The following is a 56,435-nucleotide window of genomic DNA, read 5'->3' as shown; positions in this document are numbered from 1 at the left end:
GACGACCTCGTGATCGTCACGAAAGTGGGCGCGCGCAGGGAAGCGGACAAGTCGTGGCCCGTCGCGCTCTCGCCGAAGGAACTCGCCGACGCCGTGCACGACAATCTGCGCAATCTCGGCCTGGACGCGCTCGACGTCGTCAATCTGCGGGTGGGCGGCGTTCATGGGCCGTCGGAGGCGTCGATCGAAGCGCCGCTGACCGTGCTCGCCGACCTCAAGCGCCAGGGGCTGATCCGCCATATCGGCCTGAGCAACGTCACGCAGCGACAGTACGAGGAAGCGCGGCCGATCGCGGACATCGTCTGTGTGCAGAATCACTACAACCTCGCGCATCGCGACGACGATCCGATGATCGACGCGCTCGCCGCCGAGGGCGTCGCGTACACGCCGTTCTTTCCGCTGGGCGGATTCACGCCGCTGCAATCGTCGACGCTGGATCGCGCCGCCGCCGCGCTCGGCGCCACGCCGATGCAGGTTGCGCTCGCATGGCTGCTGCAACGCTCGCCGAATATCCTGCTGATTCCGGGGACATCGTCGGTCGGGCATCTGCACGAGAATCTCGCGGCGGCGTCGCTCGCGATTCCGCCCGAGGTGTTGGCCGAACTCAACGCGATCGAGTCCGGCGCGCAGGGTTGAACGCGGCTGCGTCGTTATTCGACTTCGACTTCGCCGTCGTCGGCGTTGGCGTCGCGCGCGCCGGCGGTCGTTTCGAGGTCCATCGCGGCGCTCGCTAACGATGTCGCGGCGGATGCGACGAGATCGACGCCACGCGCTGATCGCGCATTCGCACGTGCACTACCCGGACATCCATCAGCGTCATTCGCATTGAGCCACGGCGCATCGCGACCTGTTTTTTCGACCGTTCGCGTCTATAACGGATTCATTCGACCACCGACCGAAGTTCACATGAATGAAGCTCACCGGCTGAAGTACCTGCGGATCGCGCTGATCGTGGTCGGCGCGATATCGGTCGCGGGCTTTTATCCGCTGATGCTCGTCTGGCCCTCCGGCTGGGCGTGGAACACCGGCTATTCCGACTATCCGGCGATGATCGTCGGCATCTACGCGACGCTCGGCGTCTTCCTGATCCGCGCCGCGCGCGATCCGCTCGCGCACCTGAGCCTCATCTGGTTCACCGTCTGGTCGAGCGCGGTTCACGGTTCGATCATGGCGGTGCAGTCGTTCGCCCACCCGGCGCATCGCGCTCACCTGCTCGGCGACGTTCCCGCGCTCTTTATCGTCGCGATCGTGCTGGCGGTGTTGACACCGCGCAAGGCAAAGTTATCGTCCGTGCGGTAGTACGATTGCGCATTCATACCCGGCGCGCCGCCGGTCGCACACTCCTGGAAGGATTGACATCATGCGAATCGAAACCGCGTTCCTGTTCGATCTCGACGGCACGCTCGTCGACAGCGTGTACCAGCACGTGCTCGCCTGGAAGGAAGCACTCGACGACGAAGGGATCGAACTGTCGGTGTGGCGCATCCATCGCAAGATCGGCATGAGCGGCGGCCTGTTCACCAACCAGTTGCTGCGCGAGACGCACGGCGAGATCAGTCCGGAACGCGTCGAGCGGCTGCGGCGCTCGCATGCGCAGGCGTATCAGCGGCTGCGCGCGCAGGTGTGTCCGCTGCCCGGCGCGCGCGAACTGCTGGCGGCGCTGACGCAGGCCGGCACGCGCTGGGCCATCGCGACGAGCGGCCGGATGGAAACGGCGGCGGTGAATCTGGCGGCGCTGGGCGTCGATCCGGCGACGGCGGTCGTCGTCACGCGCGACGACGTGAAATACGCGAAGCCCGATCCCGACCTGTTCATCGCGGCGGCGGAGCGGCTCGGCGTTTCGATCGAGCATACGGTGGTGGTCGGCGACAGCATCTGGGACATGCTCGCCGCGCGTCGCTGCCGCTCGCTCGGCGTCGGCCTGCTGTCGGGCGGATATGGCATGGACGAACTGGAACGCGCGGGCGCGCTGCGCGTCTACGAAGATCCGGCGGACCTGCTGCTGCATCTGGACGAAGTGGCCGCGCGGCCGTAGCGGCCGGGAGTCCGCGCGAACGCGGCGCGGATCTTCCCGGTTCGGCGCGCTCGCCAATCAGTTTTTGAGGTCGTCGGGCACCTTGCCGCCGTTTTCCGCGAGTTTTTGCATGACCGCCTTGTGCAGCCACATGTTCATCGCTGCCGAATCCTCCGTGTTTCCGCCGTAGTGCAGTTCCTGCGCCAGTTCCTTGCGCGCGGCGAGACTGCTGTCGAGCCCCAGCAGTTTCATCAGATCGACGATGGACGTGCGCCAGTTCAGTTCCTGCCCCTGGCTCGCCTGCATGCTGCTTAGAACGGCTTCGACATCGACGGCCGGCATCGGCGTGACGGGCGGCTGGACCGCGCCCGCCGCGGCTGGCGTCGACGAACCCGACGGCGCGGCGGACGCCGACGCCGGGCTCGGCTGCTGCGGCGTGGCGGGCGCTGCGGTCGCGCCGGAACCCGAGGCCGCCGGATGGTCGTGCGGGAAAATCTTGTTGAGGATGGTCGAGAAGATGCTCATGTCGGTCTCCGTGAAGTGGGCTGATTGCCTCGTGCCGAATCGCAACGATCGTTCCCAGCCATTCACTTTTGCGTCGATGTGCCCGTTTGCCGGCTGCTCGGCCACGTCGCGGGCGCTGGCGCCGCACGCGTCAGACGCGTTTTCTCCACGCCGATGCCGAATTGCAACGCCGATCAAAAAATGCCTGCCGCCCTGGAAGCGGCGCCCTATAACACAAGCAGGAAGCAAGAAAGCCGGCGCGCACGATGCATCCTCCGCCGTATGAATCGCAGACGGCAGCCAGTCGTTAAGCGTTTCGTTCAGAACGCAAGAACCGCTTCCCCGGAACGCGCGCGAATCCTCGCGGCGCGCATCTTCGAACTGAACCCATGTCGCGCGAGTTAGGGACGCTCGCCCCGAGCCTCATGCAAGGAGCATCAAAATGAAATCCACTTTCGTTTTGACCGCCGCCGCCGCCGCGGCCGGCCTCGTCTTACTACTATTGCCGGAAATCGCGGGCGGTCAGGAAACGCGCAGCGCCTCGCCGAGCGCGCGCGCGATGATGCAGCACAACGCCAACCAGTCGGCGCAATCGACGACCGACATGTCCTACGGCGGCGTCACCGAGACGCAAGGCGCCGCAGGCGGCGTCAACGCGACGCCCGCGCCCGCCGACACCGCGCCGGGGCAGGACAAGGGCGGACTGCCGTCGACGCACGCGCCGCCGCGGTGGTAATGGACCGTATGCATCCCGCGGCCCGGCCGGTTCGCGACGCGCGCTAGCGCGCGTCGCTCACGGTCGTGTTCATCGTCTGACCGGCGATCAACGTGTTCTTCAGCGCAATGTCGTGCACGTTGTACGCGTAGATCGGTCCGGGCGTCGTCGAGGTGGCCGGACCGGCGGCAACCGGCGTGCCGAAGTCGCAATTCGTGATGGTGACGCCCGTGATCGCCGGAATCGTCGGCGTGGGTGCCGGGCCGTTGTAGTCGAACGCGACCGGACCCTGCGCCACGATCGCCTGAAAGCACGAGCCCGTCAGCCCGTTCAGCGTCACGTTGCTCGCCTTCACGTTCGAAATGTTGACGTTTTGCACGAGCGCCGGACGCGTGCGGATCGCGTCCTTCGACGGCTGGTAGTCGCAGTCGAACGTGACGATCCCGCCCTGCGCCGCCGACGGATTCGCCGCTGCGGCCGTCGCCACGCCGAGCGGCACGCTCGCGTTGATCGGACTGCCCGCGAGCAGGCTGCTGCCGTAGCCCGAAGGCGTCAGGCTCACGCCGTTGGGCAGCGTCACGTTGTCGACGTAGAAATCCCTCACGAAGCCGCCGCGGTTCATGTTGGTCTTGATGCGGATGGCGATGTTGAGCGAGTTGGTCGCCCAGAACTGGTTGAGCATCGCGAGATTGCGCGCGTAGATCTTCTGCACGCCGCCGCCCATTTCGCTGCCGAGCGTGATGCCCCCGTGGCCGCTGTTCATCGTGCAGTTCTGGATGACGTGGTTCTGCGCCGGGCCGTATTCGTTGTCGAGGTTCTTGCCCGACTTGATCGCAATGCAGTCGTCGCCGGTGTTGAACACGACGCTGTCGCACAGGACCATGTCGCAGGCGTCGGGATCGAAGCCATCGTTGTTCGGGCCGATGCTGTCCACGGTCACGGTGCGGATCACGACGTTCTTGCAATCGGTCGGATGGTGCTGCCAGAACGGCGTGTTGTTGGTGCGATAGCTTTCCATCAGCACGTTCGTGCAGCCGATGAATTCGACCATGCACGGCCGCAGGTAATGGCCGATGCCGAAAACGCGCTTTTCGATGGCGACGCCCGCCTCCGACAGCGCCGGCAGGTAGTTCTGGTCCTGCTGCCAGGGCGTGGCGGGATCGGTGAGCTGGGTGTAGAGCGTATCGGAGATACCCGGCGCGGCGGTTTTCAGATCGACGTTGTTCGGGTTGAGATAGGCCTGCGACGGCGTCGACGAGCCGGCGAAACCGTAGGCGCCGCTGTTGCCCTTCCAGGTCCACCAGCAGGTGCTCGTGTTGCCGGTGCCGGCGAACGGTGTCATCGCCTGGCCGTTCAGGACGGAGGTGTCGCCCTCGCCCGTGATCGCGATGTTCGTCTGGTTGCGCGCGTAGACCGGCGGGGCGTAGTTCAGGCAATCGTTCGCCTGCCAGCGGCTGTAGTAGAGCTTGCCGTTCGCGCCGCAGTCGATCGGGCCGTCCTTCGCGTAATCGGCGGGATTCGGGCTGAAGTAGATCGTGCAGTTCGCGCTCAGGTGGAAGTTGACGTTCGAGAGCAGCACGATCGGCCCCGCGCAATACCACGTGCCCGCCGGAACCACGACGCTTCCGCCGCCCGCCGTGTTGCACGCCGCGATGGCCGCGAGAAACGCGGGTCGCGAATCGAAGGAACCGGGCGCGTGCGTCTGGTCGGCGCCCGTGCTGAGCGGCGACTTCGACGGATCGGTGTACGGATTCGTCGCCGCGACGACGGCGCACGGCTTCGCGCCGTAATCCGTGACGAGGAACTGGCGGCTCGGGAACATCGACTGCGCCACGCCCTGCAGCGAATTGATGATCTGCGTCGCTGCGCCGGTCGAGCCCCAGATCGGATCTTCGACGACGGGCGGCGTCGCGGGCGAACCGGAATCGTCGTGGCCGCCGCAGCCGCCGAGCACGCCGAGCGTACCGAAAAGCGACGCACCCGCCGATGCGCCCGCGAACTTCACAAAAGTGCGTCGCGCAGGCGAATGCAACGCGACGGGTGTATGCGCCAGCGTCCTGTGCTTCGATTGCTTCATTCTCGTCTCCTTATCCGGCTGGGCCGATTGTTCACGGTGGGGTCGTGATTCGTATTTAGGTGCTAGTCGCGGGCGATGTAAAACGTTTGCCTTAGCTCGTTCAGGACGAAGCATTCCGCGCCGTACTTCATCGCAATAGAAACGATGTCATACAACTACGCACGCGTTCATCGAGCGGCATTGATTGCGATGTCGCTGACAATAGCCAAGTTGTCAGGCAGACGTCAAGCGACTTTCCGTGCGACCAATGCCCGCACAAACCCTACGTGTAAGGATTTGAAAGGGAAAGTGGTCGTCCGTGTTTACCCGTTAGTTAATCGTTTTCCATTGACAGCACATCGCGATTCATCGAAAGTTGTCGTACATCTTCAGGATGTCACGCGCTTTATAGTTGTACGACGTCACATATTTACGAGATACGGCGGCAACCCCGCCGCAGCACCATCTACGCAACTGGAAGGAGACACGCCATGCTGGCAGACAAGATCAAGGGACTGAGGTGGTGGATCGTCGGGCTGATCATGCTCGGGACCATCTTCAACTACCTCGCGCGCAGCTCTCTCTCAGTCGCGGCGCCGACCCTCACCGACAAGCTGCACATGACCACGCAGCAGTACTCCTACGTGGTCGCCGCGTTCCAGGGCGCGTACACGGTGATGCAGCCGGTGGCGGGCTATATCCTCGACGTGGTCGGGCTCAAGATCGGCTTCGCGATCTTCGCGACCGCCTGGGCGGCGTCGAACATGATGCACGGGCTCGCGACCGGCTGGGGCTCGCTCGCGTTCTTCCGCGGCCTCCTCGGCATGAGCGAGGCGGCGATCTTTCCGGCGGGCATGAAGACCATCACGCAATGGTTCCCGGCGAAGGAGCGCTCGGTCGCGACCGGCTGGCTCAACACCGGCACGTCGATCGGCGCGATGCTCGCGCCGCCGCTCGTCGTGTTCTGCATCCTCCAGTTCAACTGGCAGACGGCGTTCGTCGTAACGGGCGGTGTCGCGTTCATCTGGGTGGCGCTGTGGCTCTTCTTCTACCGCTCGCCCGCCGACCATCCGAATCTCTCGGAAGACGAGCGCGAATACATCCTGAGCGGCCAGGAAGAAGGCAAGCTCTCATCGACCAAGCGTCCTTCATGGAAGCAACTGATCTCCACGCGCCGCTTCTGGGGCATCGGCATTCCGCGCTTTCTCGCCGAACCGGCATGGCAGACCTTCAATTTCTGGATTCCGCTCTATCTCGTCTCCGTGCGGCACATGAACCTGAAAGAGATCGCGCTGTTCGGCTGGCTGCCCTTCCTCGCGGCCGACCTCGGCTGCGTCTTCGGCGGCTATCTCGCGCCCTTCCTGCTGCGCAAGTTCAACACGCAATTGCTGACGTCGCGCAAGCTGGTGATGATCGTCGGCACGCTGTTCATGTTCGGCCCGGCGTGCATCGGCCTTGCGACCAGCCCCTATGTCGCGATCGGACTCTTCTGCCTCGGCGCCTTCGGTCATCAGACGATTTCGGGCGCGCTCTACACGCTCGCGTCGGACGTCTTCGGCCAGCACGAAGTCGGCACGGCGACCGGGCTCTCCGGCATGATGGGCTGGCTCGGCGGGATGATCTTCTCGCTGATCGTCGGCGCGCTCGCGACCACCATCGGCTACAACCCGCTCTTCGTCTGCCTCGTGCTTTTCGACATCATCGGTGCTACCGTCGCATGGTTCCTGCTCAGGCCGGGCGACTATTCGGGCACGCTGCGCGCCCCGACGATCGCCACGCCGGCCGCGAGCACCGGACGCTGACCCTGTCGATGGCCGAGCGCGCCACAGCACCGGCGCGCGGCCGAGTCCAACTTCAAGAAGGAACCTTATCGTGACCAAGATTGCATTGAGCGGGGCAAGCGGACAACTCGGCACCGTGCTGCGAAAGGCGCTCATCGGGCGCGGCTACGACCTGCGCTCGGCGGGCGGTTCAAAGGCGCTCGTGCCGATCGTCGAGGGCGAGGACATCATGCACGGCGACCTGCGCGACCCGGCAGTCGTCGATCAACTGCTGAGCGGCGTCGACGTGCTGATCCATATGGCCGGCACGAGCGTCGAGCGCCCGCTGCCCGAGATTATCGACAACAATCTGCGCGGGCTCGTCGAAGTGTATGAAGGCGCGCGCCGCAACAACGTGCGCCGCATTCTGTTCGCGAGCTCGAATCATGCGATCGGCATGTATCCGGTCGAAGACAAGCTCGATCTCGACTGCGAGTTCCGTCCCGACGGCTTCTACGGTCTCAGCAAGATGTGGGGCGAAGGCATCGCGCGCATGTACTGGGACAAGCACGGCATCGAGAGCGTGTGCGTGCGGATCGGCAGTTGCATCGAAAAGCCGACGGAATTCCGGCACCTGAGCACGTGGCTCGCGCAGGAGGATTTGCTGCAGATCGTCGAGCGGACCGTCGATGCGCCGGAGATCGGCTATATCGTCGTGTGGGGCGTGTCGGCGAATACGCGCAGCTACTGGAACAACGATGGCGCCGAGCGTCTCGGCTACCGCTCGCAGCACAACTCCGAAGACTACGCGGACGAAGTCCTGAAGAAGCCGAATCCGCTCGATGCGATCGGTCAGCGGTATCAGGGCGGCAGTTTTGCCGGCATCGACTTCACGCCGCAGGAAGCGCGCGGCGGCAAGCGCTGACGGGCGCGGCGGGTGCGTTTTACCATTGAGAATCGAAGGTTTATCGAAGGGCGAGCAAGCGACATATTCGACATGAACGACTGACGGGCCGCGCGCGGCCTGCAACCAGGAGGAGCACGAGCATGCGTGAGAACCGGATTCGTTCGATCTGGAAGGCGGGCGGTGCCGTCGTCAACGGATGGCTTGCCATTCCGAGCGCGTTTTCCGCGGAGACGATGTCGCATCAGGGATGGGATTCGCTGACGGTCGATCTGCAGCACGGCGTAGTCGATTATCAGAAGGCGGTCGAGATGTTCACCGCGATTTCGACGACCCAGACCGTACCGATGGCCCGCGTGCCGTGGAACGAGCCCGGCATCCTGATGAAGGTGCTCGACGCGGGCGCGTATGCCGTCATCTGTCCGATGGTGAACAGTCGCGCGGATGCCGAGCGGCTCGTCGCCGCAACGCATTATCCGCCGATGGGCACGCGCAGCTTCGGGCCGGTGCGCGCGCTGCTGTACGGCGGCGCGGATTATCCGAAGGCGGCCAACGATACGGTGGTCGTGTTCGCGATGATCGAAACGCGCGAGGCGCTCGACAATCTGGAAGAGATCGTGTCGACGCCGGGCCTGGATGCGATCTATATCGGGCCTTCGGATCTGTCGCTGGCGCTCGGCTGCACACCGACTTTCGACGATGTCGATCCGCCGGTTGCGGAGGCCATCGAGCATATTCTCGCGCGCGCGAAGGCGCACGGGGTCGTCGCCGGAATTCACAACGGCACGCCGGAGAAGGCGCTGGAGCGGATCGCGAAAGGGTTTCAGTTCGTGACCGTCAGTTCCGATGCGAGATTGATGGCGGCCGGGGCGCAGCAGGTCGTGGGGAAGATGAAGGCGGGCTTGCCCAGTGGGGCGGCTGGCGGGTACTAAGTTGGAGCGCCAGGGACTTTTGTCCTTCCAGAGCAGAACCCGACATGGCTCCCGTTCATTGATTTTTCAGAACGGGAGCTTGTCACGACTAAAATCAAGCTAGCCAAACGCAATCGAACGGCGAGAATGAAAAAAAGGGCTTTCGAAACGAAAGCCCTTCAAACCCTCAAGTCACCGGCGCCGGGTTAAACAACACCAACGCATTGTGCAACTTGAGCGCCTCCGCGCAAGTCTGCTTCCGCCCGCTCGCAATCTCCAGCATCAACCGGAACAACTCCCAGCCCACATCTTCGATCGACGCCTCGCCGGTCGCGATCGTCCCTGCGTTCACATCCATCAGATCGTGCCAGCGGCGCGCGAGGTCCGAACGCGTCGCCACCTTGATCACCGGCACTTCGGCCAGGCTGTAAGGCGTGCCGCGCCCCGTCGTGAACACGTGCAGGTTGATGCCGGCCGCCAGTTGCAGCGTCCCGCAGATGAAGTCGCTTGCGGGCGTGGCCGCATAGATCAACCCCTTTTGCTTCACCTTCTCGCCCGGCGAGAGCACGCCCGAAATCGGCGAATTGCCCGACTTGATGATCGACCCCATCGCCTTTTCGACGATATTCGACAACCCGCCCTTCTTGTTGCCCGGCGTCGTGTTGGCGCTGCGGTCCGCGCTGCCGCGCTTCAGGTAATCGTCGTACCACGCCATCTCGCGGATGATCGCCTGCGCGACCTCCGGATTCGCCGCGCGGCTTGTCAGCTGATCGACGCCATCGCGCACTTCGGTCACTTCCGAGAACATCACCGTCGCGCCCGAGCGCACCAGCAGATCGGTCGCGAAGCCGACCGCCGGATTCGCCGTCAGTCCGGAAAATGCATCGCTGCCGCCGCACTGCACGCCGACCACCAGCTCCGACGCGGGACACGTCTCGCGCCGCCGGTTGTTCAGGCGCTCCAGATGCCGCTCGGCCATCTTCATGATCGAATCGATCATCGACTGGAAGCCGACGTGCTCTTCGTCCTGCAGCACCACGACGTCGCCGTTATCGTCCGCGCCGTTATCGCCGATGTCGGCCACGTCGTCGACGGCCGTCGTCACGATCGGAATCGTGCCCGGCGGCATCAGGCGTTCGGGCTGCAGCTTCTCGCAGCCGAGGCTCACCATCATCACCTCGCCGCCGAAATTCGGATTCAGACTGATGTTGCGCACGGTGCGGATCGGCACCATCGCGTCGGGCGCGTCGATCGCGACGCCGCAGCCATACGTATGACCGAGGCTCACGACGTCATCGACATTCGGAAAGCGCGGCAGCAGCTCGGCCTTGATGCGCGTGACCGCGTGCTGCACGACATCGGCGACGCACTGCACGGTCGTCGTGATCGCGAGGATGTTGCGCGTGCCGACCGAGCCGTCCGCATTGCGATAACCCTCGAAGGTGAAGCCTTCGAGCGGCGGCATCGCGGGCGGCTTGACGGTGGCGATCGGCAGGCCTTCGAGTCCCGGCGGGCTCGGCATGCGGATCACGTGTTCGTTGATCCAGCTGCCCTTCGGCAGGTGCTTGAGCGCATAGCCGATCACGACGTTGTAGCGAATCACCTCGTCGCCCTCGGCGAGGTCGGCGAGCGCCACCTTGTGTCCCTGCGGCACGCGTTCGCGCAGCGTCAGGCCATCGGCGAAGGTCGCGCCCTCGGGCAGCCCGCCGTCGTTCACGACGATCGCGACGTTGTCCTGCGGATGAACGCGTATGTAAAGAGGAGACTGTTCCATGTCACCGGTCCTTTTGGTCCTTGCGTGTATTCGTTCGACAGCGCGTGTCGGTCAGTTTCACGGCTATATCATACGTCATCCTACAACCCAGAGGCGCGCCGCCAGGGTGAGTATTTACCCTAAAGGCACGCCCACATCGCAGATTCGTTGTTGAATCGGCGAAATTCATGTTGTACGATGACGTATCAGATGGCTTCTGACTTCCACACGCCGCTCTCGGATATTCAACCATGACCACACCGCAAGAACTCAAGCAAATCATCTCTGAAGGCCTGCTGTCGTTTCCCGTCACCGATTTCGACGCCAAAGGCGACTTCCGCCCCGACACCTACGCCGAGCGCCTCGAATGGCTCGCGCCCTACGGCGCGAGCGCGCTGTTCGCGGCGGGCGGCACGGGCGAGTTCTTCTCGCTGACCAAGAGCGATTATTCGAACGTCATCCGCACCGCGACGGAAACCTGCAAGGGCAAGGTGCCGATCCTCGCGGGCGCGGGCGGCCCGACGCGCGTCGCGATCGAATACGCGAAGGAAGCCGAGCGCCTCGGCGCGAACGGCGTGCTGCTGATGCCGCATTACCTGACCGAAGCGTCGCAGGAAGGCATCGCCGATCACGCGGAGCAGGTCTGCAAGGCCGTGCCGAAGATGGGCGTCATCATCTATAACCGCGCGAATTCGAAGCTCAACGCGGACATGCTGGAACGCCTCGCGGACCGCTGCCCGAACCTGATCGGCTTCAAGGACGGCGTCGGCGAGATCGAGGCAATGGTGACGATCCGCCGGCGTCTCGGCGACCGCTTCTCGTACCTCGGCGGCCTGCCGACCGCCGAAGTCTACGCGGCGGCCTACAAGGCGCTCGGCGTGCCGGTGTATTCGTCGGCGGTGTTCAACTTCATCCCGAAGACGGCGATGGACTTCTACCGCGCGATCGCCGCCGACGATCACGCGACGGTCGGCAAGCTGATCGACGAATTCTTCCTGCCGTACCTCGCGATCCGCAATCGCCGCGCGGGCTATGCGGTGTCGATCGTGAAGGCGGGCGCGAAGCTCGTCGGCCACGACGCAGGTCCGGTGCGCGCACCGCTCACGGATCTCAACGACGAAGAACTGGCGCAACTCGACGTGCTCATCAAGAAGCTCGGCGCCCAGTAAAGGCTGCGCGGGTGGTCAAACGACCGCCCGCACACGGCATTTTCAAGATCGATGGAAGGAGACAAGCCCGTCATGCAAACGACCCACATTGCGAGCGCCGCTGGCGTCGCGAAACGCACGAGCGTCCGGTACACGATCCTGCTGATGGTGTTCATCATCACGACGTTCAATTACGCCGACCGTGCGACGCTTTCGGTGACGGGCTCCGCGATGCGCGGCGAGTTCGGTTTCGACGCGATCAAGATGGGCTACATCTTCTCCGCCTTCAGCTGGGCCTACGTGCTCTCGCAGCTGCCGGCAGGGTGGCTCCTCGATCGCTTCGGCGCGCGACGCGTCTATGCCGCGAGCATCTTCTTCTGGTCGCTCTTCACGCTGCTGCAAAGCGCGGTCGGCCTCGCCGGCAGCGCGGCGGCCGCGGTCGTCGCGCTGTTCGTGCTGCGCTTCGCGATGGGCGCCGCCGAATCGCCCGCGTTCCCGGCCAACGCGAAAGTCGTCGCGAGCTGGTTTCCGACCGCCGAGCGCGGCACCGCATCGGCGATCTTCAATTCGGCGCAGTATTTCGCGGCCGTCGTCTTCACGCCGCTGATGGCGTGGATCACGCACAAATTCGGCTGGCACTACGTGTACGTCGTGATGGGCATCGCCGGGCTGCTGCTCGCGCTGACCTGGCTCAAGGTCATGAAGAATCCCGCCGATCACCCGCGCGTGAACCGTGCCGAACTCGATCACATCGAGCAGGGCGGCGGCGTCATCAACGCCCCGAAAAAAGCGGCCGCGGGCGATGCACCGCGCGCGACGAGCTGGTCGCTCGTGCGCCAGCTGCTGTCCAACCGCATGCTGGTCGGCGTCTATCTCGCGCAGTACTGCATCAACGTGCTGACCTACTTCTTCCTCACCTGGTTTCCGATCTACCTCGTGCAGGCGCGCGGCATGACGATCCTGCAAGCGGGCCTCATCGCTTCGCTGCCGGCGATCTGCGGCTTCACGGGCGGCGTGCTCGGCGGCGTGCTGTCCGATTCGCTGATCCGGCGCGGCCATTCGCTCACCATCGCGCGCAAGGTGCCGATCGTCGGCGGCATGCTGCTCTCGTCGTGCATCATCGGCTGCAATTATGTGTCCACCGACTGGGTCGTCGTCGCGCTGATGTCGCTCGCGTTCTTCGGCAAGGGCATCGGCGCGCTCGGCTGGGCCGTGGTCGCGGATACGTCGCCGCGCGAAGCCATCGGCCTGTCGGGCTCGATCTTCAACATGTTCGGCAACATCGCCGGCATCGTGACGCCGATCGTGATCGGCTACCTGGTCGCGCAAAGCGGCGGCTCGTTCAACGGCGCGCTGGTGTTCGTCGGCGTCAACGCGCTCCTGACCGTGTTCAGCTATCTCGTGATCGTGAAGGACATCAAGCGCGTCGAGCTTCGGCAGCCGGTGGCGCAGTGAGCGGCAGACGGGGTCCGACGACATACGACCCGGCCGCCCCGAAGGCCGCGCGCACCGTGGAAACGGCCGTGCGGCGGCGCGAAACGGCCGTCGATGAGTCGTCAGACGACGCTATAATGAATCGACCCTTCTCGCTGCATTCACCGACGCATTGACCGATTCAGGAGCGCTTTGATGGCCGCCCAATTCACAAGCATTGCCGCACCGCGCCGCGCCCGCAACCTGGCGGAGTCCGTCGTGGCTTTCGTGAAGGAGCAGATCGCGTCGGAAGCGCTCAAGCCCGGCGACAAGCTGCCGACCGAATCCGAACTGATGGTCGGGCTCGGCGTGAGCCGCACCGTCGTGCGCGAAGGCATCTCGCGGCTGCAGGCAAGCGAGGTGATCGAAACGCGTCACGGCATCGGCAGCTTCGTGCTGGAGCCGCGCCGCGAGAAGCTCGGCATCGACATGGTGCCGGCCACTACGCTGCGCGACGTGCTTTCGGTGCTCGAACTGCGCATCAGCCTCGAAACCGAGAGCGCCGGGCTCGCCGCGCAACGCGCGCAAGCCGACGACCTCGCGCGCATGCGCGCCGCCCTCGCCGCGATCGAAACGACGAGCCGCATGGGCGGCGACAGCGTTTCGGCGGATCTGCAATTCCACATTTCGGTCGCGCAGGCGACCGGCAACCGCTATTTCGTCGATATCCTGACGCAGATGGGCAGCGCGCTGATTCCGCGCAACCGCATCGACTCGGCGGGCATCGCGCATTCGGACCCGAAGGCGTATGTCGCGCTCGTCAATCAGGAACACGAAAGCATCCTCGATGCGATCTCGCGCCACGACGCCGACGGCGCCCGCGCGGCGATGCGCATGCATCTGTCGAACAGCCGGGAGCGGCTGCGTCGAGCGAACGAGTCGTCCGAAGCGAAGGCCTGATCGCAATGCGTCGCCCATGACGCGTGCTTCGACGGCGCCCCACCCCCTCATCAGGAGAACCACATGCAAAAGGCAGGATTCATCGGACTCGGGATCATGGGCAAGCCCATGGCGGCCAACCTTCGCAAGAACGGCGTCGAACTCGCGGCGTTCACGCGCAGCGGCGTGCCCGACGAACTGACGCAAGCGGGCGTGAAAGCCGCGGCCAGCCCCGCGGAAGTCGCGAGCCAGGCGGATGTGATCTTCATCATGGTGCCGGACACGCCGGACGTCGAGCGCGTGCTCTTCGGCGAGAACGGCGTCGCGGAGAAGCTGAAGGCGGGGCAGATCGTCGTCGACATGAGTTCCATCTCGCCGATGGCGACCCGCGACTTCGCCGCGCGCGTGCGCGAGCGCGGCGCCGAATATCTCGATGCGCCCGTCTCCGGCGGCGAAGTCGGCGCGAAGGCGGGTTCGCTCACGATCATGGTCGGCGGCTCGCAGGCGACCTTCGACACCGTCAAGCCGCTCTTCGACATGATGGGCAAGAACATCTCGCTGATCGGCGAAGTCGGCGCGGGTCAGGTGTGCAAGGTGGCGAATCAGGTGATCGTCGCGGCGACCATCGAGGCGGTCGGCGAGGCGCTGTTGCTCGCGTCGAAGGCGGGCGTCGACGCCGAAAAGGTGCGCACGGCGCTGATGGGCGGTTTCGCGTCGTCGCGCATTCTCGAAGTGCACGGCGAACGCATGACGAAGCGCACCTTCAACCCGGGCTTTCGCATCGAACTGCATCAGAAGGATCTGAACCTCGCGCTTTCGACGGCGCAGGCGCTCGGCGTCTCGCTGCCGAACACCGCGACCTGTCAGGCGCTCTTCAACGCGTGCACGGCGCACGGCGGCGCCGCGTGGGACCATTCGGCGATGGTGCGCGCGCTCGAGGTCCTGGCGAACCACGAGATCGGACAGTCGTCGAAGTAGGTTTCTGAAAGCATGACGGCGGCGCGGGTCGAACGGGCGGTGAAGCTCGTCCCCGCCGCGCGCCGGGTGCGGCCGCGCTCGCGGCCGCACCATTCCCGCCGCGTCGGCAATGGACGAGCAAGCCGACTTTATCGCCCCGGTGTAACATTCCAGCCCTGATTTCTCCCGGCCGAACCCTCGATCCCGCGCCCGCGCGTTTGGGATCGCGTAAGGTCACTGCCAGCCGGCGCCGTCGCGGCGCACGAAAACAATGACCAGCCCCGCCCCTGCATCGAATCCTGCTTCAAAACGCGCGTTCGTGATCGCCGCCGTGATGGCGTCGATGGCGATGGTCGCCATCGAGGCGACGATCGTCTCCACCGCGATGCCGCAAATCGTCTCGCAGATCGGCGATCTGCATCTGTACAGCTGGGTCTTCTCGTCGTTCCTGCTCGCGCAGACCGCGATGACCGTAATCTTCGGCAAGCTCGCCGACCTGTACGGCCGCAAGCCGGTGATCCTCGCCGGCATCGCCATCTTCCTGATCGGCTCGGTGCTCGCCGGCTTTGCGTGGTCGATGCCCGCGATGATCGTCTTCCGGCTGATCCAGGGCATCGGCGCGGGCGCGATCCAGCCGGTCACGCTGACGGTCGTCGCCGACCTGTATCCGGCCCGCGAGCGCGGCAAGGTGCAGGGCTATCTCGCGAGCGTCTGGGCGATCTCCGCCGTGCTCGGGCCGATGGTGGGCGGCCTCATCATCCGCGACTGGTCGTGGGCGTGGATCTTCTGGCTGAACGTGCCGATCGGCCTCGCTTCGGCGGCGGGCTTCATCGCGTATCTGCGCGAGGCACCGCGCAGCGCGCGTCCTTCCATCGACGTGCTCGGCGCCGTGCTGTTCACCGCCGCGATCGGCGCGTTCATGATGTCGCTGACCTACGCGGGAACGTCGGAAGACCGCGCCGCGACGCTCACCGCCATCGCGTGCGTGGTGTTCGGCGTGCTCTTCGTGTTGCAGGAGCGCCGCGCCGCCGAGCCGATGATCTCGTTCGCGCTCTGGAGCCGGCGGCCGATCGCGGCATCGAATGCGGCGACGGTGCTCTCCGGCATGATCCTGATGGGCGCCACCACGTTCCTGCCGATGTACGTGCAGGGCGTGCTCGGCCGCGCCCCGGTGATCGCCGGCCTCGCGCTCACGATGATGATGGTCGGCTGGCCGTCGGGCGCGACGCTTGCCGCGCGCTCGTTTCATCGCTTCGGGCTGCGGCCGATTCTCGTCGCCGGCAGTGTCTTCGTGCCGGCGGGCGTGCTGTTCTTCGTGCTGCTCACGCCGCAGTCGTCGCCGGTTCTTGCGGGCGTCGGCTCGCTCGTCGCGGGCTTCGGGATGGGCCTGTTCAGCGTGAGTTCGCTCGTGCTGATTCAGGAAATCGTCACCGTCGACCAGCGCGGCAGCGCGACCGCATCCAATCTCTTCTCACGCAATCTCGGCAGCACGCTCGGCGCCACCGCGTTCGGCGCCGCGCTCAACTACGGCCTCAGCCACTCGACGCTCAGCCGTGCGATCACGTCCGAACAGCTGCGCCAGCTGCTCGACGCGCGGCACCTCGCGGAAGTCAGCGAGCCGGTCGTGCGGCTCGTGCTGCATGCGTCGCTGCATCTGACCTTCTGGGCGATGCTCGCGATCGGCGTGTTCATCGTGCTGTTCGCGTCGTTCGTGCCGCATGTCGCGCTGAGTCACGCGAAGAGCCCGGCGCTCGAACCGCTGGCGCCGGTCGAAGACTGACGAGCGTCGCGGCTAGCGCGCGCCGTAGTCCAGCTTCGGATACCAGTCCGTGCCGCGGCCGGCCGGCGTCATGTCGAGCACGGTCCAGAGCGGCATCGCGTCGGGCGCGCCGCGCGGGTCCTGGCCCGGATCGGCGGATTCGGGCCCCATCTCGTCGCCCCAGAAATGGCGCACCGTCCCGTTCGACTTCACGAAGACGTTGAAGCCGGCGTTGTCGCCTTCTTCGGGATCCTCGTCGGCGCAATCGCGATTGAAGCTGTTGCCGTCCGACGAATAGATCCGCAAGTGCCGCCAGCCGCGCTCCTTCGCGAACCCAACGAGCCGTTGCACCGGCGAACGCGCGATCACCGCGAACGCGACGCGCTGCAGGATGTCGGGCATCTCGCCGTCGAGCGCGCTCAGAAAGGACGTGCACATCGGGCACGAGCGCTGGCGCTGCGGCCCGAACATCCAGTTGTAGGTGACGAGCGTGTCGTGCGCGCCAAACATCTGCGAAAGCGTCACCGGCCCGTCGACGCCTTCGAACCGATAATCCTGCGGCACCGCGCCGCCGGGCGGCAATGCGCGGCGCTGCGCGGCCACGCGCTCGATATGGCGGCGCAATTCGATTTCCTGCACGAGCAGCGCGTTGCGCGCGGCGCGGTATTGCGGGCTTTCGCCGGGAAACCGGCGCCTGGACTGGCCGAGTTCCTCGGCGGGCCTGAGAACTTGCGGGGATCCGTCTGTGGAAGACATCGTTCATCTCCTGGAGCGTGAAGGGCGGCAGAAGCGCCCCCATCACCACGACGAACGATACGCCCGCGAATCGACACGGGCTTTCTGCTGACAAAGCGCACCGCAGAGTAGAATTTGCTGATCGACCACTCACCGGACGGCGCTCGCCGTCAAGCCGCGACTCCCGATGAAACCGCCCTCCACCGACGAACGGACGCGACGCCGCCCGTCCACCGTCACGATCAACGTGCTGACCGCGCTGATCGGCCTCGTGACGCTGGGTGCCGGAATCGGCTGGCTGATCTATAAGTGGATCGTCGACATGGAAGTGCCCTATTTCGCGATCCCGCTCGTGATGACCGTGCCGGTGATCGTGGCCGCCGCGTTTCGCAACTACTGGGACTAGCGGGCCACCGAACGCGACGCATCAAATCCGGTACAGCGCCACGGCGTTGTCGTGAAAGAGCGCGAGTCGCTCTTTCGGCGCGAGATCCGCGACCATCGACTTGAAGCCGCTCCACAGATCGCCGAGCGACACCACCACGCTATCCACCGGAAAGTTGCTCGCGAACATCGCGCGCTGCCAGCCGAAGATGCGCAACGCATCGCGCACGACCAGCCCGTTGCGCTCGACGCTCCATCGCACGTCCGGCTCGCCCAGCCCCGACACTTTCAGCCACACGTTCGGGCACGCCGCGAGCGTTTCGAGCGCCGCGCGCCAGCCGCGCAGCCCTGCTTCGCTGCGATCGGCGGGCAATCCCGTGTGGTTCACGATGATCGGGACATCGGGGAAATCGCGCGCCAGTTCCGCCGCTTCGCCGAAATGCCACCAGGGCGCCTGCAACTCGAACATCAGGCCGCTTTTCGCCAGCAACGCATAGCCACGACGCCAGCGTTCACAGCGCATCGAACCAGCGGCGGCGAACGTCGGCGTGTGCTCACCGAGCGGGACCGCCTTCGGCTTGTGGCGCACCGTGCGCACGAGCGGCATCGACGCGAACTCGCCCAACACAGGTTCGATGTCGAAGCGATCGAGCCACACCTGTCCGACGATCGCGTTCGGCAAGCCGCAACGTGCGTTCAGGGCCGACGCCCAGCGCGCTTCGCCGAGCGGATCGCGCGGGTCCCACTCGCCTTCCATCATCACCGTCTTCACGACGCGATGACCTTCGGTTTGCGCGAAGTAGTCGACGGGCAGGAAGTCGCGGCAGATCGGCTCGTAGTCGCCGTAGCGAAATGGAATGCGCGGACGGTCGCACAGCCACGGATGGTAGTTGCGCTGCAAGTCCCAGAAGTGATGATGCGCATCGACGATGGGCAAGTGCGCGTCGTCGCCCGTCGCGAGGAAGCGTTCGCGGAGCGCGCCGATGTCGGGTTCGTGCGTGTGCATCAGCGTATCCGGTCGAGCGCCATCTGCGTCGCGATGTCGAAGGCCTTCTGCGTCGCGCCGACGTCCGCGCGGCCCGCGCCGTGGATGTCGAACGCGGTGCCGTGCGCGGGTGTCGCGATCGGCACGGGCAGTCCGCCGTGCACGGTCACGCCGCGCCAGAAGCCCATCAGCTTCATCGCGATCTGACCTTGATCGTGGTACATCGTGACAACGCCGTCGAACGCCTTCTGATCGCGGGCGCGCACGAAAATGGTATCGGCGGGAAATGGGCCTTGCGCGTCGTAACCGAGCTTCTTCGCCTCTTCCACCGCCGGCGCGATCACGTCGATTTCCTCGCGGCCGAACGCGCCGTTGTCGCCGTTATGCGGATTGAAACCGCACACGGCGATGCGCGGCTTTGCGTTGCCCGCGCGCTTCAGGCCGTCATGAATCAGCCGCACCGCGCCGATGATGCGCTCGGGCGTCAGTCTTGCACTGACGTCCTTCAGCGCGATATGCGAGGTCACGCGCGAGGTCCACAGTTCGTCGAGCACGTTGAACTCGCAGAAGGCGCCGTCGTAGCGAAGCTGGCGCGCGAACCATTCCATCTCGTCGCCGGTTTCCATGCCCGCCATGTGCAGAGACGTCTTGTTGACGGGCGCGAAGAGCATCGCCTGCGTCTCGTTCGCCTGCGTAAGCGCCAGCCCTTGCTTGAACGCTTCGAGGCTGTAGCGGCCGCCGCGTTCCGTCGATACGCCGCGCTCGTAAGGCGCGTCGTCCGGCAGGCGGAAGTCGATGAACGACGGCACATCGGTATTCGTGGCGGCCGACTTCGCATCGTCGACGAGGGTGTAGTCGAAGCGTTGTCCAGCGATCTCCATGCCCTTTTCCAGCTCGCGCCGGTCGCCGATGACGAGCAGATCGGCGCGCGCGCGATTCGCAGGCTTCGCGACGAGACGCGCGATCAGTTCGGGGCCGATTCCGGCCGGATCGCCGAGCAGGACAGCAATGCGAGGTTTCATCGTGTTCACCTTGTATTCGTGCTTTCAGTGTGTGCGGCGCAGATCGATGGCGATCGAGCCGAAAATGTAGACCAGCGCGCAGGCGCTGTAGAACTGCAGCACGGCGTCGAACGATCCCGTGCGCTGCAGGATGAAGCCGGTGATGAGCGGAATCGAAATTCCGCCGATGCTGCCGAAGCAGTTCATCAGCGCACCGAGCAGCCCGACGCGGCGCGGACTCGCGAGCAGCGACGGCAAGCTCCAGTAGAGGCTGCCCCACATCAGGAAGAACGCTGCCGCGCAGAGCACCGCGACCGCCACGACCGCCGAGGTGATCGACGGCAGCAACCAGAAGACCGCGAGCGTCGTGAGCCCCGAGACCGTGACCATGCCCTTCACCACCTTGCCGCGCGACATTCCGCTCGCGCAAAGCGCGTCGCAGAGGAAGCCGCCCGCGAGCGAACCCAGCGCGCCCGACAGGAAGATGAAGAACGTCGACGTGCCGATCTGCTGGAGGCTCAAACCGCGCGCCTGGGTCAGATAGCTCGGTCCCCACGTGAGCAGGCCGAAGAAGATCATCGCCCAGCTCATGCGGCCGATGCACATCGCGACAGCCGAGCGCTTCGGGAATGCCGGCTCATTGTCGGCGGCGGATGCGGCGTTCGCAAGCGGCGGCGCCCCATCGCGGATATGGTCCAGCTCGGCGGCGTTCACGCCCGGGTGTTTCGCCGGATCGTCGCGCAGGTAGCGCCACGCGAGCCAGCCGCACGCAATCGTGACGAGACCCGCCGCGATGAACGCCATGCGCCACGAGCCGAACACGAGGATCAGGTTGGAGATCGCGAGTCCCCCGATGGCGGCGCCGAGCGGCGAGCCGGCGTCCATCAGCACGGCGCCGCGCGCGCGTTCGTGACGCGAGAGCCAGAGCGCGTTGAGCTTGCTGCCCGCGGGAAAGAGCGGGGCTTCCGCGCCGCCGAGGCCCACGCGCATGAGCAGCATCGAGAGACCGCCGGTTGCCGCGCCGAGGAGCGTCTGGAACACGCCCCACAGGATCGTCGCACCGGCGATCACGCGACGCGGACCGTACCGGTCGATGAGCCAGCCGCCCGGAATCTGCAAGAGCGCGTAGGACCAGAAGAAGCTCGACAGGATAAGGCCCTGCATCGTCGGCGAGAGCGCGAACTCCTTGGCGATGGTGGGCATGGCGATCGACAGCGAGATGCGGTCGACGAGGTTCACGAGCGTGATGAGAAACACCACGCCGAAGATGCGCCAGCGCACGCTGGTGGACCGGTCTGCGCGGATCGCGCCGTGGGGGGCCGCGCGGGCTTCGGCTTGTGTCTGCATTTCCTGTCTCCTGATTTTATTCGCTGGCGCTTGGGGGTAGTCGTTCAATGCGCTTTGGTGAAACTTGCTTCGCAACCAGTACGAACCGCAACCGCGCGATCGATGTACCCCTCGTTAGCGAAGCGAAAACGGATGGATGACTGCTGTGCCAATCCGTTCACTGTGCGATGAAACGGTGATCAATCGCACCAAGTCCCGTCGATGTTTGAGGACGACACTTAGGCGGTATGTCCACTCAGTATTTAAACTGCGTTGCCGCTAAAAAACTGCTGCCTGAAAAAGCTGCTTTCTTTGCTTACTTTCTTTGCTGCTGCAAAGAAAGTAAGTCCCGCCCCGGACAGGGGCAGAGCCAATAGACCGACGCGAAACCAAGTTCTATGGAAGCGCATCAAAACCAAGCGGCGTTCGACACCCCTTCACTCGATGATGTCGAAATCCGCGAGATGCTTATTGGAAAGCGAAATACCGAGTCCGGGCGTCTCGTCCGAAAGCTGCAGGAAGCCGTTCTCAGGCTGCGGCTCGCCTTCGAAGATGTAGTAGAACAACTCGTTGCCCACTTCGACGTCGAACACCGGGAAGAACTCCGACATCGGGCTCGCGGTGGTCGACATCGTCAGGTGATAGTTGTGCATCTGGCCCGCGTGCGGGATCACGGGCACCGACCATGCCTCGGCCATCGCGTTGATCTTGCGCGCCGCCGTGATGCCGCCGACACGGTTGGTGTCGTACTGGATCACGTCCACCGCGCGGCGTTCGAGCAGGTCCTTGAAGCCATAGCTCGTGTATTCGTGCTCGCCGCCCGACACCGGGATGATGTTCATCTTCTTCAGTTCCTGATAACCCTCGACGTCGTCTCCGATCACCGGCTCCTCGATCCAGCGTGGATTGAACTCGGCAAGTCGCGGCAGCATGCGGCGCGCGTATTCGAGCGTCCAGCCCATGTAGCACTCGAGCATGATGTCGATGTCGTCGCCTGCCAGCTCGCGCAGGAGGCGCACCTGTTCGAGGTTCTTTGCCATGCCCTTCGGACCGTCCTTCGGGCCGTAGCCGAAGCGCATCTTCATCGCGGTGAAGCCCTGGTCGAGATAGCCCTGCGCTTCCGACAGGAACGCATCGCGGTCGTCGTTGTTGTAGAGCTTCGATGCATAGCACCAGATCTTTTCTTTCGTGCGCCCGCCGAGCAGCTTGAACACCGGCTTCTTCGCGGCCTTGCCCATGATGTCCCACAGCGCGATGTCGACCGCCGAGATCGCCGCCATGCCGATTCCCTTGCGACCCCACGCGAGCGTGCGGCGGTACATCTTCTGCCAGAGGTATTCGTTGTCGAACGGGTCTTCGCCGATCGCAATCGGGGCGAGATATTCATCGACGATCTGCTTGGCGATACGCGGCGCAAGCGCGCAGTTGCCGATACCGATCGTGCCGTCGTCGCACTCCACCTCGACGACGAGCCAGCCATGAAAGCGGAACGAGCCCATCGCGTCGCCGCGTTCGTACAGGATGTCCACGGCGTTCGTGCAGAAGTGCGCCTGCGGCGGCACGACCTTGCCTTTCCATTCGAAGACGCGCGTGCGGATGTGCTTGATTTTCATAGCGGGATATCTCCGTGATGTTGTCGGTGGCCCGGCGTTCGTCCGGCGCCGTTTTCAGTGACGCTAGTGTGCGAAACTATGCGATAACTGACCATTGAATATTTCGAATCAGCCTATTTCCTGGAGTTATCGCTCGCATGATCGCGCCCGCCTCGACCATCAAGAAACGCCTGCGCCTGCGCCATCTTCAGTTGATGGTCGCGCTCTCGGAAACGGAATCGCTCAGAAGCGCCGCCGACGATCTGGCGATGACGCAGCCCGCCGCGACCAAGGCGCTGAAGGAACTGGAGGATACGGTGGGCGTGTCGCTCTTCGTGCGCCATGCGCGCGGCATGGAGGCGACCATCTACGGCGAGGCGGTGATGCGCTACGCGCGCGTGGTGTTCGAGGATCTCGAAGAGTTGCGCGAGGAGCTTGCCGCCATCGAAGCGGGCGACATCGGCAAGGTACGCATCGGCGCGGTGATGGCGCCCGCGCCGGACCTGCTCACGCGCGTGATCGTCACGTTGAAGGAAGCGCATCCGCGCCTGCAGATCACGGTGCAGATCGACACGAGCGACGTGCTCGTGCAGGCTTTGCAGCAGGATCAGCTGGATATCGTCGTGGGGCGGATTCCGTATGGCTTTCCCGCGCTCGATCTGAGCTTCGAGACGCTGTCGGAAGAAGCCCTTTCGATCGTCGCGCGGCCGGAGCATCCTGTCGCGCATGCGCCCGCGAAACCGAAGCTCGCGGAACTGGCGGCCTATCCGTGGATCGTGCAGCCGCATCCGAGCCCGATGCGGCAGGTGATCGACCAGACGTTTCGCGAGTCGCGCGTCGCGCCGCCGGTGAGCACGGTGGAGACGTCGTCGATCCTCACGACGCTTTCTCTTCTGCGCGATTCCGACATGCTCGCCGTGCTGCCGAGTTCGGTCGCGCAATACTACGCGGCGCTCGATACGATCGCGATGCTGCCCACGCCGCTGCGCGGACGCCTCGCGCCATACGGGCTGATCCTGCGGAAGAACCGCCGCATCAGCCCGGCGACGCAGCTCGTGATCGACGCCATACGCGCCGCGTAATGGCCTCAGTGGCCGAGCCTTTCGGCCAGTTCGAGATCGCGCTCGCGCGTGACGTCCGTCGAGCCGATGCCCGGCTCCAGCGCGATGTCGGGCCGCATGAAGAACGTCATCACGATGCCGACGGCGAGCAGCCCGAGCGATCCGGCGAACGGCAGCGTCCAGCTTCCGGTGTGATCGACGACGAAGCCGAACACGATCGGCGAGAAGATGCCCGCCACCGCCGATCCCGCGTTGACGAGTCCGCTCGCGATGCCGACGTGCTTCGGCGTGATGTCCATCGGCACGGCCCAGATCGGCCCGATGGTCATCTCGAGGAAGAAGAACGAGAGGCTCATCGACGCGGCCATGATCGGCAGCGACTTCACGAACATGACCGGCGCGAGGAAGACGAGCGCGCCGAGGAACGCGACGATGATCATGTTGCGCCGCGCCGCGACGACGTTGCCGGTGCGCTTCAGGATGCGGTCGCTCAGCACGCCGCCCGCCGTGTTGCCGACCACGCCCGAGAGGAACACGCCCGCCGAAAAGAGCGCCGAACTCTTCAGATCGAGGCCGCGTCCGTGCATGAAGAACGTCGGCAGCCAGGTGAAGAAGAGCCAGCCGGTCCAGCCATAGCAGAAGTACACGATCATCGTCGGCCCAATGCGCTTGATGAGTCGTCCCCAAGGCGTCGGCTCGCGCGTCTTCTCGATCACGACCTTGCCCGCCGGCGGCAGTTCGGCTTCTTCCTCGGCCGTCATGTGACGATGCTTGCGCGGGTTGTCGGCGAAATACCAGGCATAGACGACGACCCAGATCGCCGTCAGCACGCCGACGAGAATGAACGACGCGCGCCACGAAGCGAACGCGACGATCAGCGCGATGAGCGGCGGCGTCACCGCATTGCCGAGGCGCGAGAACGAGTGCGTGAGGCCCTGCACGAAGCCGCGCTTGCTCGCGGGATACCAGTTCGTCAGCGCGCGCGCCTGAGCCGGCAACGCCGCGCCCTCGCCGACGCCGAGCAGCATCCGCGCGCAGAAGAGCGACGCGACGCCGCCGGCGAAGCCCGTCGCAACCGTCGCGACGATCCAGATCGAAGCGCAAATGGTCAGTGTGGTCTTCGCGCCGAAGCGGTCGCTGACCCAGCCGCCGATCACCTGGCAGATCGCATAGGTGTATGCGAACGCGGCGAACACGAGGCCGACGTCGGTATTGGTCAGATGCAGGTCGTCGCGGATGATGCCGGCCGCCGCCGACAGGTTCACGCGATCCAGATACATGATGAACGACATCGCGCACATGATCGCGAGTATCGAGCGGGTGACTCTTGGTCGATGGAACATGTCTCCTCCGGTTGCGCTTGGCTGCGCTTCTTCGATGTCCTCGCGTGTCCTCGGCATGCAGCGAGCGTGCTGCGAAGGACCGCGTGGAGGCCAAGTCTCGGCAATTCAGCGATATCCGTCCACTGAATTTACGGAATGCGTCGATATCCTGCGGTTATCGCTCGCGCGGCCGCCTCGTGCGGCTGTATCGGGCTAATGCTCATGGCGCGCGGGCGCGTTCGTCGTATATTCGCTGTCGGGCATGCCGGGTTCCGCGCCGTGTGCGTGCGCTTTGCCGGTTATCCGCTGGTCCAAAAAAACAGGAGACGTCGATGAACAAGGCACTTCAGGGTTTATTGGCCGTCGCGGCGGCGTCCGCGTGCGTGCAAATCCAGGCGCAGGAAGTCGTGACGATCGGCCATTCCGCGCCGCTCACCGGCCCGCAGGCGGTCAACGGCAAGGACAACGAGAATGGCGCGCGCATGGCGATCGACGATCTCAACAAGCGCGGCGTGACCGTCGCGGGCAAGAAGATCACGTTCAAGCTCGACTCCGAAGACGACCAGGCCGACCCGAAGATCGGCGTGCAGATCGCGCAGAAGCTCGCGGACAGCGGCATCGTCGCCGTGGTCGGGCCGTACAACTCGGGCGTGGCGATCCCCGCGTCGCGGGTCTACAACACGGCGGGCATTCCGATGCTGCCGGTCGCCTCCAACCCCGCGCTCACGAAACAGGGATTCAAGAACATCTTCCGCATCGGCGCAAGCGACGAACAGCTCGGCGGCACGATGGCCGAATTCGCCGTGAAGACGCTCAAGGCGAAGACCGCCGCCATCATCGACGACCGCACGGCTTATGGACAAGGCGTCGCGGAAGAATTCGCGCGGGTCGCGAAGGCGCAGGGCCTGCAGATCGTCGATAACCAGTACACCAGTTCCAGCGCCACGGACTTCCTCGGCATCCTGACCACGATAAAGTCGAAGAATCCGGACGTGATCTTCTTCGGCGGCTATGCGTCCCAGGGCGCGCCGATGGCGAAGCAGATGCGTCAGCGCGGGATTCGCGCGAAGCTGCTCGGCGGCGATGGCATCTGCTCGGCGGACATGGGCAAGGTGGCGGGTGCGGACGCGTCGATCGTGTACTGCGCGCAGGGCGGCACGTCGCTCGACAAGACCCCGGCGGGCAGCGACTTCCTGAAGCGCTACAAGGACACGTATCACACCGACACGCAGGTGTACGCAGTCAGCTATTACGACGGCGTGATGCTGCTCGCCGATGCCATGGTCAAGGCGGGCACGACGACCGACAAGGCGAAGCTGATCGCGCAATTGGCGAAGTCGGATTACAAGGGCATCGCGGGCACGTATTCATTCGATGCGAAGGGCGATCTGATCGGCGCGCCGACGACCGTGTACACGATCAAAAACGGCCTGCCCGCGCCTTACGCGCAATGATGGAGAACGCATGAAGATCACGAAGGCGATCAGCACAGTCGAAGTGCATACGGGCGGCGAGGCGTTTCGCATCGTCACGAGCGGACTGCCGCGGATGCAGGGCAAGAGCATCGTCGCGCGTCGCGCATGGCTCAAGGAACACGCCGACCACATTCGTCGCGCGCTGATGTTCGAGCCGCGCGGACACGCCGACATGTATGGCGGCTACCTGACCGAACCCGTGAGCGAAGGCGCGGACTTCGGCGTGATCTTCGTGCACAACGAAGGCTACAGCGACCATTGCGGCCACGGCGTGATCGGACTCGCGACCGCCGCCGTCGAACTGGGCTGGATCGAACGCACGTCGCCGGAAACGCGCGTGGGAATCGACGCGCCGTGCGGCTTCATCGAAGCGTTCGTCCAGTGGGACGGCGAACACGCGGGCAACGTGCGCTTCGTCAACGTGCCTTCGTTCATCTGGCAGCGCGACGTGACGGTCGATACCCCGACTTTCGGCAAAGTGACCGGCGACATCGCGTTCGGCGGCGCGTTCTATTTCTACGTGGACGGCGCGCCGTTCGATCTGCCGGTGCGCGAATCAGCAGTCGTTCGACTCATCGCGTTCGGCGCGGAGGTGAAGGCCGCGGCGAACGCGGCGTTCAAGGTCGTGCATCCGGAGATCCCCGAACTGAACCACATCTACGGGACGATCATCGCGAATAGTCCGCGGCATGCGGGGTCTACGCAAGCGAACTGCTGCGTGTTCGCCGACCGCGAAGTCGACCGCTCGCCGACAGGCTCGGGCACCGCGGGCCGCGTCGCCCAGCTTTATTTGCGCGGACAACTCGGCCGTGACGAGACGCTCGTCAACGAATCGGTGATCGGCACGGTGTTCAAGGGACGCGTCCTGCGCGAGACGAAACTCGGCGAGTTCGACGCCGTGATTCCCGAAGTGGAAGGGAACGCGTATATCTGCGGATTTGCGAACTGGATCATCGACGAGCGCGATCCGCTGACTTACGGTTTCCTCGTGCGTTAAGCCGCGTTTGTCTGAAGTACGCGGTCAGCCCAGCCGCGACGAGTGCGTGCTTTCGTTCGTCACGAGTTCCACCGGCGTCTCGATGTACGGTGAAAGATCGTGCTGCTTCCTTCCTTCGACGAGCGCCTTCAACGCCACGTCGATGCCGAACACGGCCTGCCGCGCCGCGAACTGCTCGACGGTCGCGAGCACGCGGCCGTCCGCGAGCATCGGGCGAATCTGCCCGATGTTGTTGTAGCCGGTCACGTACACGCGCCCGCTGCGTCCCAGCGCGCGCACGACGCCCGCCGCACCGATCGCGATGTTGTCGTTGGCGCACAGCAGCGCACGCATGCCCGGATGCGCGTTCAGCATCGACGATGCGATCTCGCGGCCGCTCGACACGCTCCAGTCGCCCGACTGAACCGCGACGATCTTCACGCCGGCGGCATCCATCGCTTCTCGGAAGCCCGTCGTGCGCTCCTCGGCATTGCGGTCCGCCGCCACGCCTTCGATGACGCCCACTTCGTCGCGCGGCGTGAGCCGCTGCGCGAGATAGTGCCCGACGAGCCGCGCGCCCTTGCGGCTGTCCGGTCCGACGAACGGAATCGACACCTGCGCGGCGTCTTCGGCCGCATCGTCGAACGGATTGTCGATTGCGATCACGACGATGCCCGCCGAAATCGCCTTCGCGGCCACCGGCACGAGTGCCTTCGAATCGACCGGCGCGATGACGATCGCCGCGGCCTTCGCGACGATCATCTCTTCGACGAGCCTGATCTGCCCGGCCGTATCGGTTTCGGTTGCGGTGCCGCTCGTCGTCAGGTCGAGTTGCGACGCGTAGTGTCGCTGGTAGTTCGTCGCACCGTCGATCATCGCGACGACGAAGGGATCGTCGACCGACTTCATCACGAGCGCAATGCCGAACTTGCGGTCCGCGACCGCATCGACACGCGCGACCCGGCCCAGCCCGGCCGCCGCGAGCGCGGACGCGACAAGCATGCGGCGGCGAAGAATGCGTGTCATCTGGAGAGCCGTCGTGTCATGGCAGGCGATGATCGATTGTACCTTCGCATGTCTCGCCGTCAGACGCGATAAAACCCGCACTCCACTGCTTCTGCACGCAACACTTGGGCGTTGCGCGCTGTCCCGCTTTGCAACACCCGCGCACGTCGGCTTCTCGCGCTCACGACCGCGTGGCGGGCCTCTCCGCCAATGGCATACGACTTGCCTTGAGCCTTGACGCGGCGCCCCACGATACCGCGCTGCGCCACAACGAATATCAAGGAGACAGGGATGAGAACGACTTCGATACCGAGGCTCACGGCACTCGCCGCGATCACGACGACGGCACTCGCCGCCGTGTACGCATACGCCGCCGACGCGTATCCGCCCGTGACCTACGAGCGGCTCACGAACGCGCAGGAGGACCCGGGCTGGCTCACGTACTACCGCAACTACGGAGGCCAGTCGCACTCGCCGTTGAAGCAGATCGACGCGTCGAACGTGAAGAAGCTGAAGCAGGTGTGGAGCTACAAGTTTCCGGCCGAACTTCAGCAAGGCTTCGAAGCGACGCCGCTCGTGAACGGCCGCTATCTCTTCGTCACCACGCCGAAGGACAACGTCTACGCCTTCGATGCCGCAACCGGCAAGCCGCTCTGGAAGTATGAACCGAAGCTCGGCGCGGAATCGTTCAAGACCGCCTGCTGCGACGTGATCAACCGGGGCGTCGCGCTGTATGGCAAGAACGTCTATGTCGCGATGCTTTCCGGCGACGTCGCCGCGCTCGACGCCCAGACCGGCGCGCTCGTCTGGAAGAAGCAAATGTTCGAGCCGGGCATCGGCTATGCGTTCTCGCTGGCGCCGCTCGCGCTCGACGGCAAGCTGATCGTCGGCAGCGCGGGCGGCGAGTACGGCGCGCGCGGTTTCATCGCGGCGCTGAGCCCCGACGACGGCAACGTCCTCTGGAAACGCTTCACGGTGCCCGCCGCCAACGAGCAGCACGGCGATACCTGGCCGAAGGGCATGCAGGAGCACGGCGGCGCGCCCGCGTGGCTGACGGGCACCTACGACGCGGCATCGAAGACGCTCTACTGGGGCGTCGGCAATCCGGGACCGTGGCTCGCCGACCTGCGTCCCGGCGACAACCTCTATTCCGACTCGCTGCTCGCGCTCGATCCGCAAAACGGCGACCTCAAGTGGCATTACCAGTACACGCGCCACGACACGTGGGACTACGACGGCGTGAACACGCCGGTGCTCGCGAAGATCACCTACGAGCAGAAGGACTACGACGCCATTATCCACGCGGACCGCAACGGCTACTTCCACGCGATCGACCGCACGACCGGCAAGCTGATCTACGCGAAGCCGTTCGTCACGGCGACTTCGGTGAAGGGCTACACGGCCGACGGCAAGCCGATCCAGGACGACTCGAAATACCCGAAGGTCGGCACGACGATCGACACGTGTCCGAGCTTCCTCGGCGGCAAGAACTGGTGGTCGGTGTCCTACGATCCGCAAAAGCATCTCGCGTTCGTGCCTTCGCTGCATGCGTGCATGTCGCTGTCGGGCAAGTCGGTGAACTTCATGGAAGGCCTGCCGTATCTCGGCGAAGGTTTCGAGATCAAGCCGGAACCGGGCAGCAAGGGCTATGGCGAACTGCAGGCCATCGACGTGAACACGGGCAAGAAGGTCTGGAGCCACTGGACCAAGCTGCCGTGGAACGGCGGCGTCGCGACCACTGCGGGCGGTCTCGCGTTCAGCGGCTCGCTCGACGGCCATCTCTACGCCTTCGACGAAACGAACGGCAAGATCCTCTGGCAGAGCCCGAAGCTCGCGAGCGGGATCATCGCGCAGCCTTCGGTGTTCGAAGTCGACGGCCAGGAATACGTCGCGATCCTCACGGGCTACGGCGGCGCCAACCCGATCTGGGGCGGCCCGATGGCGAAGGCCGCCGAGAAAATCCCGCGCGGCGGCACGCTGTACGTGTTCGCGTTGCAGCACGGCTGATCGGGCGATGCCGCCAGTCGCCAAGACGCGCGGCATCGCGAGTACCGAATTCCTGAAGGAAACATCTCCATGAAGCATCATTCGATACAACTGGCCTGCGCGGCCCTGGCCGCGACGCTCGCGGCACTGCCCGGCCTCTCGCATGCGGGCGTGCGCGTCTGCACCTTTCCCGGCAGCCCGTCGACGGCGCTCGATCACAGCGTGGCGAAAGCGGTGTTCAAGACAGCGGGCCTCGACGTCTCCTTCGTGCGCGAAGCGATCGGCGAAGGCGACGACGACGGCGTGTCGCCGAGAGAGCTGCACAAGGTCCTCGCGAAGGATTGCGACGTGATCGCAGGCTTTCCGCGCTCGAGCGTCGCCGACGGTTCTGATAGCAAGCTGCGTTTTTCGGCGAGCTATCTGCGCTCGGGCTACGTGAGCGTCGGGCTGCGCGACAGGCGCGCGCAGTCCGGCGCACCCGACATCGTCGCCGCGACTTATGCGAGCCCGGCGCAACTCATCGCCGTGCAGCAACGCGATGTGGAACTGGATCTGGAGAACACGTCGGAATCGACCGTCGATGCCGTCGCGAACGGCCGTGCGCGTCGGGCGATCGTCTGGTATCCGGCGCTCGTCGCTTATCGCGACAAGCATCCGCAGACGCGATTCGTGACGGCATCGACGCGTTCCGCTTACGCCGACTGGTCGCTCGTGTTCGCGCTCGCGCCGGACGCGGCGCCCTTGCAGAAGCGAATCGATCGCGCGATCGCGACGATGGCCGCCGATGGACGCCTCGCCACGCTCACGAAAGACTGGACGCTGCCCGCCGACGAAAAAACCGCGCAGACGACGCCCGCGTATCTCGACGGCCCGTCGCGCGGCGCCGCCGACGCGCATATCGTGCGCGTGGACGCGAGCACCGCCGGCGATCCCGCGTTCAGCCAGGCGCAGGTCGCGCACGGCAAGACGCTCTACGCGAGTTCATGCGCCAAATGTCACGGTCCCGACTTGCAGGGCATCACGGCGCCGGCGTTGCGCGGACCGTCGTTTGCGCCCGCGTCGGCGAAGGCGCATCCGATCGGCGCGATCTTCCAGTACATGGCGAGCAACATGCCGGCGGACAAGCCGGGCAAGATGCGCGATCAGGACTACGCGGACATCATGGCGTTCCTGCTGCATTCGAATGGCTACGGGGCGAGCACGGCCAAGCTCACCGCCGATGCCGCCCGCGCATCCACGACGCCGCTCGCGGCGCGCACGGCGCAGTGAGGCGCGTAGCCTCGCTGCGGTCGCGCAGCGAGGCTACGTCCAGGGACGATCAGCGATTAGCGATATACATCGTGACTTCGAAGCCGAATCGCAGGTCGGTGAAAGCGGGGGTGGTCCACGTCATGAGCATCTCCTTGAATGTTGCATTGGTTGGTGTGCGACCGGTCGATGACGGCGGTCGGTACAAGGCAGGCAAGCTTCGTGCCGTCGCGTGCTGCCCGCAGCCGCTCATCGCGCTGCGCCGCGCAGTGTTCCAAAGCGCAACACCGTTGCTCCACGCTGGCACAGCGGAGCAACAGTTCGCGGCTCAGGCGTCGTCGGTCCGCGCGCCGACCGCCACCCTGCGATAGATCGTATTGCGAGAGATGCCGAGCGAACGCGCCGCCGCCGATACGTTGCCGTTGTGCCGGGCAAGCGCCGCCGTAATCGCGGACGCCGTGAACGTGTGCAGATCGGCATCGGCATTGAGCGCGGCTGTCGTGCCGGGCGCCGCGCCGCGTTCGACGTCGTCGAAGAAATCGTCGGGCAAATGTTCGATGCGGATTTCGCCGTCGTCGTCCACCATCGCCGCCGCCGTGCGCAGCAGGTTGCCAAGCTGCCGGAAGTTGCCCGGCCAGCGGCATCGCTCGAAAAGCTGCATCACATCGGGCGCGATCGACAGCGGCGCCGCGCAGCTCGTCTCCTGCTGAAGCATGCGCTGCACGACCGTGCGCAGATCCGAACGATCGCGCAGCGGCGGAAGCTTCACGACAAGGCCATTGAGCCGGTAATAGAGGTCTTCGCGAAACCGGTTCTCGGCGATCATTTCGCGCAGGTCGCGGTGCGTCGCGCAGATGATCGCGACATCGACCGGAATCGACTTCGCCGAGCCGAGCGGGTTCACGAGCCGCTCCTGCAACACGCGCAGCAGGCGGACCTGCAACGGATACGGCATGTCGCCGATCTCGTCGAGAAAGAGCGTGCCGCCGTTCGCCTGCAGGAGCTTGCCCGTCGCGCCCTTGCGGCGCGCCCCGGTGAACGCGCCTTCTTCGTAGCCGAAGAGTTCGGATTCGATCAGCGTCTCGGGAATTGACGCGCAATTCACCGCGACGAACGGCCCCGACGCGCGCGGCGAATCATGATGGATCGCCTGCGCGAGCAGTTCCTTGCCGGTGCCGGTTTCGCCGGTGATGAGGATCGGGATGTCGCGATCGATCACCTTGCGCACCTTGCCGATCACCGCCGCGACGCGCGCATCGCCCGTATCGAGGCGCGCGAGTCCGCCGCCCGCCGAGGCGCGCGGCGCGGGCGCCTCGCGCTCGCGTTCGTATGGCCGGCTTGCGGGACGCTCGCTGGCCGTCACCGTCTCCCGGCGGTGCTCCACCTTCGCGCTCACGACGATGCCATCGGGCAGGCACAGCGGGATCGGCTGGCCGTGGCTGCCATTCACGCGGTCGATCAGTTGCGAAGCCGTCAGCCCGAACAGCGACGACAAGGTATGCGCCCGCAGCGCCGCGAGCGGCAAGCCGAACTGGAACTGCGCGCTGCGATTTGCGGAAAGAAAGCGCCCGTCGCACGTAAATGCGGCCATGCCTTCCATCAACGTGCCGAGAAACTCGCGGCGGCCATGAAATCCGATCCGCAGGGTTTCTCCGAAAGTGCTCGCGAACAGATGGTTTTCGATCATCTGCACCGACATCTTCGCGAGCGCCATCGTGTGCTGGTGATAGCTGCGATGGTCGCCGGTCACGTCGAGCACGCCGATCAGTTCGCCGTAAGGATCGAGGATCGGCACGCTCGAACACGTCAGGAAGCGGTTCGCGGCGAGATAGTGCTGCTCGCCATGCACGACCATCGGACAGCGCTCGGCGATCGCGGTGCCGATCGCGTTTGTGCCCTGGCGGTCTTCGGCCCAGTTCGCGCCGGGGCGCAACGCGACTTTTTCCGCGCGGCGAAGAAAGTCGTCGTCGCCGGTGGAGTGCAGCACCAAGCCCTGCGCGTCGGTCAGCACGATCATGCTCTGCGTGTTGACGATCTGCTCCTGCAGCGTCGCCATCACGGGCAGCGCGTGTGCGCACAGGACACGGTTCTGTTCCAGCTTCACGCGCAGCTCCGCGACGGGCAGGACGTCGTAATCGGGCGCGCTCGAACTCTTGAGCCCGAACGCCTCGGACCGCTGATGCGAGGTACAGATCGACGGCGCGAGCCAGGAAGTCTCGCCCAGCGCGGCAACGTGATGGCCGGCAGTGTTGTGCATCGTCTCCTCCTTATTCGATTTCGGTCTGGCGCCGAAACCATATGGCTGCAAACGAAGCAAGTTGCAGGCCATCGAGTGTGCTGCGAAGCGCGCTGGATCGCGGACCTGTTGGCCGAATCGGCTAAAGAAGCGAACGTGACGCGGTGCGTTGGACCAGTGTAGCCCGCGGATATCCGTCGGGCGATTCGGGTTCGCCGCGTGTCGGCGTCGGCCCGACAGTCTACGGATCGGTGTTGTGTTTCGAACGCCACCGCAGATTCGAAATCTTGCGCTTTCTCGCTACAAATCAATCACTTAACTCTATGCAAACAACTGGCATGTGATGTGCACTGTTTGCTGCGAGCCAGCGTTGCTTTGTGCGTCGATCGACTTCGGACAGCATCGGACGGCTTCGAAGAACCGGGCGCATCGGCGTCCGGCGTGAATGCCGGGAGTTCCTCATGCTGCTCGCTCGACTGTTCCGTTGTGTGGTGCGCGTTCTGTTCGCCGTGGCGTTCTGCACGCCCGCCGAAGGCAGCGCTGCGGTCGTCGGCGTGCCGGGCGCGAGCCACGCAGGCGCGCCCGGTGCGCTCGAGGCCGGCATCGAACGGCTGCGCGGCGCGACGTGGTGGGAAGCGAACCGCAAGATCCGGCCGGAACTGGCGCAAGTCGGCGACCTGATGTTCCTGCTGCCGCTCGCCGACTCGAAGCTCCAGCCGTCGTCGGATGCGATCGGCCGCGTCCAGCGCCTGCGCGACGCGCTGCGCTCGCACCTGACGAAACAGCCCGCCGGGTGGAATCGCCTCGTCGCCCAAGTGCGCGCCCAGCGCGCAAAGGCGGGCGACGAATCCGCGATTCTGCTCGCCGACGCGCTCGTCAACGAGGTCCGTTATCGCGACGGCACCGACGGCACCTACTATCCGCCGTCGCGTTTTTTCGCCGAGAGTGGCGTGTGCAAGGATTTCGCGACTGCCAAATACCTGCTGCTGCGCGATGCCGGCTTCGATATCGCGCGGCTTCGGCTCGTCTCGCTCGCGCCGCGCTACAACAACACGCCGGACGACTGGCACGTCATTCTGGTCGTGCAGATGGACGCGCCCGGCGAGCCGCTCGCGCTCGATTCGCCGACCGCTGCGCCGGCAAGGCGCGCGGGCGATTCGATCGACACGTCGCATTCGACGGGGCCGTCCGCGCTGCTCGACGCGATTCTTGCGGGCCGCAAGCCCGCCGATGCGGTGTTGCGCGCGCCTTCGGGTCCGCTCGTCGCGGCGCTCACCCGCTCGGGGCAGGCGCAACGGCCGCTCGCGACGGTCTTCAACGAAACCGGCAGCCGCTCGTTCGAACGCGACGCGCCCGGTGCGCTGCGGCGGACGTCGGCGGGCCGCGCGGTCAGGCCGATGTATGTGGATGCACTGGGACAGCCGTGGCAAGTCGACGGCTCGGGGACGTTTCCGAAGTGGCGCGTGGCGGCGAATGAAGGCGCCGCGCCCGCGCTGCTGCGCGTCGCGGCGCGCTGACGGAAACCGGGACGCGTCAGACCGAGCGCCGGATCTCCGAGATGCCGAACGCAGCCAGCGCCAACCCGGCGACGCGGTCGATCATGCGCCGCAGCCGCGCGCCGAGCGCGTGGCGCGCGCCCGACACCACGGCGACGAGAAAGCACCACCACGCAATCGACCCGAAGAACACGCCGAGCACGGTCGTCAGCGCGACGCCGGACGAGAACGGCCCGCGCGGCGCGAGCGTCGCGAAGAGCGCGGCGAACATGATGATCGTCTGCGGGTTGGTGAGCGTCAGCAGCAGCGAACTGGCGAACGCGCGCGCGGTGCCGGAGGCGTTGCCGTCGAGGGTGGCGGCGTCGGCGGCGGGCTTTTGCAACAACGTGCGCAGGCCGAGGTACAGCAGAAAAAGCCCCGCGACGAGGTGCAGCGGCTTGTCGTAGGCGAGCATGAAGTGCGACACGCTCACCATGCCGAGCGCGGCGACGAGCCCGTAGATCGCATCGCCGCTCGCGATGCCAAAGCCGATCGCGAGCCCCGCGCGCGGGCCTTCGGTGAGGGTGCGGCGGATGCACAGCATGCCCATCGGTCCGACGGGCGCCGCGACCGCGAGGCCGACGCCCGCAGCGGTGAAAAAGAGTCCAGCGTTCGGCATGAATGCTCCGGGTGATGCTTGTTGCGGGACGCGCGACGCTCAGTCCGGGGACGGCGCGTCCTGATCGGCGTCGATGCCGAGTTCGCGCGCCATCTTCGCGACGAGCGCCTCCAGCCGCTCGACTTTCGCCGCGAGGTAGCGCTGCTCGGCCCTGAGCGCGTCGATTTCGGCGAGCGGCGCGGCGGCGTCGTCGCTCACGACGCGCTCGCGGGTCTCGTCGATGCTCGGTTCGCCGCACAGCAGGTGCGCCCAGCGGCTTTCGCGCTCGCCCGGCACGCGCGACAGCTTGACGACATAGGGCGTCGCGCCGCCGGCGAGTTCGTCGAGAAAGCTTTCGACCGACGAGACATCGGCGAACGAATGCAGGCGCGTCGTGGCCGAGCGCAGTTCGGCGGGCGTCTGCGGCCCGCGCAGCACGAGCGCGGTCAGGAGCGCGACCGCCTGGCTCGGCACGCGCAGCACGCGCTGCATGTTGTGCTCGAAACGCGGCACGCGGCTGCTGCTGCCTTCCAGCACGAGGCTCAGCCGCTTCAGGCCGTCGATGGCCGCGAGCACGTCCGACTCGCTCGCGTTCATCACGGGCGAGCGCGCGGTTTTCTGATTGCAGCCGGACGTGAGCGAGTTGAGCGAGAGCGGATACGTGTCGGGGACGGTGAGCTGCTTTTCGACCAGCACGCCGACCACGCGCGCTTCGAGCGGCGTCAGCGGGCGGATTGCGCGGGGCGCGGAGGTGTCTGCGGTGGTGTTCATGATCGTTGGCGACTGGCGAGGGCTTGCGGCCCGAATAGGATTTGCTGGGGCGTCCGGCGGCAGGTTCTCGGCGACGGACGCGCGCGTTTGTCCGCTAGCTCGCCGCCGCCGTCTTGCGCGGCCGGCGCGCTCGCGGTGCGGATTTACGCGCCGGCTTGCGGGCCGGCTTCGGCTGTTCGGCGGACGGCGTGTCGTCGGGGTGATCGTGGGGCGCGTCCGGCGAGGCGGCCGTCTCCGCGATGTCGGCACTCGACGCCGCGTCTTGCGCGTCCGCTACCGGCCAGAAAGGCTGGGCGCGTTCGGGTAATGTCTGCGCGCCGCGCTTTTTCGTCGCCGTCTTGCGTCCGCGACGCGCCGCCGGCCTTGACGGCTGCTGCGCTTCAGTCGGCTCGGAGACTTCCGCCGGCTCGTCGGCGGCTTCTTGCGCGATTTGCACGTCGTGCTCGGGCGCCGCTTGCGGCACAAACGACTCGGCTTCTTCCGCCGAATACGGCTCCTCGACCACCGCGCTTTCGACCGGAGCCGGCGTTTCCTTCCGCCCGCCGCGCCCCTTGCGCCGGCCGCCGTTTTTCTCGCCCTTTTCGCCCCTGACGACGCCCGTCTCCTCGACGTTCGACACCGCCGGTTCCGCGACGATCGCCGCGTTCGACCGGAACACGAACGCACCCGATTTCTCGTCGCGCCCGACTTCCAGGAGCCCGCGCGCCTGCGCTTCGTCGAGCAGATTGCCGAACGCGCGGAACCCGAAGTACGACTCGCTGAAATCGGGTTTGCGCCGCTTGATCGCGCTCTTCAACACCGACGCCCAGATCTTCCCGCTCTCGCCGCGCTCGGACGACAGCGCGTCGAAGGTTTCGACCGCGAGCGCGATCGCCTGCGCCTTGCGCGCTTCCATACTGTGCTTTTGCTGGCGGCCGTCGTCCGCCGAGCGCTTCGCCCGCGCGCTCGCCTCGCTCGCCTCGCGCTTGGCGATCGCGCGTTGCTGCTCGCGCACGAGGTCGTCGTAGAAAATGAATTCGTCGCAATTCGCGACCAGCAGATCGGACGTCGAATTCTTCACGCCCACGCCGATCACCTTTTTCGCGTTTTCGCGCAGCTTGGAGACGAGCGGCGAAAAGTCCGAATCGCCGCTGATGATGACGAACGTATCGACGTGCGACTTCGTGTAGCAAAGGTCGAGCGCATCGACGACGAGCCGGATGTCCGCCGAATTCTTGCCCGACTGGCGCACGTGCGGAATCTCGATCAGCTCGAAACTCGCCTCGTGCATCGACGCCTTGAAGCCCTTGTAGCGGTCCCAGTCGCAATACGCCTTCTTCACGACGATGCTGCCCTTGAGCAGCAGCCGCTCCAGCACCGGCACGATGTCGAACTTCTCGTACTTCGCGTCGCGCACGCCGAGCGCCACGTTTTCGAAGTCGCAAAACAGCGCCATGCTGACGCTTTCCTGAGTTAAAGCCATGTGTTCTCCCGCCGTTTTTCCGTTTTGTCGCCGAGTCGTCGAAGCTCGATCGAGGCTCAAGGCGTCTTGAATTTGCGCACATGATAGCCCCTCGCGCTCGCGCGGCCGCGCGCGCGGCATTCCGCCGTCGCGCCGAGGACGTGTATCATCGCGTCCATCCCGCTTTTTTCCGCCTTTCCGCCATCGAGCGGCGGCCTTTGCGTGTTTTCCCGCGAGGCAGTCCGCCGTCCGCCCCTTTGCCTTTTTGCTCGCCTCGCGAGCGAACCGGGGCCAAGCCGGGCGCCGACCGGTGAACACGGACCCCGCGGACGAACCCATCGCTTATCTCGACACCATGCCAGTCTCCGAACTTCAACGGCGCCGCACGTTCGCGGTCATTTCCCACCCTGATGCGGGCAAGACGACGCTCACCGAAAAACTGCTGCTGTTCTCGGGCGCGATCCAGATCGCGGGCACCGTGAAGGGCCGCAAAAGCAACCGCTACGCGACGTCCGACTGGATGGAGATTGAGAAGCAGCGCGGCATTTCGGTCGCCAGTTCGGTGATGCAGTTCGAATACGGCGACGCCGTCATCAATCTGCTCGACACGCCGGGCCACGAAGACTTCTCCGAGGACACCTATCGCGTGCTGACCGCCGTCGATGCCGCCGTGATGGTGATCGACGGCGCGAACGGCGTCGAAGCGCAGACGTTGAAGCTGCTCGAAGTCTGCCGCGCGCGCCGCACGCCGATTCTCACGTTCATCAACAAACTCGACCGCGAAGTGCGCCAGCCGCTCGAACTGCTCGACGAAATCGAGCAGCATCTGGGCGTCGCGGCCGTGCCGTTCACCTGGCCGATCGGCATGGGCAAGGAATTTCAGGGCGTCTACGACATCCAGCGCGATCAGGTGCGCCTGTTCCGTCCGGGCCAGGACACGGCCGGCGGCGAAGTCGAAACGCTGACGGCGCCCTCCGACGAGGAAGGCGAACGCCGTTTTGGTTCGAGCTGGGCGCGCGCGAAGGAAGAAATCGACCTGATCACGGGCGCGACGCCGCCGCTCGACCGCGACGCGTTTCTCGCGGGCCAGCAGTCGCCGGTGCTGTTCGGCTCGGCGATCAACAATTTCGGCGTGAAGGAAATTCTCGACGCGCTCGTCGATCTCGCGCCGCCGCCCTCGATGCGCATGACCGTGCAGCGCCCCGTGATGCCCGACGAGCCGAAGTTCACCGGCGTCGTGTTCAAGGTGCAGGCGAACATGGACCTCGCGCACCGCGACCGCGTTGCGTTCATCCGCGTGTGTTCGGGCCATTTCGAGCGCGGCATGGCGCTCAAGGTCACGCGCTCGGCGAAGACGTTTCGCGCGAACAACGTCGTCACGTTCCTCTCGCAGCGCCGCGAGACGGTGAGCGAGGCGTATCCGGGCGACATCATCGGCATCCCGAACCACGGCACGCTGCGCCTCGGCGACACGCTCACCGAAGGCGAGGAACTCCAGTTCACCGGCCTGCCGTTCTTCGCGCCGGAAATCTTCCAGACCGTCGAAGTGGTCGATCCGATGCGCGCGAAGCAGCTCGGCGAAGCGCTCAACCAGTTCGGCGACGAAGGCGCGATCCAGGTGTTCCGCCCGGTCGTCGGCGGGTCGATCATCCTCGGCGCGGTCGGGCAGCTTCAGTTCGAAGTGGTGTCGCATCGGCTGTCGGCGGAATACAAGGTCGATGTGCGCATCATGCCCGCGCGCTATCGCATGTCGCGCTGGGTGACCTGCGACGACGCCGCCGAACTGCGCCGCTTCAGCGACGCCTACGCGGGCCGCATGGCGCTCGACGCATCGAACGCGCCGACGTATCTTGCTTCGCACATCTCCGAAATCGAAGTCGCGCAGAAGGCGTGGCCGAAGATCGTCTTCAACGAACTGCGCGAGCACTCCGGCGCGCCGTTTCGCAAGTCGCTCTGAGGCGTTCGTTTCAAGGCGTTGCTTTCAAAGCATTCTTTCAACCAACGAGGACCATTGTGAAGAGGCTGTTGACGTTATTGCTGGGTGCCACGCTCGCTGTTGCCGTTTCGACCGTGGCTCAGGCGAAGGACTGGTCGACGATCCGCTTCGGCGTCGATGCGAGCTATCCGCCGTTCGAATCGAAGGCGCCGGACGGCACGCTCGTCGGCTTCGACATCGACGTGGGCAACGAACTGTGCCGGCGCCTGAACGCGAAATGCGTGTGGGTCGAGAACGCGTTCGACGGCATGATTCCGGGCCTCAAGGCGAAAAAGTTCGACGGCGTGCTCTCGACCATGTCGATGACGCCCGCGCGCGTCAAGCAGATCGCGTTCAGCAGCAAGCTCTTCCATGTGCCGACCCGCCTCGTCGCGAAGAAGGGTTCCGCGATCCAGCCGACGGCCGAGTCGCTTGCGGGCAAATCGGTGGGCGTCGAGCAGGGTTCGATGCAGGAAACCTACGCGAAGGCGCACTGGGGCGCGAAGGGCGTGCAAGTGGTGTCGTATGCCGACCAGGACCAGGTCTATGCGGACTTGCTGACGGGACGCCTCGACGCGTCACTGCAAAACGCGGTGCAGGCCGAGCGCGGCTTTCTCGACACGCCGCGCGGCAAGCCCTACGCGTTCGCGGGCGGCGCGCTGGAAGACAGCGCGATCTTCGGGCCGGGCACGGCGATCGGCTTGCGTCGCGAAGACACCGACCTGAAGGAGAAGCTCGACGGCGCAATCGCCGCGATGATCAAGGACGGCACGTACAAGAAGATCGCCGACAAGTATTTCGACTTCGACGTGTACGGCGAGTGAAGTCCTGACGCGCGATGTCGAAAGCGGCGCCCCATGAGGCGCCGCTTTTCATTTCAGGCGCACGGTTTCGATCAGTTCTGACACGCCGAGCCAGAGAATCTGCACGCCGATGCAGAAGATCACGAAGGCGAAGAGCCGCATGGCGACCTGCGTGCCGACGGTGCCGAGCAAGCGTTCGAGGTGGCCGGAAAAGCGCACGCACACGTAGATGCTCGCGCACAGGATCACGAGCGCGACGCCCACGCCGACCATATGCACCGGCAACAGTCCCGCACGCGGCGAACCGGTGCCGAGCGCGATCGCCACGGCGATGGCGCCCGGGCCGACGGTGATCGGCAGCGTCAGCGGATAAAACGACTTCGCGCGCAGCGACGCCGTGCGATCGGTCGCGGGCGCGACTTCGGCGGCTTCGGCTTCCGTGTCGTCGGGGGCTTGCAGGAGATTCCAGCCCGCCATCGCGATGACGACGCCGCCCGCGACACGCAGCACCGGAATCGAGATCCCGAAGAACGACCGCACATATGCGCCGATCGAGAGCGAAGCGAGCAGGATCGCAAAGCTGTTGATCGAGATGCGCCGGGCGATTTCGCTGCGCTCGGCGAGCGTCGCGTGCGGCACCATGCTGAGCACGATGAGCGCGGTGGCCGGCGGATTGATGAGAGGAAAAAGCCCGGCGACGATCACGAGGACCGTCTTCGTGAATTCGTTGAGCATGGAGTTCCTTGGGTCGCTGACGCTTCCTGGTTCGCGAAGTGCTCGTCCGGGTTCGAGTATAGGTGAGCCGATCCGGTGGGACCAGCGCCGACCAGGCCGTGCTGCCGTTGACAGCACCAAACGTCCATTTTCTAGTTTACTGGATATGAAATCCATTAAACTGGACGGCATGGATATCAATGCAACCATCGCGCGCCGCGTGCGGGAACTGCGAGACGCGCAAGGCTGGTCGCTCGACGCGCTGGCCGAACGCAGCGCAGTGAGCCGCTCCAACATCTCGCTCATCGAACGCGGACAGAGCAGCCCCACCGCGACCGTTCTCGACAAACTCGCGACCGCGCTGAATGTGCCCCTCGCCTTGCTGTTCGAACAGAGCGTGGCGCCGGCGGCCGAACCATCGCCGGTTTCCCGCGCCGCTGAACAGCCGGTCTGGACCGATCCAGCGTCCAAATATATCCGGCGACACCTGTCGCCCGCCGCACGCTCGCCGATCCAGCTCGTCGAGGTCAGGTTTCCCGCTGGCCGGCGCGTCGACTACGACACCCGTTCGCGCGACGCCCAGATTTTCCAGCAGGTCTGGTTACTCGAAGGCACGATGGAAATCACGGTCGGCGAAACGCGCTGGCGGCTCGAGGCCGGCGACTGCCTCGCAATGCGGCTGGATTGCCCCACCGCCTTCAGGAATCCCACCAGGAAGGTCGCGCGTTATCTGGTGGCGCTCACCTCCCTCCCTCAATAACGGAACAACGAATGATCGACACTGTGACAGTGCGCCGCGCAAGCGCCGGTGAAGCGGCAGCGTGCGTGGAAGGTCTCGCCGATGTGCTCATCGACTGCGTCGAAGGCGGCGCATCGGTGAGCTTCATGCTGCCGATTTCCCGCGAGAAGGCCGTGGCATTCTGGCAAAGGGTAGCCGAAGGCGTCGCGCGCGGGGAACGCGTACTGCTGGTCGCCGAAGACGAAACCGGGCGGATCGTCGGTACGGTTCAAGTCGTCACGGAGCAGCCGGAGAACCAGCCGCATCGCGCGGACATCGCAAAGATGCTGGTGCATCGGCAGGCTCGTCGGTGCGGCGTCGGACGGCTGCTGATGGCGGAGGCCGAACGCGCAGCACGCGAGGAGAACAAGTCCGTGCTCGTGCTCGATACCGTGACCGGAGGCGATGCCGAAAGGCTGTATGAGCGTGCGGGCTGGCAACGTGTCGGCGAAGTGCCGAACTACGCGCTGATGCCCGACGGCGAATTGTGCGGGACGACGTTTTATCACAAGCAACTGCTGTAGCGTCGCCGATCGAGAGCGCAAGCAGCGCGGAAGTATCTCAGCACACGTTTCTCCTCACCTCGTCCGCGCGCTCGGTCGCTGAATGCGCTTGCGCGACGACGCGCTCACCAGTCGCTGTCGACGAGCACGTCCGTTTCGTGACCATTTCGATAGCTTGCTAACGAATTTGTCTCAAAATATAATGCCCGCCATGCAAAATCTCGACGCCTTGCGACTCGCCGTGAGCAGTACGCTCGTGACCGCCGCCCGCCACTGGCGGCGCGCGAGCCACGGACTGCTGGCCGCCTACAACGTCTCCGAAGCCTGCGCCGCGCCGCTCCTGATCGCCGGCAGGCTCGGCGCGGGCGTGCGGCAGGTGACGCTCGCGGAGCACGTGGGCATCGAAGGTCCGTCGCTCGTGCGCTTGCTCGACCAGTTGTGCGCCGCCGGCCTGATGCGCCGCGACGAAGACCCCGACGACCGCCGCGCGAAAACCATCTCGCTGACCGACGAAGGCCGCGCAATCACCGCGACCATCGAGAAGGAACTGACCGGGCTGCGCGGCGAAGTGCTCGAAGGCGTGAGCCGCGCCGATCTGGAAGCCACGCTGCGGGTGTTGACGCTCTTCAACGGGTCCAAGCGGGTGGCCGCGCCCCGGCGCGCTCCGGCCCACGAACCCGCGCGCGAGCCCGCCCATCGCGATCCGAAGCACCCGGACACCGCACCATGACGCTACCGTCCGCGCGCGACTGGCTGTTTTCGCTGAAGACTTTCACCGCCTCGATGCTGGCGCTCTACATCGCGCTCAGGCTCGAACTGCCGCGACCCTACTGGGCGATGGCGACGGTCTATATCGTGTCGAATCCGTTTGTCGGCGCGACGCGTTCGAAGGCGCTCTACCGCGCGCTCGGCACGATGCTCGGCGCCTCGGCGGCGGTGCTGTTCGTGCCGCCGTTCGTGGAATCGCCGTATCTGTTCAGCTTCGTCGTCGCGCTGTGGACGGGCACGCTGCTCTATCTCGCCATTTCCGACCGCACCGCGCGCAGCTACGTCTTCATGCTCGCGGGCTACACGCTGCCGCTGATCGCGCTGCCCGCCGTGACGAACCCGGCCGGCGTCTTCGACCTCGCGATCACGCGCACCGAGGAAATCCTGCTCGGCATCGTGTGCGCGAGCGTCGTCGGCGGGGCGGTGTTTCCGAGCCGGCTCGCGCCGTCGCTCGTCGAGCGCACCGACGCCTGGTTTCGCGACGCCGCGTTCTACGTCAAGGAGACGCTTTCCGGGCGCATCGCGGGTCAGCCGATCTCCGCGGCGCGCCAGCGGCTCGCCGCGACCGTCAACCAGCTCGAATTCCTGCTGAGCCAGCTCGCCTACGATCACACGCGGCCCGACATCCTCGTGCGCGCGCACGCGCTGCGCGGACGCATGCAGTTGCTGCTGCCGATCGTCTCCGCCCTCGCCGATCCGCTGATCGCGCTGCTCGGCGGCGCCAGGGCGCGTCCGGCGGGCCTCGCGACACTGCTCGCCGATGTCGTCGCATGGTTCGACGCGCCGCTCGCCGAGAACGAAACGGCCGAGCGCGAAGCCGACCGTCTGCGCGAGCGCATCGCGGCGCTGGAACCGGCGCCGGCCGAACTCGCGACCTGGGAAGGCGCGCTCCTGTCGAATGCGCTCTGGCGGTTGAAGCAGGTCGTCGACGTCTGGCAGGACTGCCGCGCGCTGCGCATCCTGATCGCGCGCGAGAAAGGCGCCTGGCGGCCGCGCTTCAGGCATTGGCGGCTCGGCGGCTCGGCGCGCTATTTCGATCGCGGCATGCTGCTGTTCTCGGCCGGCTCGGCGGTGGCGGCGATCTTCGTCGCGTCGAGCCTGTGGATCAGCTCCGGCTGGAACGACGGCGCCGCGGCCGTGTCGCTCGCGGCGGTCGCGTGCTGCTTCTTCGCCGCGCTCGACGAACCCGCGCCGCAGGTCTTCGCGTTCTTCGTCTGGACTTGCGCGAGCGTCGTGCTCGCCGGGCTGTACCTGTTCGTGATCCTGCCGAACGTGCACGATTTCGCGATGCTCGTCGTGATGTTCGCCGTGCCGTTCCTGATCGTCGGCACGCTGATTCCGCGCCCGCAGTTCAATCTCGCGACGATGCTCGTCGCCGTCAACACGGCCTCGTTCATCAGCATCCAGAGCGCCTACGAAGCCAACTTCCTGACCTTCCTGAATAGCAACCTGGCGGGTCCGGCGGGCCTGCTCTTCGCGTTCATCTGGACGCGGATGACGCGCCCGTTCGGCGCGGAACTCGCGGCGGCGCGCCTGATGCGATCGAGCTGGCAGGACGTGGTGCTGAGCACGGCCACGCCGCCCGACGGCGATCAGCGCAATCTCGCCGCACGCATGCTCGACCGCCTGATGCAACTGATCCCGCGCCTCGCCGCCACCGACGACCATCGTCACCCTTCGATCGAGAGCTTTCGCGATCTGCGGGTCGCGTTCAACGCGCTCGATCTCACGCGCGCGCGGCGCCGCACGGGCGACGACGTGAGCGCGTCGATCGACACGGTGCTCGACGGCGTCCGCGATCACTACAACCGCTGCGTCGCGCGCCGCGCGCGTCAGCCGGTACCGGCGAGCCTGCAAACGGCCATCGACGCCGCGCTCGCGCGCGTGTCGACCGCAAACGGCGGCGGCGGCGAGCCGCTGGCCGAAGGTCAGCCCGCCCCCGCCTCTGCGCTGCCCGCGCGCCCGTTGCGCGACGCGCTGCACGCGCTCGTCGGCATCCGGCTGTCGCTCTTTCCGCAGACGAGCGGCGTGACCGGGCCGGCACAAGAGGCCTCGGCATGACGTTCCTTCACCTTACCCGCGCGGAGTCCGTCCGATGATCGGCGAAATCGACATCTTCGGCGTCTTCGTGCCGGCCATTCTCGTGCTGATGCTCGTCGCGTATCTCGTGAATCTCGCGATCCGCACGGTACTCGCGCGCGTCGGCTTTTATCGCTTCGTCTGGCACCGGTCGATCTTCGATCTGGGCATTTACGTGCTCGTGCTCGGTGCTGTCGTCGTTCTTTCCCATCGGTTCGTGACGTGAAAAAAACCTGGTTCTCCGTTGGACAGATTCTCCTGACGCTCGTCGTCGTGGCCGTCGCGTGCTTCGTGCTGTGGCGGCTCGTCGGCTATTACATGTTTTCGCCGTGGACGCGCGACGGCCACGTGCGCGCCGATGTCGTGCAGGTCGCGCCGGACGTCGGCGGGCTGATCGTGCAAGTCGATGTCGTCGACAACCAGTCGGTCAAGCAAGGCCAGACGCTCTTCGTGATCGATCAGGCGCGCTACGCGCTGACGCTGCGTCAGGCGCAGGCGACCGCGCAGCAGCGCCGCGCGACGCTCGACCAGGCGCGCCGGGAGGACGCGCGCAACCGCGCGCTCGGCGATCTGGTCGCGCGCGAGGCAGCGGAGGAAACGCGCTCGCGCGTGCAGCAGGCGGAAGCCGCGCTCGCCGACGCCGAAGTCGCCATCGATACCGCGCGCCTGAATCTCGCGCGCACGGTGATCGTGAGCCCGGTCGACGGCTATCTGAACGACCGCGCGCCGCGCACCGGCGAATACGTGGCGGCGAGCCGGCCGGTGCTGTCGGTGGTCGACATGCATTCGTTTCGCGTCGACGGATACTTCGAGGAAACGAAGCTGCGCGGCATCGACATCGGTCAGGCGGTGGATATCGAGGTCATGGGCGAGCCGGGCGTGCTGCGCGGGCACGTGCAGAGCATCGCGGCGGGTATCGAGGACCGCGACCGCACGCAGGGCACGAACCTCCTGCCGAACGTGAATCCGGCGTTCAGCTGGGTGCGGCTCGCGCAACGGATTCCGGTGCGCATCGCGCTCGACGAAGTGCCCGCCGACTTCCGCATGATCGCCGGGCGCACCGCGACGGTCTCGGTGCGCCGGCTCGCGCCGTCGCTCGGGCCCGAGCGGGCGGCGTCCAGTGTGCCTGGGACTTCGTCGGCTGCGGGCGCTTCCACGGTGCCGGCCGCCTCCGCCGCGCAGCCGTCGTCGGAAATCAAGCGATGAAGACGCCGCGCGCTTTCACCCTCGCACTCCTGCCGGCCGTCTGCGCGCTCGCCGCTTGCATCACGGTCGGCCCGGACTATTCGCTGCCCAAGGACGCCGTGGTCAACGCGCCGCTCGCAAACGCGCCGCTCGACGGCGCGGGCGACGCGCTCGTCGGCCATCAGGCGGTGCCGCAATACTGGTGGCGTCTCTACGACGATCCGGCTCTCGACAGCCTCGTGCAGGACGCGCTGAAATCGAACGCCGATTTGCGCGTCGCGGCGGCGAACCTCGCGCGCTCGCGCGAAGCGCTCGGCGTCGCGGAGGCGCAGGGCGGCTTCTCGGGCAAGGCCGACGCGGCGGTCAAGCGCGCGCAGGAATCGGGCGAGCAGTTCCTGATCTTCGAAAAGCTGCCCGTCGTCAACGAAGGCGACATCGGCCTCAGCGTCTCATACGAAATCGATCTGTTCGGCACGCTCAGACGCGGCGTCGAAGCGGCCGGCGCCGACACCGAGGCCGTGCAGGCCGCCGGCGATCTCGCGCGCATCACGGTGGTCGCGGATGTCGTGCGCGCCTACGTCGAGAACTGCTCGGCCGCCGAGGAACTGGCGATCGCGCAGCAGTCGCTCGCGCTGCAAAAGCAGCGCGTCGTGCTCACGCGCCGGCTGCGCGACGCGGGGCGCGGCAACACGCCCGACGTCACGCGCGGCCAGACGCAGGTCGAAACCCTCACCGCCGATATTCCGCGCTATCGGGCGCGCCGCCGCATCGCGCAATACCGCCTCGCGATGCTGCTCGCGCGCGCCCCCGCCGACCTGCCGAAAGCAGTGCTCGCGTGCCACGAGACGCCGCGCATCAAAAACGCGTTGCCGGTCGGCGACGGCGCCGCGCTCCTGCGCCGCCGCCCCGACGTGCGCGAGGCCGAACGGCGGCTCGCGGCATCGACGGCGCGCATCGGCGTCGCGACCGGCGCGCTCTATCCGACCGTCGCGATCGGCGCTTCGGTCGGGGTGACGGGCGTCGCGGCGGATCTCGGCAAGCCGGAAACGCAGCGCTGGGGATTCGGGCCGCTCATCAGCTGGACGTTTCCCGCGAACGGCGCGCGCGGCCGCGTGCGCGAAGCGCGGGCCGGCGCGGACGTCGCGCTCGCCCGCTTCGACAGCGTCGTGCTCAACGCGCTGCGCGAAACGCAGACGAGCCTCGCGACCTACGCCGCCGACTACGAGCGCATGGAGTCGCTGCGCGCGGCGCAGAAATCGGCGGCGCAGTCCGCGAGCGAGACGCACCGTTTCTATATCGCGGGTCGCGAGTCCTTCATCGCCGACCTCGACGCGACGCGCACGCTCACCACGACCAATTCGCAGCTCGCGGCGGCGGAAGGCCAGGTCGCGCTCGATCAGGTCAACCTGTTCCGCGCGCTCGGCGGCGGCTGGGAAACGCCGGTGGCGAACGCTCGTCCGGAAATGGCGAAAAAGTAGGCGGAATCCGGGGACGCCGATAAATCTGTCAACTTTTGTGTACAGTCACGCGTTGATGGAACGTCGTGTAATCGAAGTGAATGGCGCGAAAGCGTGTCACGACAGCCTGGCACAACGGCCGCACGTGCCGCGCGTGTCTCGTATCCGAAGGCCCTACCCGCTCAATAACAGGAGTTTCAGATGAAACAAACGAACAAGTTGGCAGTAGTCGGCATGCTGGCATTTGCACTCTCGGCACCGGTGTTCGCGCAAGGCGCGGGCGGCGGCGGCGGCTCGAACTCGGATGGCGGCAAGGCCGAAGGCCCCGATTCGGGCATGGCGGCATCGGGCCCGCACGTGAAGCACAAGAAGGGCACCGGCGGCACGACGCTGCATCAAGAGAACAAGGCCGCGCACCTGAAGGGTGCATCGGCGGCGAAGGCGGCATCGTCGCTCGGCACCAACGACAAGGGCCAGCCGCAGTAAGCGGCGTCTCGCTGTATGAAAAGCCCGGCCACGACGAATGGCCGGGTTTTTTTTCGCCCAAATTTCGACGATCCGTCGCGCGATCAGATTAGCTGTGCGTTGGGCAGCGGGTTGCCGAGATCGTCGGTCGGCACCAGTTGCTTGTTGAACGCGGCGAAGTACACGGCCCATTCGGGCTCGCCGAGATCGGCCAAAAGACAGCCGTCCTGCCAGATGTCGTTGTGATCGTTGGAGTCGTCGCCCGGACGGTGGATGAAACTGCCCGTCGAACCCTGATTCATGTGCGTATCGTGGATGCCGTTGCCTTCGGCATAGAAGCGGCCGAACACGTACACGTCGGACTGAAGCTGCTGCGCGCGCAGCAGCAGCCGGTTCAACGACGCCGCAGGTTCCGGGAATGCTGAGCCGTCCATCACGTCGCTGTTGCGCCAGTTGCCGGTCGTCGAGAGGATGTCGCTGCGGATGAAGTCGATCGCGGGCAATGCGGCCGTGCCCGTCAGCGGATGCGATCCGGCGCTCATCTGCCCGAGCGTCTGGATGACCGGGTGGCGGAAGTCGTAGGCGAGCTTGTACTTCAGCAGGTCGTCGTCGTCGTTGGTGCCGACGTTGACCGCGACGTCCCATTGCGCGCCATTGACGAGCACGCCGAAGTGCTGGTGATACTGCGTTTCATGCTGCCGGCGAGTCGCCTTCAGCACGGGCGGCGAAACGATTCGAGCCTTGACGAAACCGTAGGCCAGTGCCATCCGACGCTCCTTCGTTGCGTGCGCGAAGAGCCAGCAGGATAACGCGATTGGTCGAGGCGCGTTCCGGACGATCGCCCTATGCCTCGCGCCGCCCTGCCTGATCGCGAACTGCGGCGATGAAACGGTCTGCGCTCCACGACTCCGTCAGCGCGCGGCGAAAGAGCCCCTGCTGACTTTCCGGCGCAAGACCGCCTTGCGGCGGGTCCTTGTCGAGATTCGTCGGAAACGGATAGCCTTCCGCAGTCGAGGCAATCACCGCGTCGGCCTCTTCCGGCGTGATGCGCTGCGTCTGCATCCGGTCGAGCAGGACCGGATAAACGACCTCGCACATCCTCGTGCGGTTCAGCGATTCCATCGCCCGGCCGTAAGCCGAGGAAATCTGCAGCAGGTTCGCCATGCGGTGCACCGAGGTTGTCCTGTTCTCGCCGGCGGCATGGAACAGCGCAGGACTGAAGAAGACGGCGTCGCCTTTTTCGAGCGGCAACTGGACGAAGTGCGTCTCAAAGTAATCGCGAAAGTCCTGCCGACGCCACGCCAGATAGCCCTCGGCATAGCGCTGCGAGAAAGGCAGGAGCTTCGTCGGACCGCTTTCCACGGGCATGTCGGTGTGAGCCACGGCTCCCTGCAGCGTAAGAAACGGCGACATCGCGTGAACGTGGGCGGGATAACGCTCGGCCTCTCCCGCGGTTTGAAATCCGAGATGGTAATCCCGGTGCGCCTGCTGCGCCTGACCGCCGGGGCGCACGACGTTGACCTGCGACGTCACCTGGAAGTGCGGACCTAACCACGCTTCCGCCATCGCCACGAGCGCCGGACGGGCGAAGTAGCTGGCGAATACCGAGGGCGCTCGCAGGCAAAGCTTTTCCTGCGCGTTCCAGATGCGGTCGTTCGCGCCCGCCTTCGCGAAATGGTCAGCGGCCGCGATCCCGGCTTCGTGCTCCTCGCGGATGACCGATTCGAAGACCGCCGTCGCCGCATCGACCGGTGCGGCGTCGGTGTAGACGCGCTTGAGCACCAGCACGCCCGCGCCCGCGTGCAAAACGTTGGCCCATTCGGCCTGCAGGTCCGCACGTCGCGATGCATCTTCGAGCGCAGCGCCAAGTTCACGGCAGTCGTACACCGGAACGTGGTCGACGGTCTCGGCGGCAAACCGCAGACCGTCGTCGTCTGCACGGGGTTCAAGCGCCGAGACGAATTCCCGTAGCGAGCAATCCTGCTCGCGGTACCCGTTGCGTCGGGTGGCTGTGGCGTTCATGGTGTCTCCTTCTGTTCTTGTTCCAACGATAGCCCTCCCGCGCGTGCTTGCGTTACCATAAAAACATCAAAAACACCTCAAGCCGGGACGACCGACGTGGCTCATCGATTCCTCATGAAGGAAATCGCGCTTCAGGCGGGGCTTGGGCTCGCGACGGTCGACCGCGTCCTGAACGGGCGGGAACACGTCCGCGAGCACACGCGCCAGCGCGTGCAACACGCCATCAAGGAACTGGAAAAGCAGCAGTTCCAACTGGCGACGAGCGGACGCAAGCTCGTCGTCGATGTCGTCGTCGAAGCGCCGCGGCGGTTTTCCGACGAAATCCGTGAAGCGCTGGAGTCGGAACTGCCGGGCCTGCATCCGGCCGTGTTCCGGCCACGCTTTCTGATGCACGACACGATGACGACAGCAGACGTCGTGGATGCGCTGAAGTCGATTGGCCGACGAGGCAGTCATGGCGTGTTGCTCAAGGCGCGGGACGTCCCCGAGGTTGCCGGCGCTGTCGCGCAGTTGCAGCAACGCGGTGTCCCCGTGATCACCATTTTTACGGACATGCCGCTGTCCGCGCGCATCGCCTACGCGGGCCTCGACAACCGGATGGCGGGCGCGACAGCCGCTTACCTCATCGGTCAATGGCTCGCGCGCCGGGACGGCGACGTCCTCATCACAATGAGCGACGAGCGCTTCAGAGGCGAGGAAGAACGCGAAATCAGCTTTCGCGAAGAGTTGCGGCGGCGGTATCCGAAGCTGGGGCTCGTGGATGCGAGCGGCGGTCACGGTCTCGACGTACAGACGGAGGAGCGCGTCAGGCGAGCGGTCGGTTCAGGCCGGAAAATCGTCGCGGTGTATTCGATGGGCGGCGGAAATGTCGCGATACTCCGCGCGCTCGAGTCGATCGGCCAGAAACCGAAGTGTTTCATCGGGCACGATCTGGATCGCGACAATGTCGAGTTGCTGCATGACGGAAAACTGAGCGCGGTGCTGCACCACGATCTGCGACAGGACATGCGCACCGCGTGTCACCACGTCATGCACTTTCACAAGCTGCTGCCGGCGTCGGCGGTGGGGTCTTCGTCGTCGGTGGTCGTCATCACGCCGACGAACATTCCGCAATCCGTCGAACAGCGATTCTGCAGACGGACCGCTCAATCAGGAATCTCGGGTTCGACGAGCCTTGCCAGTTGAACCAGCGACTCCTGCCAGCCGAGGTAGCACATCTCCACGGGAATGACCTCCGGTATGCCCTCTTGCACGATCGAGAGTTCGGTTCCGCAGGACACCTGCCGCAAAGAAACCGTGACGTGCATCTCGCCGGGCAGGTTCGTGTCGTCGAACCGGTCCGTGTAGCGAATCTTCTCGGACGGCACCAGTTCGATGTACTCGCCGCCGAACGAATGGCCGTGCCCCGTGCCGAAGTTGCGAAAGGACATCTTGTGGGTGCCACCGACACGGGCTTCCATGTGGTGAACCTGACAGGTGAATCCATACGGAGGAAGCCATTTCGCGATCGCATCGGGTTCGAGGAAGGCGCGATAGATGCGCTCCGGCGGAGCGCGCAAAACGCGGTGGAGTTGGATGGTTCCGGTTGTCATGGTGTGATTTCCGTTCACGGAGAAGTGGGTCATATCCCTACGACGATGCGCCGCCGTTCATATCGACACGAGCGGGATCAGGGAAAACCCGCTCGCTCGACGCTCGCTTGCGCATCGTAATCCGCACCATCATTCTTGCGTTGAAATCCCGCGATGCAAACCGCTCGGGAAGCCGAGGCAGGCCGCGTCTGGAGCATACTGTGGCCATCCACGCCTCCCGATTGACCGAACGAATCGCGTGAATACCACCAAGCCTGTTCGTGTCGATGGGCCGATTTGGGCTCGGCGTTGTCAATAGGCGAAGTCGTTGCGCTCCCGAATATCCCCTTCCCGCATGGATCTCTTGCGGTTCTTTTTTGCGCCGGGATTCATTCTCCATCGGAAATAGAGTGACAAGGGATGCTAGCGTCACCTCCAGCGAGTATGTGGTTTAGCAACGGAGATTAGTTTTCAGGCTCAGTTACATCGAGAAATGATTTCGCGAGATCTCGCACAAAACCTTTCTCGTCATCTTTTGTTTTAATATTTGGCTTCTCACGTTCTTCAGAAAGCTCCTTTTTTACTTCATCTTCAAGAGGTAGCAATCTCGCCTCGTTTTTTAGGTTCTCACAATTCGTTGAACGAGTGGAAACAAATATATTCTCGCCTGACTTACAAAATAGAAGGGTGTTCCGCGCGATGCTGTCGTCATTAACCATTCTGGGCACATTGTCATATCCATAGTGGAAAAATAATTTCTTGTCGTAACTGGAATAAATTTCGAATCGATCGACGTTCTGATCATCTACTTTATACGATCTACCATTCATAAAAACTGTTTTCAATGAAGAATTTTTTTGATATCTAAACATATACACGTTAACTTGGATCTTGCTGAGCACATCTTTATCGCCAATGATGACAAAAGGGGGCTCCGAATAAGTGAAATGCCACCATAAAAACATGGTTATTAGGATTGCGACCAATAAACACATTAATGCCTTATACTTTTTTGCGATGGTCATTGTAGTATCCTTGGTGAATCGAGCGAATCTTTTCTCCGTTCTTGTAGCAGTACATAGGTTGGACTGGATCAAAGTGCTTCTTGATGTATTCCCGATCTGGATCTGGGTCAAGAATATATCCGCTAAGGTCAGTGGCCTTCCACCCACCGTTCATGCCTGCGGCGACCTGAAAAGTTGCCCCGACGGACCATCCCGTGCGCATATCTCGCGCTGCCGAAGTAACTCGATAGTCGGGTAGAAATGATGGGGCTGATTTGGTCGATTGGCCCCATACCTCGACATTTTCGAAATTTTTCTTTGTCGATAAGGTTTTGGCGAAATTCTTGTAGGCCTTCTGATTTGGATGATCTACTGGAGGTGCTTCGAGAGCCGAATCGCAACCATATAGGATAAATCTTGGACAATTAGAGTCCCAATTGAAGTCGATTGATTCCCAACCATCCAATTTCATTTGACCAAATTCACCTGGCGTGCCGAATGAATACTTTGCTGGGTTTGCGCTTCCAATGGGACCATCGCCTCCTGCATGAGAATGATAGCTAACTTCTTTTGTACGAACCTTAAGCGCACCCCCGAATTTTGAAATGTATCGGGGAATGATATCCAAGATTTCTGAAACATCTTCGATGTCTGGACAGTGTACTTCATGTATATGTTCGTCGTACCAGCTGCTGTTTTTTATATTATGCATTCTGGTTTTCGCGCCTTCACTGTAAAGATATCCGCCAAATTTTCCTTTTACCCAAAAAAGCAAAAAGAGTAATTTTACTTGCGGTATTTTTACTTCCCTGCGCTCCGTGTTGTCAACAGGGGAAGTTGTTGAGCTGCCGTATGCTACCCATTTCGTATCTGATGTGTCATCCATGGCGCTATCCTTGCTCGTAATTCTTTTCTCTAATCTATTTCCGTGGCTATATACATAAGAGACATGATGGCAGTTACTCCTGTGCCACTTCAATTATGAGTTTTTCCGGATGGGAAGTTATCACTAAATGAGTGTGTCCGGTGGCATCGGTTATCCCCTCTTCATAGCTTCCGTCCTGCCGTTTGATTCTGTATTTGCGACCAACTAAAATTTCACCGGTATGCTCGTTTTTGAGAAGAAATGCCTCGTCGAATAGGCCCCCCCCGGGCATCAACGGCAACACAGGGTTTCGCGACGCCTTGCCTTTTTTCTAAACCGTAATGGTCTTAAAAAATAGGTCGTAGGGGCCACCCAGCGTGATGCTGCCGTCCTTGATCTGGATGAATGCGCCGCCACATTCGAGGATGATTTCCTTGGCGGCGGCGAGGTTAACCTTGCCGTTGACGCTGGCAAAATTGACGTCCTTGTCCGCAATGACCGACATTGGGCCGCTCTGCGCCTGGAACTCGACGGGGCCTTTTGCGGCGAAGATCTTGATGCCGCACTTCTGTGCGAAGAGCGATATCTTTTCGCCTACCGCGGCGGTAAAGCGCTTCGCGACGCTGAAGTCAGCATTCTTGCCGGCCACGCCGGTAATACTGTCTTCCGCGGAAAACTGTATCCCGCCGGCTGCCACAAGGCCCGCTGATGCTGGCGTGCTCATGAGGAGGCCGGGCTTCTTCAGCCCATCGAGATCGTCCTTGACTTGCTGCTGGGCGGCGGTATCGGCAGGCTCGGCCTTCGCGCTGCTCGCGGAATTCGCAAGTACCTTGGCGAGTTCCAAAGCGCTTTCGAGCTGCGCGATGGTCTCCTGCATGTCGAGCTGCTTGCCGTTCGCGGCCGGGCGATCGTAGGCCGTCAGGTGCAGGCCCTTGCCTGCTCGACTTACGCCGTAGCCCGATGTCCGAAGCTCATAGCCTTCACCCCTGTATTCGAGCTTCTGATTCACCAGATAGCCGAGATTGAGCTGTGACTTGCCCGAGTGTTCCGTACTAAGCTTTATGCCCTCCTGCCCTGCCCAATCTTCCAAGCGCAGTTTATTGTTGCTTTGGGTTCGGATCGTGTTGCGCGAAAGCCAGCGACGGTCATTCGTGATGAGATCGCGCGCCTGACTGTGATGATGAAAAGCCGTAATTTCCGGCTTGTCCGGATCGCCATCTCTAAACGAGATCACGGCTTCGTCATTATCGAGCGCGACGAAGTGCATGCCGGTCTGCAACTTGCCCGCGAACGGTTTGGCGAGACGCAGCGGCACGCTTTCGCCGCCCTTGGGCCAGTCAGCGAAATCAACATCGAACCGCACGACGTAGTAGCCGACCGAATTCAGATACCCATAGGTGTATTTATCCGGGCTGCAAATTCTTGCACTGAGCGTGCCGGCGATTTTGGGCCAGCTCTCCGGCCTGATTTCAAGACGGAAGCGCCGATCGGCGGGGATGGCCTTATAGCTGTTGGTGTAGGCCTTGTCGCGCGCACCACGGTGCGTGACCTCGATAATCACCTGGCCCTTGGGCGCATCGGGCAGCACGACGTCGGTTTCGAGCACGCGCGCGCACTGCAGCGCCGCCATGGTGCTCTCGCCCTCGAATACCACCTGCCGCGCGATCGCCGCCTCGTGGCGAAGTTGCGCCTCCCACTTCGCACCCTGCTGATCCAGGTGATGCGTGCCGTAGATG

Annotated in this window: 52 protein-coding genes and 1 pseudogene (1 of these 53 running past the window's edge); 30 read left to right on the top strand and 23 right to left on the bottom strand. The window is 64.6% G+C overall.

The features are described from left to right. From QCE48_RS19570 to QCE48_RS19560, 3 genes are all read left to right on the top strand, one after another. On the top strand, positions 1-636 hold the 3' portion of the coding sequence (locus tag QCE48_RS19570; RefSeq protein WP_309784161.1) for an aldo/keto reductase family oxidoreductase. Its footprint begins 249 nt before the window's first position; 636 of the gene's 885 nt are visible here — the last part of the coding sequence; the start codon falls outside the window, past its left edge; it ends in the stop codon at positions 634-636. A 270-nt stretch (positions 637-906) separates the two neighbouring features. Beyond that, positions 907-1,299, top strand: a complete 393-nt coding sequence (locus tag QCE48_RS19565) for a DUF6632 domain-containing protein (protein WP_309784159.1) — start codon at positions 907-909, stop codon at positions 1,297-1,299. A 61-nt stretch (positions 1,300-1,360) separates the two neighbouring features. Then, the gene (locus tag QCE48_RS19560) at positions 1,361-2,035 is read left to right on the top strand and encodes an HAD family hydrolase (RefSeq protein WP_309784158.1); all 675 of its coding nucleotides are present in this window, start codon (positions 1,361-1,363) and stop codon (positions 2,033-2,035) included. A gap of 57 nt (positions 2,036-2,092) precedes the next feature. Here QCE48_RS19560 and QCE48_RS19555 read toward each other — a convergent pair whose 3' ends face one another. Then, the gene (locus QCE48_RS19555; protein WP_309784157.1) at positions 2,093-2,539 is read right to left on the bottom strand and encodes a DUF3597 domain-containing protein; all 447 of its coding nucleotides are present in this window, start codon (positions 2,537-2,539) and stop codon (positions 2,093-2,095) included. A gap of 421 nt (positions 2,540-2,960) precedes the next feature. On the opposite strand from QCE48_RS19555, the gene QCE48_RS19550 reads away from it, so the two are divergent. After that, positions 2,961-3,254 (top strand): hypothetical protein, encoded by a 294-nt coding sequence (locus QCE48_RS19550; protein ID WP_309784156.1) that lies wholly within the window; start codon positions 2,961-2,963, stop codon positions 3,252-3,254. Between the two features lie 43 nt (positions 3,255-3,297). Here the strand turns inward: QCE48_RS19550 and QCE48_RS19545 are convergent, their stop codons facing one another. Continuing rightward, positions 3,298-5,310, bottom strand: a complete 2,013-nt coding sequence (locus tag QCE48_RS19545) for a glycoside hydrolase family 28 protein (RefSeq protein WP_309784155.1) — start codon at positions 5,308-5,310, stop codon at positions 3,298-3,300. Positions 5,311-5,780: 470 nt separating this feature from the next. Here QCE48_RS19545 and QCE48_RS19540 point away from each other — a divergent pair, with 470 nt between their 5' ends. From QCE48_RS19540 to QCE48_RS19530, 3 genes are all read left to right on the top strand, one after another. Then, complete coding sequence (locus tag QCE48_RS19540) at positions 5,781-7,091, top strand: MFS transporter (RefSeq protein ID WP_309784154.1); 1,311 nt, start codon at positions 5,781-5,783, stop codon at positions 7,089-7,091. A 70-nt stretch (positions 7,092-7,161) separates the two neighbouring features. Beyond that, on the top strand, positions 7,162-7,974 hold the full coding sequence (locus QCE48_RS19535; RefSeq protein ID WP_309784153.1) for an NAD(P)-dependent oxidoreductase: 813 nt from the start codon (positions 7,162-7,164) through the stop codon (positions 7,972-7,974). Between the two features lie 122 nt (positions 7,975-8,096). Further along, complete coding sequence (locus QCE48_RS19530; protein ID WP_309784152.1) at positions 8,097-8,885, top strand: aldolase/citrate lyase family protein; 789 nt, start codon at positions 8,097-8,099, stop codon at positions 8,883-8,885. 166 nt (positions 8,886-9,051) lie between these two features. Here QCE48_RS19530 and garD read toward each other — a convergent pair whose 3' ends face one another. Continuing rightward, complete coding sequence (garD, locus tag QCE48_RS19525) at positions 9,052-10,638, bottom strand: galactarate dehydratase (protein WP_309784151.1); 1,587 nt, start codon at positions 10,636-10,638, stop codon at positions 9,052-9,054. Positions 10,639-10,868: 230 nt separating this feature from the next. Between garD and kdgD the strand changes: the two genes are divergently transcribed. The 4 genes and pseudogenes from kdgD to QCE48_RS19505 all read left to right on the top strand — a co-directional run. Next, complete coding sequence (gene kdgD, locus QCE48_RS19520) at positions 10,869-11,786, top strand: 5-dehydro-4-deoxyglucarate dehydratase (RefSeq protein ID WP_309784150.1); 918 nt, start codon at positions 10,869-10,871, stop codon at positions 11,784-11,786. A gap of 72 nt (positions 11,787-11,858) precedes the next feature. Then, positions 11,859-13,220 carry an MFS transporter gene (locus QCE48_RS19515; RefSeq protein ID WP_309784149.1) on the top strand — a complete coding sequence of 454 codons (1,362 nt, stop codon included), beginning with the start codon at positions 11,859-11,861 and terminating at the stop codon, positions 13,218-13,220. Between the two features lie 174 nt (positions 13,221-13,394). After that, the gene (locus QCE48_RS19510) at positions 13,395-14,138 is read left to right on the top strand and encodes a FadR/GntR family transcriptional regulator (RefSeq protein WP_309784148.1); all 744 of its coding nucleotides are present in this window, start codon (positions 13,395-13,397) and stop codon (positions 14,136-14,138) included. A 57-nt stretch (positions 14,139-14,195) separates the two neighbouring features. Continuing rightward, positions 14,196-15,095, top strand: a pseudogene (locus QCE48_RS19505) (2-hydroxy-3-oxopropionate reductase); the annotation flags it as partial. A gap of 213 nt (positions 15,096-15,308) precedes the next feature. Here the strand turns inward: QCE48_RS19505 and QCE48_RS19500 are convergent. Then, positions 15,309-15,434, bottom strand: a complete 126-nt coding sequence (locus QCE48_RS19500) for a hypothetical protein (protein ID WP_309785093.1) — start codon at positions 15,432-15,434, stop codon at positions 15,309-15,311. Here QCE48_RS19500 and QCE48_RS19495 point away from each other — a divergent pair. Next, a complete protein-coding gene (locus QCE48_RS19495) occupies positions 15,424-16,854 on the top strand; it encodes an MDR family MFS transporter (protein WP_404982425.1) in 1,431 nt (476 codons plus the stop codon). The genes QCE48_RS19500 and QCE48_RS19495 overlap by 11 nt on opposite strands. A 12-nt stretch (positions 16,855-16,866) precedes the next feature. On the opposite strand, the gene QCE48_RS19490 is transcribed toward QCE48_RS19495, so the two are convergent. Next, positions 16,867-17,589 (bottom strand): DUF899 family protein, encoded by a 723-nt coding sequence (locus tag QCE48_RS19490; RefSeq protein ID WP_309784147.1) that lies wholly within the window; start codon positions 17,587-17,589, stop codon positions 16,867-16,869. 166 nt (positions 17,590-17,755) lie between these two features. On the opposite strand from QCE48_RS19490, the gene QCE48_RS19485 reads away from it, so the two are divergent. Beyond that, positions 17,756-17,974: a hypothetical protein gene (locus QCE48_RS19485; RefSeq protein WP_309784146.1), complete on the top strand. Its 219-nt coding sequence runs from the start codon at positions 17,756-17,758 to the stop codon at positions 17,972-17,974. 21 nt (positions 17,975-17,995) lie between these two features. Here QCE48_RS19485 and QCE48_RS19480 read toward each other — a convergent pair whose 3' ends face one another. The 4 genes from QCE48_RS19480 to QCE48_RS19465 all read right to left on the bottom strand — a co-directional run bounded on the left by QCE48_RS19480 (position 17,996) and on the right by QCE48_RS19465 (position 22,877). Then, positions 17,996-18,958 (bottom strand): amidohydrolase family protein, encoded by a 963-nt coding sequence (locus QCE48_RS19480; RefSeq protein WP_309784145.1) that lies wholly within the window; start codon positions 18,956-18,958, stop codon positions 17,996-17,998. Then, entirely contained in the window at positions 18,958-19,959 is a 1,002-nt protein-coding gene (locus tag QCE48_RS19475; protein WP_309784143.1) for a 4-hydroxythreonine-4-phosphate dehydrogenase PdxA, read from the bottom strand. Before QCE48_RS19475 ends, QCE48_RS19480 begins: the two co-directional genes overlap by 1 nt. Before the next feature lie 24 nt (positions 19,960-19,983). Continuing rightward, on the bottom strand, positions 19,984-21,285 hold the full coding sequence (locus tag QCE48_RS19470) for an MFS transporter (protein WP_309784142.1): 1,302 nt from the start codon (positions 21,283-21,285) through the stop codon (positions 19,984-19,986). A gap of 416 nt (positions 21,286-21,701) precedes the next feature. Then, a complete protein-coding gene (locus QCE48_RS19465; RefSeq protein WP_309784141.1) occupies positions 21,702-22,877 on the bottom strand; it encodes an L-rhamnonate dehydratase in 1,176 nt (391 codons plus the stop codon). A gap of 137 nt (positions 22,878-23,014) precedes the next feature. On the opposite strand from QCE48_RS19465, the gene QCE48_RS19460 reads away from it, so the two are divergent. Further along, positions 23,015-23,938 (top strand): LysR family transcriptional regulator, encoded by a 924-nt coding sequence (locus QCE48_RS19460; RefSeq protein ID WP_309784140.1) that lies wholly within the window; start codon positions 23,015-23,017, stop codon positions 23,936-23,938. Positions 23,939-23,943: 5 nt separating this feature from the next. Here QCE48_RS19460 and QCE48_RS19455 read toward each other — a convergent pair whose 3' ends face one another. Next, positions 23,944-25,260: an MFS transporter gene (locus QCE48_RS19455; RefSeq protein WP_309784139.1), complete on the bottom strand. Its 1,317-nt coding sequence runs from the start codon at positions 25,258-25,260 to the stop codon at positions 23,944-23,946. Between the two features lie 311 nt (positions 25,261-25,571). Between QCE48_RS19455 and QCE48_RS19450 the strand changes: the two genes are divergently transcribed. Then, a complete protein-coding gene (locus QCE48_RS19450; protein ID WP_309784138.1) occupies positions 25,572-26,693 on the top strand; it encodes a branched-chain amino acid ABC transporter substrate-binding protein in 1,122 nt (373 codons plus the stop codon). 10 nt (positions 26,694-26,703) lie between these two features. Beyond that, positions 26,704-27,711 (top strand): trans-3-hydroxy-L-proline dehydratase, encoded by a 1,008-nt coding sequence (lhpH, locus tag QCE48_RS19445; protein WP_309784137.1) that lies wholly within the window; start codon positions 26,704-26,706, stop codon positions 27,709-27,711. Between the two features lie 24 nt (positions 27,712-27,735). On the opposite strand, the gene QCE48_RS19440 is transcribed toward lhpH, so the two are convergent. Then, entirely contained in the window at positions 27,736-28,716 is a 981-nt protein-coding gene (locus QCE48_RS19440; protein WP_309784136.1) for a substrate-binding domain-containing protein, read from the bottom strand. Positions 28,717-28,986: 270 nt separating this feature from the next. On the opposite strand from QCE48_RS19440, the gene QCE48_RS19435 reads away from it, so the two are divergent. Together QCE48_RS19435 and QCE48_RS19430 are read left to right on the top strand one after the other, a co-directional pair. Further along, positions 28,987-30,702, top strand: a complete 1,716-nt coding sequence (locus tag QCE48_RS19435; RefSeq protein ID WP_309784134.1) for a methanol/ethanol family PQQ-dependent dehydrogenase — start codon at positions 28,987-28,989, stop codon at positions 30,700-30,702. A 69-nt stretch (positions 30,703-30,771) separates the two neighbouring features. After that, complete coding sequence (locus QCE48_RS19430; protein ID WP_309784132.1) at positions 30,772-31,950, top strand: c-type cytochrome; 1,179 nt, start codon at positions 30,772-30,774, stop codon at positions 31,948-31,950. Between the two features lie 49 nt (positions 31,951-31,999). Here QCE48_RS19430 and pqqA read toward each other — a convergent pair whose 3' ends face one another. Together pqqA and QCE48_RS19420 are read right to left on the bottom strand one after the other, a co-directional pair. Continuing rightward, positions 32,000-32,074, bottom strand: a complete 75-nt coding sequence (gene pqqA, locus QCE48_RS19425; protein WP_309785055.1) for a pyrroloquinoline quinone precursor peptide PqqA — start codon at positions 32,072-32,074, stop codon at positions 32,000-32,002. A gap of 183 nt (positions 32,075-32,257) precedes the next feature. Continuing rightward, the gene (locus QCE48_RS19420; protein ID WP_309784130.1) at positions 32,258-34,186 is read right to left on the bottom strand and encodes a sigma-54-dependent Fis family transcriptional regulator; all 1,929 of its coding nucleotides are present in this window, start codon (positions 34,184-34,186) and stop codon (positions 32,258-32,260) included. Between the two features lie 440 nt (positions 34,187-34,626). Between QCE48_RS19420 and QCE48_RS19415 the strand changes: the two genes are divergently transcribed. Beyond that, positions 34,627-35,682: a transglutaminase domain-containing protein gene (locus QCE48_RS19415; RefSeq protein ID WP_309784129.1), complete on the top strand. Its 1,056-nt coding sequence runs from the start codon at positions 34,627-34,629 to the stop codon at positions 35,680-35,682. A gap of 16 nt (positions 35,683-35,698) precedes the next feature. On the opposite strand, the gene QCE48_RS19410 is transcribed toward QCE48_RS19415, so the two are convergent. From QCE48_RS19410 to QCE48_RS19400, 3 genes are all read right to left on the bottom strand, one after another. After that, entirely contained in the window at positions 35,699-36,319 is a 621-nt protein-coding gene (locus QCE48_RS19410) for a LysE family transporter (protein WP_309784128.1), read from the bottom strand. Positions 36,320-36,358: 39 nt separating this feature from the next. Continuing rightward, positions 36,359-37,069: a YceH family protein gene (locus QCE48_RS19405; protein ID WP_309784127.1), complete on the bottom strand. Its 711-nt coding sequence runs from the start codon at positions 37,067-37,069 to the stop codon at positions 36,359-36,361. A 94-nt stretch (positions 37,070-37,163) separates the two neighbouring features. Continuing rightward, on the bottom strand, positions 37,164-38,504 hold the full coding sequence (locus QCE48_RS19400) for an NYN domain-containing protein (protein WP_309785054.1): 1,341 nt from the start codon (positions 38,502-38,504) through the stop codon (positions 37,164-37,166). A gap of 361 nt (positions 38,505-38,865) precedes the next feature. Between QCE48_RS19400 and QCE48_RS19395 the strand changes: the two genes are divergently transcribed. Together QCE48_RS19395 and QCE48_RS19390 are read left to right on the top strand one after the other, a co-directional pair. Beyond that, a complete protein-coding gene (locus QCE48_RS19395; protein WP_309785053.1) occupies positions 38,866-40,467 on the top strand; it encodes a peptide chain release factor 3 in 1,602 nt (533 codons plus the stop codon). A gap of 56 nt (positions 40,468-40,523) precedes the next feature. After that, positions 40,524-41,309: an ABC transporter substrate-binding protein gene (locus tag QCE48_RS19390; RefSeq protein ID WP_309784126.1), complete on the top strand. Its 786-nt coding sequence runs from the start codon at positions 40,524-40,526 to the stop codon at positions 41,307-41,309. A gap of 48 nt (positions 41,310-41,357) precedes the next feature. On the opposite strand, the gene QCE48_RS19385 is transcribed toward QCE48_RS19390, so the two are convergent. Then, positions 41,358-42,023 (bottom strand): MarC family protein, encoded by a 666-nt coding sequence (locus QCE48_RS19385; RefSeq protein ID WP_309784125.1) that lies wholly within the window; start codon positions 42,021-42,023, stop codon positions 41,358-41,360. Between the two features lie 169 nt (positions 42,024-42,192). Between QCE48_RS19385 and QCE48_RS19380 the strand changes: the two genes are divergently transcribed. From QCE48_RS19380 to QCE48_RS19345, 8 genes are all read left to right on the top strand, one after another. Further along, entirely contained in the window at positions 42,193-42,762 is a 570-nt protein-coding gene (locus QCE48_RS19380) for an XRE family transcriptional regulator (RefSeq protein WP_309785052.1), read from the top strand. 11 nt (positions 42,763-42,773) lie between these two features. Next, positions 42,774-43,304, top strand: coding sequence for a GNAT family N-acetyltransferase (locus QCE48_RS19375; protein WP_309784124.1), 531 nt, complete (start codon positions 42,774-42,776; stop codon positions 43,302-43,304). A gap of 190 nt (positions 43,305-43,494) precedes the next feature. Continuing rightward, the gene (locus tag QCE48_RS19370) at positions 43,495-44,013 is read left to right on the top strand and encodes a MarR family transcriptional regulator (protein ID WP_309785051.1); all 519 of its coding nucleotides are present in this window, start codon (positions 43,495-43,497) and stop codon (positions 44,011-44,013) included. Further along, positions 44,010-46,112, top strand: a complete 2,103-nt coding sequence (locus QCE48_RS19365; RefSeq protein ID WP_309784123.1) for an FUSC family protein — start codon at positions 44,010-44,012, stop codon at positions 46,110-46,112. The genes QCE48_RS19370 and QCE48_RS19365 overlap by 4 nt, the downstream gene beginning before the upstream one ends. A gap of 34 nt (positions 46,113-46,146) precedes the next feature. Further along, on the top strand, positions 46,147-46,356 hold the full coding sequence (locus QCE48_RS19360) for a DUF1656 domain-containing protein (protein WP_309784122.1): 210 nt from the start codon (positions 46,147-46,149) through the stop codon (positions 46,354-46,356). After that, on the top strand, positions 46,353-47,336 hold the full coding sequence (locus QCE48_RS19355) for an efflux RND transporter periplasmic adaptor subunit (RefSeq protein ID WP_309784121.1): 984 nt from the start codon (positions 46,353-46,355) through the stop codon (positions 47,334-47,336). The genes QCE48_RS19360 and QCE48_RS19355 overlap by 4 nt, the downstream gene beginning before the upstream one ends. Next, positions 47,333-48,793, top strand: coding sequence for an efflux transporter outer membrane subunit (locus tag QCE48_RS19350; RefSeq protein ID WP_309784120.1), 1,461 nt, complete (start codon positions 47,333-47,335; stop codon positions 48,791-48,793). The genes QCE48_RS19355 and QCE48_RS19350 overlap by 4 nt, the downstream gene beginning before the upstream one ends. Before the next feature lie 180 nt (positions 48,794-48,973). Further along, positions 48,974-49,258, top strand: a complete 285-nt coding sequence (locus tag QCE48_RS19345; protein ID WP_116565728.1) for a hypothetical protein — start codon at positions 48,974-48,976, stop codon at positions 49,256-49,258. A gap of 83 nt (positions 49,259-49,341) precedes the next feature. Here the strand turns inward: QCE48_RS19345 and QCE48_RS19340 are convergent, their stop codons facing one another. Both QCE48_RS19340 and QCE48_RS19335 read right to left on the bottom strand, forming a co-directional pair. Beyond that, the gene (locus QCE48_RS19340) at positions 49,342-50,004 is read right to left on the bottom strand and encodes a DUF2278 family protein (protein WP_309784119.1); all 663 of its coding nucleotides are present in this window, start codon (positions 50,002-50,004) and stop codon (positions 49,342-49,344) included. Positions 50,005-50,080: 76 nt separating this feature from the next. Then, a complete protein-coding gene (locus tag QCE48_RS19335) occupies positions 50,081-51,259 on the bottom strand; it encodes a phytanoyl-CoA dioxygenase family protein (RefSeq protein WP_309784118.1) in 1,179 nt (392 codons plus the stop codon). 96 nt (positions 51,260-51,355) lie between these two features. Here QCE48_RS19335 and QCE48_RS19330 point away from each other — a divergent pair, with 96 nt between their 5' ends. Continuing rightward, complete coding sequence (locus QCE48_RS19330; protein ID WP_309784117.1) at positions 51,356-52,444, top strand: LacI family DNA-binding transcriptional regulator; 1,089 nt, start codon at positions 51,356-51,358, stop codon at positions 52,442-52,444. On the opposite strand, the gene QCE48_RS19325 is transcribed toward QCE48_RS19330, so the two are convergent. The 4 genes from QCE48_RS19325 to QCE48_RS19310 form a co-directional block, all read right to left on the bottom strand. Next, on the bottom strand, positions 52,405-52,851 hold the full coding sequence (locus QCE48_RS19325; protein WP_309784116.1) for an SRPBCC family protein: 447 nt from the start codon (positions 52,849-52,851) through the stop codon (positions 52,405-52,407). The genes QCE48_RS19330 and QCE48_RS19325 overlap by 40 nt on opposite strands. Before the next feature lie 443 nt (positions 52,852-53,294). After that, positions 53,295-53,855 carry a hypothetical protein gene (locus tag QCE48_RS19320; protein WP_309784114.1) on the bottom strand — a complete coding sequence of 187 codons (561 nt, stop codon included), beginning with the start codon at positions 53,853-53,855 and terminating at the stop codon, positions 53,295-53,297. Then, positions 53,833-54,720, bottom strand: coding sequence for a hypothetical protein (locus QCE48_RS19315; protein WP_309784113.1), 888 nt, complete (start codon positions 54,718-54,720; stop codon positions 53,833-53,835). Before QCE48_RS19315 ends, QCE48_RS19320 begins: the two co-directional genes overlap by 23 nt. Before the next feature lie 310 nt (positions 54,721-55,030). Then, the coding region (locus tag QCE48_RS19310) for a DUF2345 domain-containing protein (RefSeq protein ID WP_409014721.1) at positions 55,031-56,435 on the bottom strand (1,405 nt) is incomplete at its 5' end.

The sequence above is a fragment of the Caballeronia sp. LZ024 genome, from assembly GCF_031451455.1.
Lineage (GTDB): Bacteria > Pseudomonadota > Gammaproteobacteria > Burkholderiales > Burkholderiaceae > Caballeronia > Caballeronia telluris.
This window is presented reverse-complemented; position numbering and strand designations above follow the sequence as displayed.

Bases quoted from the DNA above. Each gene is read 5' to 3' on its own strand.
- QCE48_RS19485 (WP_309784146.1), top strand. From the start codon at position 17,756: ATGAAACCGCCCTCCACCGACGAACGGACGCGACGCCGCCCGTCCACC.
- kdgD (WP_309784150.1), top strand. From the start codon at position 10,869: ATGACCACACCGCAAGAACTCAAGCAAATCATCTCTGAAGGCCTGCTG.
- QCE48_RS19500 (WP_309785093.1), bottom strand. From the start codon at position 15,434: ATGGCGACCATCGCCATCGACGCCATCACGGCGGCGATCACGAACGCG.
- QCE48_RS19350 (WP_309784120.1), top strand. From the start codon at position 47,333: ATGAAGACGCCGCGCGCTTTCACCCTCGCACTCCTGCCGGCCGTCTGC.
- QCE48_RS19440 (WP_309784136.1), bottom strand. From the start codon at position 28,716: ATGACACGCATTCTTCGCCGCCGCATGCTTGTCGCGTCCGCGCTCGCG.
- QCE48_RS19555 (WP_309784157.1), bottom strand. From the start codon at position 2,539: ATGAGCATCTTCTCGACCATCCTCAACAAGATTTTCCCGCACGACCAT.
- QCE48_RS19565 (WP_309784159.1), top strand. From the start codon at position 907: ATGAATGAAGCTCACCGGCTGAAGTACCTGCGGATCGCGCTGATCGTG.
- QCE48_RS19510 (WP_309784148.1), top strand. From the start codon at position 13,395: ATGGCCGCCCAATTCACAAGCATTGCCGCACCGCGCCGCGCCCGCAAC.
- QCE48_RS19360 (WP_309784122.1), top strand. From the start codon at position 46,147: ATGATCGGCGAAATCGACATCTTCGGCGTCTTCGTGCCGGCCATTCTC.
- QCE48_RS19450 (WP_309784138.1), top strand. From the start codon at position 25,572: ATGAACAAGGCACTTCAGGGTTTATTGGCCGTCGCGGCGGCGTCCGCG.
- QCE48_RS19530 (WP_309784152.1), top strand. From the start codon at position 8,097: ATGCGTGAGAACCGGATTCGTTCGATCTGGAAGGCGGGCGGTGCCGTC.
- QCE48_RS19435 (WP_309784134.1), top strand. From the start codon at position 28,987: ATGAGAACGACTTCGATACCGAGGCTCACGGCACTCGCCGCGATCACG.
- QCE48_RS19365 (WP_309784123.1), top strand. From the start codon at position 44,010: ATGACGCTACCGTCCGCGCGCGACTGGCTGTTTTCGCTGAAGACTTTC.
- QCE48_RS19460 (WP_309784140.1), top strand. From the start codon at position 23,015: ATGATCGCGCCCGCCTCGACCATCAAGAAACGCCTGCGCCTGCGCCAT.
- QCE48_RS19480 (WP_309784145.1), bottom strand. From the start codon at position 18,958: ATGCACACGCACGAACCCGACATCGGCGCGCTCCGCGAACGCTTCCTC.
- QCE48_RS19490 (WP_309784147.1), bottom strand. From the start codon at position 17,589: ATGTCTTCCACAGACGGATCCCCGCAAGTTCTCAGGCCCGCCGAGGAA.
- QCE48_RS19335 (WP_309784118.1), bottom strand. From the start codon at position 51,259: ATGAACGCCACAGCCACCCGACGCAACGGGTACCGCGAGCAGGATTGC.
- QCE48_RS19400 (WP_309785054.1), bottom strand. From the start codon at position 38,504: ATGGCGCTGTTTTGCGACTTCGAAAACGTGGCGCTCGGCGTGCGCGAC.
- QCE48_RS19315 (WP_309784113.1), bottom strand. From the start codon at position 54,720: ATGGATGACACATCAGATACGAAATGGGTAGCATACGGCAGCTCAACA.
- QCE48_RS19380 (WP_309785052.1), top strand. From the start codon at position 42,193: ATGGATATCAATGCAACCATCGCGCGCCGCGTGCGGGAACTGCGAGAC.
- QCE48_RS19325 (WP_309784116.1), bottom strand. From the start codon at position 52,851: ATGACAACCGGAACCATCCAACTCCACCGCGTTTTGCGCGCTCCGCCG.
- QCE48_RS19370 (WP_309785051.1), top strand. From the start codon at position 43,495: ATGCAAAATCTCGACGCCTTGCGACTCGCCGTGAGCAGTACGCTCGTG.
- QCE48_RS19545 (WP_309784155.1), bottom strand. From the start codon at position 5,310: ATGAAGCAATCGAAGCACAGGACGCTGGCGCATACACCCGTCGCGTTG.
- QCE48_RS19405 (WP_309784127.1), bottom strand. From the start codon at position 37,069: ATGAACACCACCGCAGACACCTCCGCGCCCCGCGCAATCCGCCCGCTG.
- QCE48_RS19420 (WP_309784130.1), bottom strand. From the start codon at position 34,186: ATGCACAACACTGCCGGCCATCACGTTGCCGCGCTGGGCGAGACTTCC.
- garD (WP_309784151.1), bottom strand. From the start codon at position 10,638: ATGGAACAGTCTCCTCTTTACATACGCGTTCATCCGCAGGACAACGTC.
- QCE48_RS19345 (WP_116565728.1), top strand. From the start codon at position 48,974: ATGAAACAAACGAACAAGTTGGCAGTAGTCGGCATGCTGGCATTTGCA.
- QCE48_RS19410 (WP_309784128.1), bottom strand. From the start codon at position 36,319: ATGCCGAACGCTGGACTCTTTTTCACCGCTGCGGGCGTCGGCCTCGCG.
- QCE48_RS19495 (WP_404982425.1), top strand. From the start codon at position 15,424: ATGGTCGCCATCGAGGCGACGATCGTCTCCACCGCGATGCCGCAAATC.
- QCE48_RS19385 (WP_309784125.1), bottom strand. From the start codon at position 42,023: ATGCTCAACGAATTCACGAAGACGGTCCTCGTGATCGTCGCCGGGCTT.
- QCE48_RS19560 (WP_309784158.1), top strand. From the start codon at position 1,361: ATGCGAATCGAAACCGCGTTCCTGTTCGATCTCGACGGCACGCTCGTC.
- QCE48_RS19550 (WP_309784156.1), top strand. From the start codon at position 2,961: ATGAAATCCACTTTCGTTTTGACCGCCGCCGCCGCCGCGGCCGGCCTC.
- QCE48_RS19375 (WP_309784124.1), top strand. From the start codon at position 42,774: ATGATCGACACTGTGACAGTGCGCCGCGCAAGCGCCGGTGAAGCGGCA.
- QCE48_RS19540 (WP_309784154.1), top strand. From the start codon at position 5,781: ATGCTGGCAGACAAGATCAAGGGACTGAGGTGGTGGATCGTCGGGCTG.
- QCE48_RS19395 (WP_309785053.1), top strand. From the start codon at position 38,866: ATGCCAGTCTCCGAACTTCAACGGCGCCGCACGTTCGCGGTCATTTCC.
- QCE48_RS19340 (WP_309784119.1), bottom strand. From the start codon at position 50,004: ATGGCACTGGCCTACGGTTTCGTCAAGGCTCGAATCGTTTCGCCGCCC.
- QCE48_RS19475 (WP_309784143.1), bottom strand. From the start codon at position 19,959: ATGAAACCTCGCATTGCTGTCCTGCTCGGCGATCCGGCCGGAATCGGC.
- lhpH (WP_309784137.1), top strand. From the start codon at position 26,704: ATGAAGATCACGAAGGCGATCAGCACAGTCGAAGTGCATACGGGCGGC.
- QCE48_RS19455 (WP_309784139.1), bottom strand. From the start codon at position 25,260: ATGTTCCATCGACCAAGAGTCACCCGCTCGATACTCGCGATCATGTGC.
- QCE48_RS19465 (WP_309784141.1), bottom strand. From the start codon at position 22,877: ATGAAAATCAAGCACATCCGCACGCGCGTCTTCGAATGGAAAGGCAAG.
- QCE48_RS19515 (WP_309784149.1), top strand. From the start codon at position 11,859: ATGCAAACGACCCACATTGCGAGCGCCGCTGGCGTCGCGAAACGCACG.
- QCE48_RS19430 (WP_309784132.1), top strand. From the start codon at position 30,772: ATGAAGCATCATTCGATACAACTGGCCTGCGCGGCCCTGGCCGCGACG.
- QCE48_RS19415 (WP_309784129.1), top strand. From the start codon at position 34,627: ATGCTGCTCGCTCGACTGTTCCGTTGTGTGGTGCGCGTTCTGTTCGCC.
- QCE48_RS19320 (WP_309784114.1), bottom strand. From the start codon at position 53,855: ATGACCATCGCAAAAAAGTATAAGGCATTAATGTGTTTATTGGTCGCA.
- QCE48_RS19470 (WP_309784142.1), bottom strand. From the start codon at position 21,285: ATGCAGACACAAGCCGAAGCCCGCGCGGCCCCCCACGGCGCGATCCGC.